The 57,671-nt window shown below is 61.3% G+C and carries 39 protein-coding genes (1 of these 39 running past the window's edge); 14 read left to right on the top strand and 25 right to left on the bottom strand.

The annotated features are described in order from the left end of the window. The 4 genes in view from atuD to FW800_RS05890 are tightly spaced (at most 17 nt apart) and all read right to left on the bottom strand, a layout consistent with a single transcriptional unit that may run on beyond the window. Positions 1-880 carry the 5' portion of a citronellyl-CoA dehydrogenase gene (gene atuD / locus FW800_RS05905; protein WP_446437210.1) on the bottom strand. The gene continues 278 nt to the left of window position 1, outside the view, so only the first 880 of its 1,158 coding nucleotides appear in the window; its start codon is at positions 878-880; its stop codon lies off the left edge, out of view. Positions 881-897: 17 nt separating this feature from the next. Further along, positions 898-2,514 (bottom strand): acyl-CoA carboxylase subunit beta, encoded by a 1,617-nt coding sequence (locus FW800_RS05900; RefSeq protein WP_446437209.1) that lies wholly within the window; start codon positions 2,512-2,514, stop codon positions 898-900. 4 nt (positions 2,515-2,518) lie between these two features. After that, positions 2,519-3,391, bottom strand: a complete 873-nt coding sequence (locus tag FW800_RS05895) for an SDR family oxidoreductase (RefSeq protein WP_446437208.1) — start codon at positions 3,389-3,391, stop codon at positions 2,519-2,521. A 12-nt stretch (positions 3,392-3,403) separates the two neighbouring features. Next, complete coding sequence (locus FW800_RS05890) at positions 3,404-5,182, bottom strand: acyclic terpene utilization AtuA family protein (RefSeq protein WP_032880091.1); 1,779 nt, start codon at positions 5,180-5,182, stop codon at positions 3,404-3,406. Between the two features lie 153 nt (positions 5,183-5,335). On the opposite strand from FW800_RS05890, the gene FW800_RS05885 reads away from it, so the two are divergent. Both FW800_RS05885 and FW800_RS05880 read left to right on the top strand, forming a co-directional pair. After that, positions 5,336-5,959 (top strand): TetR/AcrR family transcriptional regulator, encoded by a 624-nt coding sequence (locus FW800_RS05885; RefSeq protein WP_005789994.1) that lies wholly within the window; start codon positions 5,336-5,338, stop codon positions 5,957-5,959. Positions 5,960-6,051: 92 nt separating this feature from the next. Continuing rightward, entirely contained in the window at positions 6,052-6,840 is a 789-nt protein-coding gene (locus tag FW800_RS05880) for a substrate-binding periplasmic protein (protein WP_078821952.1), read from the top strand. A gap of 574 nt (positions 6,841-7,414) precedes the next feature. Here FW800_RS05880 and FW800_RS05875 read toward each other — a convergent pair. Further along, complete coding sequence (locus FW800_RS05875) at positions 7,415-7,966, bottom strand: RNA polymerase factor sigma-70 (RefSeq protein ID WP_005789991.1); 552 nt, start codon at positions 7,964-7,966, stop codon at positions 7,415-7,417. A 301-nt stretch (positions 7,967-8,267) separates the two neighbouring features. Here FW800_RS05875 and FW800_RS05870 point away from each other — a divergent pair, with 301 nt between their 5' ends. Both FW800_RS05870 and FW800_RS05865 read left to right on the top strand, forming a co-directional pair. After that, complete coding sequence (locus FW800_RS05870; RefSeq protein WP_446437207.1) at positions 8,268-9,020, top strand: thioesterase II family protein; 753 nt, start codon at positions 8,268-8,270, stop codon at positions 9,018-9,020. 51 nt (positions 9,021-9,071) lie between these two features. Continuing rightward, complete coding sequence (locus FW800_RS05865) at positions 9,072-21,968, top strand: non-ribosomal peptide synthetase (protein WP_446437206.1); 12,897 nt, start codon at positions 9,072-9,074, stop codon at positions 21,966-21,968. 115 nt (positions 21,969-22,083) lie between these two features. Here FW800_RS05865 and dsbG read toward each other — a convergent pair whose 3' ends face one another. Genes dsbG through dsbD form a run of 3 tightly spaced genes read right to left on the bottom strand, consistent with a single transcriptional unit; the run spans position 22,084 to position 25,393 of the window. Then, complete coding sequence (gene dsbG / locus FW800_RS05860) at positions 22,084-22,845, bottom strand: thiol:disulfide interchange protein DsbG (RefSeq protein WP_032880097.1); 762 nt, start codon at positions 22,843-22,845, stop codon at positions 22,084-22,086. After that, positions 22,821-23,666: a TlpA disulfide reductase family protein gene (locus FW800_RS05855; RefSeq protein ID WP_032880099.1), complete on the bottom strand. Its 846-nt coding sequence runs from the start codon at positions 23,664-23,666 to the stop codon at positions 22,821-22,823. The genes dsbG and FW800_RS05855 overlap by 25 nt, the downstream gene beginning before the upstream one ends. Then, complete coding sequence (dsbD, locus tag FW800_RS05850) at positions 23,666-25,393, bottom strand: protein-disulfide reductase DsbD (RefSeq protein ID WP_446437205.1); 1,728 nt, start codon at positions 25,391-25,393, stop codon at positions 23,666-23,668. The genes FW800_RS05855 and dsbD overlap by 1 nt, the downstream gene beginning before the upstream one ends. Before the next feature lie 445 nt (positions 25,394-25,838). Between dsbD and FW800_RS05845 the strand changes: the two genes are divergently transcribed. The 5 genes from FW800_RS05845 to FW800_RS05825 all read left to right on the top strand — a co-directional run bounded on the left by FW800_RS05845 (position 25,839) and on the right by FW800_RS05825 (position 30,613). Beyond that, entirely contained in the window at positions 25,839-26,519 is a 681-nt protein-coding gene (locus FW800_RS05845) for a response regulator (protein ID WP_005789979.1), read from the top strand. Further along, on the top strand, positions 26,519-27,838 hold the full coding sequence (locus FW800_RS05840; RefSeq protein ID WP_446437204.1) for an ATP-binding protein: 1,320 nt from the start codon (positions 26,519-26,521) through the stop codon (positions 27,836-27,838). Before FW800_RS05845 ends, FW800_RS05840 begins: the two co-directional genes overlap by 1 nt. Positions 27,839-27,961: 123 nt before the next feature. Further along, complete coding sequence (locus FW800_RS05835; RefSeq protein ID WP_103733704.1) at positions 27,962-28,729, top strand: N-acetylmuramoyl-L-alanine amidase; 768 nt, start codon at positions 27,962-27,964, stop codon at positions 28,727-28,729. A gap of 179 nt (positions 28,730-28,908) precedes the next feature. After that, the gene (locus tag FW800_RS05830) at positions 28,909-30,306 is read left to right on the top strand and encodes an aspartate aminotransferase family protein (RefSeq protein WP_078821945.1); all 1,398 of its coding nucleotides are present in this window, start codon (positions 28,909-28,911) and stop codon (positions 30,304-30,306) included. Between the two features lie 82 nt (positions 30,307-30,388). Next, complete coding sequence (locus tag FW800_RS05825; RefSeq protein ID WP_003192847.1) at positions 30,389-30,613, top strand: MbtH family protein; 225 nt, start codon at positions 30,389-30,391, stop codon at positions 30,611-30,613. A 112-nt stretch (positions 30,614-30,725) separates the two neighbouring features. Here the strand turns inward: FW800_RS05825 and FW800_RS05820 are convergent, their stop codons facing one another. The 8 genes from FW800_RS05820 to minC all read right to left on the bottom strand — a co-directional run bounded on the left by FW800_RS05820 (position 30,726) and on the right by minC (position 38,855). Further along, complete coding sequence (locus tag FW800_RS05820; RefSeq protein ID WP_446437203.1) at positions 30,726-32,072, bottom strand: amidohydrolase; 1,347 nt, start codon at positions 32,070-32,072, stop codon at positions 30,726-30,728. A 16-nt stretch (positions 32,073-32,088) separates the two neighbouring features. Then, positions 32,089-34,254 carry a mechanosensitive ion channel family protein gene (locus FW800_RS05815; protein ID WP_103733706.1) on the bottom strand — a complete coding sequence of 722 codons (2,166 nt, stop codon included), beginning with the start codon at positions 34,252-34,254 and terminating at the stop codon, positions 32,089-32,091. Positions 34,255-34,326: 72 nt separating this feature from the next. Then, the gene (locus tag FW800_RS05810; RefSeq protein ID WP_177464419.1) at positions 34,327-34,494 is read right to left on the bottom strand and encodes a hypothetical protein; all 168 of its coding nucleotides are present in this window, start codon (positions 34,492-34,494) and stop codon (positions 34,327-34,329) included. Between the two features lie 163 nt (positions 34,495-34,657). Further along, positions 34,658-35,947: a M18 family aminopeptidase gene (locus FW800_RS05805; protein WP_228308780.1), complete on the bottom strand. Its 1,290-nt coding sequence runs from the start codon at positions 35,945-35,947 to the stop codon at positions 34,658-34,660. 171 nt (positions 35,948-36,118) lie between these two features. Beyond that, the gene (locus FW800_RS05800; protein WP_223018155.1) at positions 36,119-36,754 is read right to left on the bottom strand and encodes an RluA family pseudouridine synthase; all 636 of its coding nucleotides are present in this window, start codon (positions 36,752-36,754) and stop codon (positions 36,119-36,121) included. Between the two features lie 93 nt (positions 36,755-36,847). Then, positions 36,848-37,102 carry a cell division topological specificity factor MinE gene (minE, locus tag FW800_RS05795; RefSeq protein WP_003175252.1) on the bottom strand — a complete coding sequence of 85 codons (255 nt, stop codon included), beginning with the start codon at positions 37,100-37,102 and terminating at the stop codon, positions 36,848-36,850. Between the two features lie 3 nt (positions 37,103-37,105). Next, on the bottom strand, positions 37,106-37,918 hold the full coding sequence (minD, locus tag FW800_RS05790; RefSeq protein ID WP_103733707.1) for a septum site-determining protein MinD: 813 nt from the start codon (positions 37,916-37,918) through the stop codon (positions 37,106-37,108). Between the two features lie 199 nt (positions 37,919-38,117). Next, positions 38,118-38,855: a septum site-determining protein MinC gene (gene minC / locus FW800_RS05785; protein ID WP_005789962.1), complete on the bottom strand. Its 738-nt coding sequence runs from the start codon at positions 38,853-38,855 to the stop codon at positions 38,118-38,120. A gap of 119 nt (positions 38,856-38,974) precedes the next feature. On the opposite strand from minC, the gene FW800_RS05780 reads away from it, so the two are divergent. Together FW800_RS05780 and FW800_RS05775 are read left to right on the top strand one after the other, a co-directional pair. Next, positions 38,975-39,910, top strand: coding sequence for a lipid A biosynthesis lauroyl acyltransferase (locus FW800_RS05780; RefSeq protein ID WP_005789961.1), 936 nt, complete (start codon positions 38,975-38,977; stop codon positions 39,908-39,910). A gap of 29 nt (positions 39,911-39,939) precedes the next feature. Next, positions 39,940-41,088 carry a patatin-like phospholipase family protein gene (locus FW800_RS05775; RefSeq protein WP_446437202.1) on the top strand — a complete coding sequence of 383 codons (1,149 nt, stop codon included), beginning with the start codon at positions 39,940-39,942 and terminating at the stop codon, positions 41,086-41,088. Positions 41,089-41,213: 125 nt separating this feature from the next. Here FW800_RS05775 and FW800_RS05770 read toward each other — a convergent pair whose 3' ends face one another. The 7 genes from FW800_RS05770 to puuE form a co-directional block, all read right to left on the bottom strand. Continuing rightward, positions 41,214-41,999, bottom strand: coding sequence for an outer membrane protein OmpK (locus tag FW800_RS05770; protein WP_005789957.1), 786 nt, complete (start codon positions 41,997-41,999; stop codon positions 41,214-41,216). Between the two features lie 439 nt (positions 42,000-42,438). Beyond that, a complete protein-coding gene (locus FW800_RS05765) occupies positions 42,439-43,782 on the bottom strand; it encodes a nucleobase:cation symporter-2 family protein (RefSeq protein WP_103733708.1) in 1,344 nt (447 codons plus the stop codon). Between the two features lie 177 nt (positions 43,783-43,959). Continuing rightward, a complete protein-coding gene (locus FW800_RS05760; RefSeq protein WP_446437201.1) occupies positions 43,960-45,243 on the bottom strand; it encodes a urate hydroxylase PuuD in 1,284 nt (427 codons plus the stop codon). A gap of 51 nt (positions 45,244-45,294) precedes the next feature. Beyond that, positions 45,295-45,798, bottom strand: coding sequence for an ureidoglycolate lyase (locus FW800_RS05755; RefSeq protein WP_005789953.1), 504 nt, complete (start codon positions 45,796-45,798; stop codon positions 45,295-45,297). A 118-nt stretch (positions 45,799-45,916) separates the two neighbouring features. Continuing rightward, entirely contained in the window at positions 45,917-46,912 is a 996-nt protein-coding gene (gene alc / locus FW800_RS05750; protein WP_005789952.1) for an allantoicase, read from the bottom strand. Positions 46,913-46,953: 41 nt separating this feature from the next. Beyond that, entirely contained in the window at positions 46,954-47,469 is a 516-nt protein-coding gene (gene uraD, locus FW800_RS05745) for a 2-oxo-4-hydroxy-4-carboxy-5-ureidoimidazoline decarboxylase (protein WP_446437200.1), read from the bottom strand. Then, the gene (gene puuE / locus FW800_RS05740) at positions 47,466-48,392 is read right to left on the bottom strand and encodes an allantoinase PuuE (protein WP_005789948.1); all 927 of its coding nucleotides are present in this window, start codon (positions 48,390-48,392) and stop codon (positions 47,466-47,468) included. The genes uraD and puuE overlap by 4 nt, the downstream gene beginning before the upstream one ends. A gap of 431 nt (positions 48,393-48,823) precedes the next feature. On the opposite strand from puuE, the gene uraH reads away from it, so the two are divergent. Then, positions 48,824-49,177 carry a hydroxyisourate hydrolase gene (uraH, locus tag FW800_RS05735; RefSeq protein WP_078821940.1) on the top strand — a complete coding sequence of 118 codons (354 nt, stop codon included), beginning with the start codon at positions 48,824-48,826 and terminating at the stop codon, positions 49,175-49,177. Positions 49,178-49,336: 159 nt separating this feature from the next. Then, positions 49,337-54,571: a dermonecrotic toxin domain-containing protein gene (locus FW800_RS05730; protein WP_446437199.1), complete on the top strand. Its 5,235-nt coding sequence runs from the start codon at positions 49,337-49,339 to the stop codon at positions 54,569-54,571. On the opposite strand, the gene FW800_RS05725 is transcribed toward FW800_RS05730, so the two are convergent. After that, positions 54,555-55,193 (bottom strand): LysE family translocator, encoded by a 639-nt coding sequence (locus FW800_RS05725; protein WP_032880122.1) that lies wholly within the window; start codon positions 55,191-55,193, stop codon positions 54,555-54,557. The genes FW800_RS05730 and FW800_RS05725 overlap by 17 nt on opposite strands. Before the next feature lie 12 nt (positions 55,194-55,205). After that, positions 55,206-56,552 carry an NCS2 family permease gene (locus FW800_RS05720; RefSeq protein WP_005789942.1) on the bottom strand — a complete coding sequence of 449 codons (1,347 nt, stop codon included), beginning with the start codon at positions 56,550-56,552 and terminating at the stop codon, positions 55,206-55,208. 307 nt (positions 56,553-56,859) lie between these two features. Here FW800_RS05720 and FW800_RS05715 point away from each other — a divergent pair, with 307 nt between their 5' ends. After that, positions 56,860-57,462: a glutathione S-transferase family protein gene (locus FW800_RS05715; protein WP_446437198.1), complete on the top strand. Its 603-nt coding sequence runs from the start codon at positions 56,860-56,862 to the stop codon at positions 57,460-57,462. The last annotated feature ends 209 nt before the right edge of the window (positions 57,463-57,671 follow it).

Raw genomic sequence — 57,671 nt, 5'->3', positions numbered from 1 at the left:
ACTCGATTTCGGTGGCCAGTTCGGCCAGGCGGAAGTGGATCACCTGGTTGTCGATCAGCGCCTTGCCGAAGGTCTGGCGCTCTTTGCAGTATTCGATGGTGCTGTCGATGCAGTACTCCAGGCCCTTGATCATATTGGCCGCGCCAAACAGGCGCTCTTCCTGGAACTGCAGCATCTGCATCATGAAGCCTGCGCCTTCATGGCCGATGCGGTTGCGCTGCGGCACACGCACGCCGTCGAAGAACACCTGCGCGGTTTCGGAGCTGTGCATGCCGAGCTTTTCCAGGGGCGGGCTGACGCTGATGCCCGGGGTGTTCATCGGCACCATGATCAGCGACTTGTTGATATGCGGCTTGTCATCGGAGGTGTTGGCGAGCAGGCAGATAAAGTCAGCGCTGGGCGAGTTGGTGATCCACATCTTGCTGCCGTTGATCACATAGTCGTCGCCGTCTTTACGCGCATGGGTCTTGAGCCCGGCCACGTCGGAGCCGGCGCCGGTTTCCGACACGCCGATGCAGCCGACCTGTTCACCGCTGATGGCCGGGCGCAGGAACTCTTCGCGCAATTCATCGGAGCCGAAGCGAGCCAGGGCCGGGGTGCACATGTCGGTCTGCACGCCGATGGACATGGGGATGCCACCACAGTGGATGCTACCGAACGCTTCGGCGGCGACGATGGAGTAGCTGTAGTCCAGGCCCATACCGCCGAACTGCTGCGGCTTGGAAATACCCAGCAGGCCCAGGTCGCCGGCCTTGCGGAAGATCTCATGGATGGGAAAGCGCCCGGCTTTTTCCCACTCGTCGACATGGGGGTTGATCTCGCGGTCGACGAAGGCGCGCACGGTGCGGCGCAGTTCCTGGTGTTCCTGGGTGAAGATCATTTTTATTGTTCTCCTGATTAGAATCGCGCCACACCAAAGCTGTTCGGTTGCAGTTGCCTTAGTTCAGCCTCATGGCAGATATCCAGCAGGAACCCAAGCAAGGTGCGGGTATCCCGTGGATCGATCAACCCGTCATCCCACAGATTGGCGCTGCCGTAGAGCGCGGTGGACTGGCTGTCGAGCTTCTGCGCGGTGACCTGTTCGAGCATGTCCAGCACCTTTGGGTCGGGCACCAGGCCGTCCTTCAACTGCTTGGCCTCGGTGACGATGCGCAGCACCTTGCCGGCTTGCGCGCCGCCCATTACCGCTGTGCGGCTGTTGGGCCAGGCGAATATAAAACGGGGGTCAAGGCCGCGCCCGCACATCGCATAGTTACCGGCACCGTAGGAGCCACCGACCACCACCGTGAGTTTAGGCACGCGGGCGTTGGCCACCGCCTGAATCATCTTTGCACCGTGCTTGATCACCCCTTGCTGTTCGGACTCGGTGCCAACCATGAAGCCGGTGGTGTTGTGCAGGAACAGCAGCGGCGTACGGCTCTGATCACACAGCTGGATAAACTGCGCGGCTTTGCTCGCGCCTTTCGGCGTGATGGGGCCGTTGTTGCCGATCACACCAACGGCGCGGCCCTGGATATGCAGATGGCCGCAGACGGTATGGGCGTCGAACTCGCTTTTGAACTCCAGGAAATGAGAGGCGTCGGCCAGGCGCGCGAGGATTTCGCGCACGTCGTAGGGCTTTTTCGGATCATCGGGGATCAGCCCCAGCAACTCGTCGATGGGGTACAGCGGCTCGGCATAAGTGTTTTTTACCGCTGGCGGCTGCCGGTCATTCCACGGCAGCAGACCGACAATTTCTCGCACGATACGCACGCCATCGGCATCATTTTCCGCCAGGTATTCAGCGGTGCCGGCGGTTTGCGCGTGCATCTGCGCACCGCCCAAATCTTCGTCGCTGGCGACTTCGCCGGTGGCGGCCTTGAGCAGTGGTGGCCCGGCAAGGAACAGCTTGGCCTTGCCGCGCACCACCACCACGTAATCCGACAAGCCCGGCTGATACGCACCGCCTGCTGTGGCCGAGCCATGCACCACGGTGATCTGCGGCAGGCCCATCGCCGACATGCGCGCCTGGTTGGCAAAGCTGCGCGCGCCTTCGACGAAAATCTCGGCGGCATAATTGAGGTTGGCGCCGCCGCTTTCGGCGAGGGTCACCACCGGTAGTTTGTTCTCCATGGCGATCTGTTGCAGGCGCAGGGATTTCTTCAGGCCCGAGGGGGAAATGGTGCCGCCCTTGATCGCGCTGTTGTTGGCCACCACCAACATACGCACGCCGCTGACATAGCCGATGCCGGCGATCAGCCCGCCACCGGCGGCGCTGCCGTCCTTGTCGTCGTGGAGTTTGTAGCCGGCCAGGCTGGCCAGTTCCAGAAACGGCGCGCCCGGGTCGAGCAGCAGGTTGAGGCGCTCGCGGGGCAGCAATTGGCCGCGCTTGTCGAACTTGGGCCTGGCCTCCTCAGCCTTGGCCAGCAGGTTGTGTTCCAGTTGATGCAACTGGGCAATGGCGGCCAGCATGGCGGCGCGATTCTGCGTGAACTGTGGGCTGTGGGGATCGACCAGGGTTTCAATCGTCGGCATCGCGTTATTGCTCCGTCTTGAGCACATCCGGCAGATAGGCCCGGTGGAACCCATTGAAGGGTTGGCTCGGCGCCTGCGCCTTGTGCAGCGGCCATGCCCGACTGCCCAGGCTGGCGGCACCGTCGATGCGCAGCGTGCTGCCGCTGACAAAGGCCGCGGCCGGGCTGAGTAGAAAAACGATGGCCGCGCTGACTTCCGACTCGGTGCCGATGCGTTTGAGCGGCACATGCTCGCGCAAGGTGGGGATCACGGCCTTGAACGCGCCTTCATAGGTGTCCATGCCGCTGGAGGCAATCCAGCCGGGCGCCACGGCGTTGACGCGCACCCCGGCATAGCCCCATTCAAACGCGGCGGTCTTGGTGAAATTATCCATGCCCGCGCGCGCTGCGCCGGAATGGCCCATGCCGGGCATACCGCCCCACATGTCGGCGAGCATGTTGACGATTGATCCACCGTGCTTGCTCATCGACTGGTTGAACACTTCCCGCGCCACCAGGAAACCACCCACCAGGTTGGTGCGCAGTACGGTTTCAAAGCCCTTTTGGTTGATGGCGGCCAGGGGCGAGGGGTATTGGCCGCCGGCGTTATTGACCAGGCCATGGATGTGGCCATGGTCGTGCAGGATCTGCGTGACCAGCGCCTTCACCGCTTCTTCATCACGAATATCACAGACATGCCAATGGGCGTCGCCGCCATCTTCGGCAATTTCCGCTGCGACCTTCTGCAGTTTTTCCGGCTTGCGACCCACCAGGATCACGCGAGCGCCCAAGGCCGCCAGCTCATGGGCGGTGCAGCGGCCAATGCCACTGCCGCCTCCGGTGACAATCACGGTTTGCCCCTGGAACAGGTCGGCTTTGAAGATCGAGTCGAAGGCCACGGCGACGGTCCTTTAGGTGAGTTGGTCGGCAATGTGTTGCGGCACGGCGATGGGGATTTCCAGCAGTTGCTGGGCAAAGGCTTTGCCTTGCGGGTCGATGCGCAGGCTGGCGATACCACCGCCGCCCAGGGCATTTTCCAGCAGGAAATTCAGGCTGTGGCTGCCGGGTAGATACCAGCGCTCGACGCGGCCGTGAAGGGGGTCGAGCACGTGGCTCATCCAGTCGACGATCACCTCCCGGGTCAGCGTTTCGGCGATCCATGGCAGATAGTCGGGGTGGCGGGCGATCACGCCGATATTGCTGTGGTTACCCTTGTCACCGGAGCGCGCCACGGCAAGTTTCACCAGAGGCACGCTGGCGTCGGCGCGGCCTTGGGGTTTGGGCGGTTCGATGGGGGCAGCGGGCGTGCGTAGGGGGAGCGCGGCGGGCAGTTCGACGGCATGGCGTTGGCCTTGATAATCGATGCTCAGTGCACAGGCCGCCTTGTCGATCAGAAACGAAAACAGCCGAATCAACGGGTAGACCGTAGGCCGCCCGCCGACGATGCCGGTGAGCCCCGGCGCCATGCCGGTGGCCGCTTGCGCGATCTCGCGGGCGAACAGCACCAGGGCCTGTTTGCTCGGGTGCCTCACGGCCAGTTTCATCACCACTTCGCGGCAATCCTCACGCCGGGCATGGGCGCCGTAGGTGGCTTCGCTGCCCAGCAGCTCAATGTTCACGTCGGTGTAGGGCGCCCAACCGCGTTGGCTGAACAGTTGCTCGGTCTTGTTGATGATCGCCTGGCTGACCCGCTCGGCCTTGGCCACCGCGTCGATCCCGGCAAGCAGGCAACTGGCGGTACAGCGGAAACCATCAGGATAGGTGGCGCTGACCTTGTACTGATCGGTGGGTGGCAGCCCCTTGGCGCCGTGCACGCGCACTGAATGCTTGCCTTGCTGCTGCAACTTGACCTGGCTGAAATCGCAGATCACATCCGGCAGCAGATAGGCGCGCGGATCAGCGATTTCATACAGCAGTTGTTCGGCCACGCTGAGTTCACTGATCAGGCCGCCGCTGCCTTCGACTTTGTTGACGGTGAACTGGCCGTCGGCGCTGACTTCGACGATGGGGAAGCCGATGTGCTCGTAGTCCGGTACGTCGCGCCAATCGGTGAAATTGCCGCCGGTGCACTGGGCACCGCATTCGATGATATGCCCGGCCAGGGCGGCCTGGGCCAGATGATCGTAGTTTTGCCATGACCAGTTGAACTCGTGCACCAAGGCCGCGCTGACCACCGCGCTGTCGACCACTCGGCCGGTGATGACGATATCGGCGCCAAGCCCCAGGGCCTGGGCAATCCCCGGCGCGCCAAGGTAGGCATTGGCGGACACGCACAAAGGTGGCAGCGGGGCGCCATTGAACATGTCGGTGACGTTGGGCAGGTGTTTGAGTTGGGGGTGCAGGTCATCGCCGAGCAGCACCGCGATTTTCAGCGCAATGCCGGCCTGGTCGCAGGCCGCTTGCAGGGCGGCGGCGCAGGCCTGGGGGTTGATGCCGCCGGCATTGCTGATCACGCGGATGCCCTGGCGTTGGAGATCCGCCAGCAAGGGCGTGAGGACCTCGACAAAGTCCGTGGCGTAACCGGCCTTGGGGTCTTTCATGCGTGCTCCGGCGAGAATCGACATGGTGACTTCCGCCAGGTAGTCGAACACCAGGTAATCCAGGGCGCCGCCTTGCACCAATTGAGCGGCCGCCGTGCAGGTGTCACCCCAGAAGGCGCTGGCGCAGCCGATACGAACCGTTTTGCTCATGAGAAATCCTTCCTCCAGGGGCTGGCGTCGAGACTACCAAGCAAGCGCTTGGTTTGTAAACTGTGCGCACAAGTTTTACCCAAGCGCTTGCTTGGGTGGCGGCCACGGCCTAAATTGCCGCCCAAGATGTCAGCACAAGTGAAGGAGAGCAGCATGGATGAGCACAAAGCCCTGGGGGTGATGCGCGCCATGGTCGCCGGTGGCCGATTGACCGACCCCGAGAGCGCCCGGGGCAAATTGCTGCAAACCGCGGCTCACCTGTTTCGCAACAAGGGTTTTGAGCGCACGACCGTGCGTGACCTTGCCAGCGCCGTGGGCATACAGTCGGGCAGCATCTTTCATCATTTCAAGAGCAAGGACGAGATTCTGCGGGCGGTGATGGAAGAAACCATCCACTACAACACCGCAATGATGCGCGCCGCGCTGGAAGAGGCGAGCACTGTGCGCGAGCGTGTGCTGGCGCTGATTCGCTGCGAGTTGCAGTCGATCATGGGCGGCAGCGGCGAGGCCATGGCGGTGCTGGTCTACGAATGGCGTTCGCTGTCGGCCGAGGGCCAGGCCCAGGTGCTGGCCTTGCGCGACGTTTATGAAGATATCTGGTTGCAGGTATTGGGTGAGGCCAAGACCGCCGGGTATATCCGCGGTGACGTGTTTATTACTCGGCGCTTCCTGACGGGCGCGTTGTCCTGGACCACTACCTGGTTCCGTACCCAGGGCAGCCTGACCCTTGAAGAATTGGCCGAAGAGGCCCTGCTGATGGTGTTAAAGGCGGATTGAGGTGCACGTTATTAATTTGAGGGCGAACGTTGTCTCCCCCGATAAAAACGCCTAGCTTAGCGCCATCAGAATATTCAACGGTGTGTGCCTCGATGTTTTCGCCATGGCGGCTGGCTGCAGGACTTGCATTATGGGCACTGGGCAGCGCCGCGTGGACGCAGGCGGGCGCTGCGCAATTGGTGAGGATCGGCGCGGCGCACTTTCCGCCTTACACCGTACGTCCTGAACAAGGTGCCGATACCGGTTTGCTGCCGCAATTGATCGAGGCCCTGAACGCTGCGCAAACCGACTACCAGTTTGTCTTGGTGCCCACATCTATTCCCCGGCGTTTCCGCGATTTCGAGCAAGGCCGGGTCGACATGGCGATTTTCGAGAATCCGTCCTGGGGCTGGCGGGATATTGCCCATACCAGCGTCGACATGGGCCTGGAAGACGCAGAAATCTTCGTCGCCCAACGTCAGCCCGGTCGCGACGAAAGCTATTTTGCCGACCTTGCCGGCAAGCGCCTGGCAGTCTTCAGCGGCTATCACTATGCCTTTGCGGGTTTCAACCCGGATCCCAGGAACATGGCCCAGCACTTCAACGCCACCTTGACTTATTCCCATGACAGCAACCTGTTGATGGTCGCGCGTGGGCGGGCTGATATTGCCTTGGTGACGCGTTCGTATCTGAGTGATTTTCTGGTGCGCAATGTGGACATGGCCGGGCAATTTCTGGTGTCCGAGCGCATTGACCAGGTGTATCACCATTACGCGTTGCTGCGGCCCAAGGCACCGATCACGGCAGAGGCGTTTTCCGCATTGCTCAAGGGCTTGCGGGACAATGGGCAGATGCTGAAGATTTTCGAGCCGTATCGTATTGATCTGACGCCAGTGCCCTGAGGGGGATTTGAAACCTTTTGATGGGGCGCGAGGGAGCTGGCTCCCGTGACGGTCGGATAGCTGGCGCATATCTACCTGACACGCCAAGATCCAAATGTGGGAGGGGGCTTGCCCCCGATGGCGGCCTAAGAGCCGACCAGGATGTTGGATCAGACCGAGTACATATCCATTCCTGCGGTAACGGCCACTTAGGGTTCCGCTTTTACAGCGGGTCACTTTTGGAAAAGAGCCCCAAAAGTAACCAAAAAGGCTCTTGCCCCACCACTCGGCACCTCGCTTAGGCTCGGTGTGCCCGTAATCCGCCATGGATTTGGGGGGCCGCCGCCACGCGCCATCCATGGCGCGGGGCGGCTAAACCGGCATCCCTGCCGGTTTACCCCCCAAATCCATGGCGAATTACGGCCAGCGTGGTTTGACGGGGCGCCTGAGATCAAAAGCAGATCAAGATCAAGATCACGAGCGGCTCGCTTCGCATTGTGGTTACGGTTGGTTGCGGCTACACGAGTTGTGTGGATACCCATGCTCATCGGTACCAGCATCACGCCTCTGCTCCCGCAGCATGGGCCCGCCGCGCTCAAACCCTGCGCGCAAACGTATCGCTGTGGCTGCCCGACACCTTGCGGCAATGCACCAGCGCATCGCGAATCATGAAGTTTACCAATGTCGGCGAAACCCCCAACTCCTTGGCGATATCCTTTTGCGGCACGCCATGCAGGCGGTACATCTCGAACGCATAGCGGGTGCGCTGGGGCAGTTCCGTCAGGGCGTCGGCGATGTTTTCCAGGGTGTTGAAATTGATATGGGAGGTTTCCGGTGAAGCGCCGTGAATGACCACATTCAAGCCTTCCTCTTCGGTCCCCGAGTATTTGAGCTCCAGGGCCTGCTTGCGGTAATGATCGATCGCCAGGTTACGCACGATCTGGAACAGGTAACTCAGTTGGGCCTTGAACGATGAAGTGATCGTCGGCGCTGACTGCAACCGGAAGTAGGCGTCCTGTACCACGTCTTCGGCACGGGAGCGGCACCCGGTAATGCGTGCGGCGATCTTCACCAATATCAGTCGATTATCGACGAACGCCTGCAGAAGGGGTGAGTCGCACCTGCCTGTGGATACTTGTTCCGTCATGGAAATCACCTTGTCGCAAAAGAGGTTAGGGGAGGGCGTCCTTGCTGAGGCCTCCTACACATCGGGCAACAAATTATGCTGAATGATAATGATTGTCAAATGAGAAGGCGAACTAATCTTATGCCTTTGTGGAAGGTGTGAACTACGTCTCGCTCGCCGCCTGCGACTAATTATTTGCCGGGGCCGTCCGTTCTTCTGGGTGACAGGCTTGTTAACAAACGGCCAAGGATCAGCACCCGCAGGAGGAGCAGATGGGTTTTTATCGTGCATTGGGCATGTGTCAGTTTGGAGTGCTTGCGTGATGAATACGCCCGCCCGGCTGCGTCTGTTTTGCCTGCCCCACTCAGGCGCCAGCGCCTCGGTCTATGCTCGCTGGCGTCGCGTCCTGCCGGATTGGTTGCAGGTATGCCCGCTGGAATTACCCGGGCGCGGCAGGCGCATGGACGAGCCGTTGCAGCGCGATATCAAGGCTCTGGCGGCGCAATTGGCTGAGGAAATCAGCCGTGATCTCGACGGCCCTTATGCCTTGTTCGGCCACAGCCTGGGTGGGCTGTTGGCGTTCGAGTTGGCCCATGCCTTGAGCGCGCGCAATGTGCCTGCGCCCCTGGCGTTATTTGCTTCAGGCACGGCTGGCCCGGCGCGGCGCGATGTCAGCGAATACGCTATAGAGAAGACCGATGCCCAACTGATCGCCCGCCTGCGCGAGTTGCAAGGCACTGGCGAAGAAGCCCTAGCCAGCCCCGAGTTGATGCAGTTGATGTTGCCGATCCTGCGCGCCGACTTTCTGCTGTGCGGCAGCTTCATCTACGGCGAGCGCGAGCCGCTTGGCCTGCCAATCCATGTGTTTGGCGGCAAGCAGGACAGCGTACGCGCCGACCAGTTGCTCGACTGGCAACTCGACGCCGCCAGCGGTTTCTCCCTGGATATGTTCGACGGCCATCACTTCTTTCTCGTACAGCACGAAAGCGCCGTATTGCGCTGCCTTCGGCGCTATGCCGACGAGCACTTGGCGCGCTGGCGCATTGGCGCGGCACGGCAACTTGCCGCCGGCTGAACCTCACCGATTTCCCGAATTTCCCGTAAGCCGATTTCAGGCAGGAACCCCATGATGGACGCCTTCGAACTCCCCCGCACCCTGGTCCAGTCCCTTCAACGCCGCGCTGCGCAGACACCGGATCAGGTCGCGTTGCGCTTCCTTGCCGACAGCGCCGAGCACAGTGTGGTACTCAGCTACCGCGACCTGGACCAACGCGCCCGCACCATCGCCGCCGCCTTGCAAGCCAATGCCGGCCTGGGCGAACGGGCGGTGCTGCTGTTCCCCAGCGGCCCGGACTACGTCGCAGCGTTCTTTGGGTGCCTGTACGCCGGGGTGATCGCGGTGCCGGCGTATCCGCCGGAGTCCACGCGCCGCCATCATCAGGAGCGCCTGCTGTCGATCATCAGCGATGCCGAGCCGCGCCTGTTGTTGACGATTGCCAGCCTCAGCGAGGACCTGGCGCAGATTGAAAACGCGCCGCCGGTGCTGAGCGTGGACACCCTGGAGGCGCAGCTTGCCGAGCACTGGGTCGAGCCCCAATTGCAGGCCGACGACATCGCCTTCCTGCAATACACCTCGGGCTCCACCGCCTTGCCCAAGGGCGTGCAAGTCAGCCATGGCAACCTGGTGGCCAACGAAGTGCTGATCCGTCGTGGCTTCGGTATCGACCTCAACCCCGATGATGTGATCGTCAGCTGGTTGCCGCTGTACCACGATATGGGCCTGATCGGTGGTTTGCTGCAACCGATTTTCAGCGGCGTGCCCTGTGTGTTGATGTCGCCGGCCTATTTTCTCGCCCGACCGTTGCGTTGGCTGGAAGCGATCAGCGAATACGGCGGCACCATCAGTGGCGGTCCGGATTTCGCCTACCGCCTGTGCAGCGAGCGGGTCAGCGAGTCGGCCCTCGAACGCCTGGATTTGAGCCGCTGGCGCGTGGCCTATTCCGGCTCCGAGCCGATTCGCCTCGATACCCTGGAGCGCTTCGCGGAAAAATTCGCCGTCTGCGGTTTCACGCCGAACAACTTCTTCGCCTCCTACGGTTTGGCCGAAGCGACCCTGTTTGTTGCCGGCGGCACCCGTGGTTGTGGGATTCCCGCGATGCACGTGGACGAGCAAGCGCTGGCCGCCAACCGTGCCGAACCGGGGCAGGGCAGTGCGATCATGAGTTGCGGCACCAGCCAGCCGGACCACGCTGTGCTGATCGCCGACCCGCATACCCTCACCGAGCTTGCCGACAACTGTGTCGGCGAACTCTGGGCCACGGGGCCGAGTATCGCCCACGGTTACTGGCGCAACCCCGAAGCCAGCGCCAAGACCTTCGTCCAGCACGCCGGCCGCACCTGGTTGCGCACCGGTGACCTGGGTTTCATCCGCGACGGCGAGGTGTATATCACCGGTCGCCTCAAAGACCTGCTGATCGTGCGCGGCCACAACCTCTACCCCCAGGACATTGAACAGACCATCGAGCGTGAAGTGGAGGTGGTGCGCAAAGGTCGCGTCGCCGCCTTTGCCGTGAATGACCAGGGCCTGGAGGGCATCGGCATTGCTGCGGAAATCAGCCGCAGCGTGCAGAAAATCCTGCCGCCAGAAGCACTGATCAAAGCGATCCGCCAAGCGGTGGCCGAGTCCTGCCAGCAAGCCCCGAGCGTGGTGGTGCTGCTTAACCCCGGTGCGCTGCCGAAAACCTCCAGCGGTAAGGTACAGCGCGCAGCCTGCGCGATTCGCCACGCCGATGACAGCCTCGATAGCTATGCGCAATACCCCGGAGTACAAGAGGCTGCGAGCGGCGCGGCGCTGGCGTCTGATGTGCAACAACTGATCGCGGCGATCTGGTGCGAGCAATTGCAGCTGCCCAGCGTGGCCGCCGATGACCATTTCTTCCTGCTGGGTGGCAACTCCATCAGCGCCACCCAAGTGGTCGCCCGCCTGCGTGAAACCCTGGGCCTGGAACTGAACCTGCGCCTGCTGTTCGAGGCACCGACGCTGTCTGCCTTCGCGGCGGGCGTGGCGCAATTGCAACAGGACGGCGGCGTCGCCCAGGGCGTGATTCACGCGTTGTCGCGCCAGGAAGAGCTGCCCCAGTCTCTGGCACAGAACCGCCTGTGGATCACCTGGCAGTTGGACCCGCACAGCAGCGCCTACACCATTCCCGGTGCCTTGCACCTGCGTGGCGAGCTGGATGAAGAGGCGTTGCGCGCAAGCTTCCAGCAACTGATCCAACGCCACGAAGCCCTGCGTACGCGCTTTTACGAGCGCGATGGTCAGGGCTTTCAGCGTGTCGACGCCGCGACGGATTTTGCGCTGCAAGTCATCGACCTCAGTGACTTGCCCGCTGCCGAGCGCCAAGCGCGTGCGCAGCAGATTCGCGAAGATGAAGCGCGTACCCAGTTCGACCTGGAGAAAGGCCCGCTGCTGTGGGTTACCCTGGTGCGGCTGAACGATGAAGATCACCAACTGCTGGTGACGCTGCACCACATCATTGCCGACGGCTGGTCGCTGAATATCCTGATCGACGAGTTCTCGCGCCTATACGCCGCTGCTGTCCAAGGGCAGCCCCTTGAGCTGCCGCCGCTGGCCCTGCACTACGCCGACTACGGCAGCTGGCAGCGCCAATGGCTGGCCGAAGGCGAAGGCTCGCGCCAGCTGGCGTACTGGACAGCGCAGTTGGGTGAAGAGCATCCGGCCTTGAACCTGGCCACCGATCACCCGCGTTCGGCCCAGCATCGGCACAGCGCCTCGCGGCATAGCCTGCGTCTGGATACACGCCTCAGCGCCGCGATTCGCCAAACCGCCCAGGCTCATGAGTCGACCCCGTTCATGCTGTTGCTGGCGGCGTTCCAGACCTTGCTTCATCGCTACAGCGGCCAGCGCGATATTCGCATCGGCGTGCCCAATGCCAACCGCCCGCGCCAGGAAACCCAGGGCCTGATCGGTTTCTTTATCAACACCCTGGTACTGCGTGCCGAGCTGGACGGGCGCCTGCCGTTCGACCAACTGCTGGCCGCCACCCGCCACAGTGCGTTGGGGGCCCAGGCCCATCAGGACTTGCCCTTCGAACAATTGCTGGAAGCCTTCCCCCAGGCCCGTGAACAGGGCCTGTTCCAGGTGATGTTCAACCACCAGCAACGTGACCTGAGTGCCTTGCGCCGCTTGCCGGGGCTGTTGGCCGATGAACTGCCATGGCACAGCCGCGAAGCCAAGTTCGACCTGCAACTGCATAGCGAAGAAGACCGCAACGGGCGCTTCAGCCTGTCGTTCGACTACGCCGATGAGCTGTTCGAAAGCGCGACTATCCAGCGCCTGGCCGAGCACTACGTCAGCGTGTTGCAAGCGGTCTGCGAACAACCGCAACAGGCCATCGGCGACCTGTCGTTGATGCCGCCCGGCCAGCAGCAACCCTGGGGCGAAGCGCCCTGCGAGCCGGCCCGGCAGTGGCTGCCTGAGTTGCTCAGCCAACAGAATTCGGACGCCACTGCGCTGATCTGGCAGCACGGCAGCCTGACCTTCGCCCAACTGCATACCCAGGCCAACCGCCTGGCCCACTACCTGCGCGACAAAGGCGTCGGCCCGGACGTGTGTGTGGCCATCGCCGCCGAGCGTTCGCCGCAACTGCTGATCGGCCTGCTGGCCATCATCAAGGCCGGTGGCGCCTACGTGCCGCTCGATCCGGATTACCCTGCCGAGCGCCTGGCCTACATGCTCAAGGACAGTGGCGTACACCTGCTGCTGACCCAAACCGCGTTGCTGGAGCAGTTGCCGACTGCCGAAGGCGTGTGCGTGATTGCCATGGACAGCCTGCACCTCGACAACTGGCCGACCCAAGCGCCAGGCTTGCACCTGCACGCCGATAACCTTGCCTATGTGATCTACACCTCTGGATCCACCGGCCTGCCCAAAGGCGTGGGCAACACCCATGGCGCGCTGGCCGAGCGTTTGCAGTGGATGCAGGCCACCTATCAATTGAATGAAACCGATGTGCTGATGCAAAAGGCGCCGATCAGTTTCGACGTGTCGGTGTGGGAGTGTTTCTGGCCGCTGATCACCGGTTGCCGCCTGGTGCTCGCGGGGCCGGGTGAACACCGCGACCCGCACCGCATCGCGCAGTTGGTGCAGGAACATGGCGTGACCACGCTGCACTTTGTGCCACCGTTGTTACAGCTGTTTATCGATGAACCGCTGGCAGCCGAATGCACCAGCTTGCGCCGTATGTTCTCCGGCGGCGAAGCCTTGCCCGCCGAGTTGCGCAACCGCGTGTTGGCGCAGTTGCCGGCAGTGCAGTTGCACAACCGTTATGGCCCGACCGAAACCGCAATCAACGTCACCCATTGGCATTGCTCCGCCACCGATGGTGAGCGCTCGCCGATTGGTCGGCCGTTGGGCAATGTGATCTGCCGCGTGCTCGACGAGCAGCTCAACCCGCTGCCGGCCGGGGTGCCGGGCGAGTTGTGCATCGGCGGCATCGGCCTGGCGCGTGGTTATCTTGGTCGTGCCGGGCTGACGGCCGAACGCTTTGTTGCGGACCCCTTGGGTGCGGCGGGCGCACGCCTGTATCGCACCGGTGACCGGGCGCGCTGGAGTGCCGATGGCGTGCTTGAATACCTCGGGCGCCTGGACCAGCAGGTCAAAGTGCGTGGGTTCCGGGTGGAACCGGAAGAAATCGAAGCACGCCTGCTGGCCCAGGACGGTATCGCCCAAGCCGTGGTGCTGGTGCGCGACGCGCAGTTGATCGGCTATTACACCGCCCACACCGAACTGGATGAGCAACAGGTCAAAACCGCCCTGGCCGCCCAATTGCCGGAATACATGGTGCCCGCGCTGCTGATGCGCCTGGACGCCATGCCGCTGAGCCCCAGCGGCAAGCTCGACCGGCGCGCCTTGCCCGAGCCGGTCTGGCAAACCCGCGAACACGTCGAACCGCACACGCCTTTGCAGCTGCAAATCGCCGCGATCTGGCGCGAGGTCTTGGGCCTGCCGCGCATTGGCCTGCGCGATGACTTCTTCGCCTTGGGCGGGCACTCGTTGCTGGCCACGCAAATCATCTCGCGCACCCGCCAGGCGTGTGACGTCGAGCTGCCGTTGCGCACCCTGTTCGAAGCCAGTGAGTTGGGCGCCTTTGTCGAGCAGGTCGGGCTGATCCTGGCGGCGGGGCAGCGCAATCAACAAAGCGCAATCGCCAAGGTCGACCGCAGCGCGCCGGTGCCGTTGTCCTATTCCCAGCAGCGCATGTGGTTCCTCTGGCAGATGGAACCGGACAGCCCGGCCTACAACGTCGGCGGCATGGCGCGCCTGCGCGGCGTGCTGGATGTGCAACGTTTCGAGGCGGCGTTGCAGGCATTGATCATGCGTCACGAAACCCTGCGTACCACCTTCCCGAGCGTTGACGGCGTGGCGTGCCAGAAGGTCGCACCGCAGACCGGCGTGCGCATGGATTGGCAGGACTTCTCAGCGCTGAGCGAAACCGAGCGCCAACAGCGTTTGCAGCAACTGGCGGATCAAGAAGCGCACACCCCGTTCAACCTGGAAACCGGGCCGCTGCTGCGGGCCTGCCTGGTCAAGGCCGGCGAGCAGGAACACTACCTGGTGCTGACCCTGCACCATATCGTCACCGAAGGCTGGGCCATGGACATCTTTGCCCGTGAACTCAGCGCCTTGTACGAAGCTTTTATTGATGAACGCGATTCGCCGCTGGCGCCGCTGCCGGTGCAGTACCTCGACTACAGCGTGTGGCAGCGCCAGTGGCTGGAGTCCGGCGAGCGCCAACGCCAGCTGGATTACTGGACCGCGCAACTGGGCACTGAACATCCTCTGCTGGAACTGCCCGGTGATCGCCCACGGCCTGCGGTACAAAGCCACCAGGGCGAGCTGTACCGCTTTGACCTGAGCGATGAGTTGGCGGCCCGCGTGCGCGCCTTCAATGCCGAGCGCGGCCTCACGCTGTTCATGACCATGACCGCCACCCTGGCCGTGTTGCTCTACCGCTACAGCGGCCAGACCGACCTGCGCATCGGTGCGCCGGTCGCCAACCGCATTCGTCCGGAAAGCGAAGGGCTGATCGGCGCGTTCCTCAACACCCAGGTGCTGCGTTGCCAGCTCGATGGGCAGATGAGTGTCGCCCAGCTGTTCGAGCAAGTCCGTCATACGGTGATCGAGGGCCAGTCTCACCAGGACCTGCCGTTCGATCATCTGGTGGAAGCCCTGCAACCGGCGCGAAGTGCCGCGTATAACCCACTGTTCCAGGTGATGTGCAACGTGCAGCGCTGGGAGTTCCAGCAGAGCCGCCAACTGGCGGGCATGACCGTCGAGTACCTGGCCAACGATGCGCGGGCGACCAAGTTCGACCTTAACCTGGAAGTTACCGACCTCGACCATCGCCTGGGTTGCTGCCTGACCTACAGCACCGACCTGTTTGATGAACCGCGCATTGCGCGCATGGCCGAACATTGGCGCAACCTGTTGCACGCCTTGATCGCCAACCCGCAGCAGCGTCTCAGCGAATTGCCGTTGTTGAGCGCAGATGAACAGCGCGCATTGCAGGACAGCCTCGGGGTTGAGAAGGGCGAGCATCGCCTCGACCAATGCATCCATCAGCTGTTCAGCCATCAAGCCAGCCAGCGTGCCGATGCCCCAGCGCTGACCTTTGCCGGTATGACCCTCACTTATGCAGAGTTGGACGCCCGCGCCAACCGCCTGGCCTGGATGCTGCGCGAGCGCGGGGTGGGCCCGCAGGTACGGGTCGGCCTGGCACTGCCGCGCTCGCTGGAAATGGTCATCGGCCTGCTGGCGATCCTCAAGGCCGGTGGCGCCTACGTGCCGCTGGACCCGGAATACCCGTTGGACCGCCTGCATTACATGATCGAGGACAGCGACATCGGCCTGCTGCTCAGCGATGCGGCGATGTTCGAAGCCCTCGGCGAATTACCGACGACCGTGGCGTGCTGGTGCCTGGAAGACGACCTGCCGGTGCTGGAGAATTACCCTGCCGATGCGCTGCCGTTTGTGAGCCTGGCGCAACACCAGGCGTACCTGATCTATACCTCCGGCTCCACTGGCAAGCCCAAGGGCGTGGTGGTGTCCCACGGTGAAATCGCCATGCATTGTCAGGCGGTGATCGAACGGTTCGGTATGCGTCCGGATGACTGCGAGCTGCACTTTTATTCGATCAACTTCGACGCTGCCACCGAGCGTTTGCTGGTGCCGCTGCTCAGCGGTGCCCACGTGGTATTGCGCGCCCAGGGCCAGTGGGATGCCGAAGAAATCTGCGCGCTGATTCGTACCCATCGCATCAATGTCCTTGGCTTTACCCCCAGCTATGGCAGCCAGTTGGCGCAGTGGCTGGCGACCCGGCAGCAGACCTTGCCGGTGCGCATGTGCATCACCGGTGGCGAAGCCTTGACCGGCGAGCACCTGCAACGTATTCGTGCGGCGTTCATGCCTGAGGTGTTCTTCAACGCCTATGGCCCCACCGAAACCGTGGTGATGCCGCTGGCCAGCCTGGCGCCGCAGCAGTTGGAGGAGGGCGCCGGCAGCGTGCCGATTGGCAGCATCATCGGTGAGCGCGTGGCCTACATTCTCGACGCCGACCTGGCGCTGGTGCCCCAAGGCGCCAGTGGTGAGTTGTATATCGGCGGTGCCGGCCTGGCCCAGGGCTACCACCGCCGGCCAGGGATGACGGCGGAGCGGTTTGTCGCTGATCCGTTTACCGCCAAGGGCGGGCGCCTGTACCGCACCGGCGACCTGGTGCGTCAACGCGCCGATGGCCTGGTGGAATACCTGGGCCGTATCGACCACCAGGTGAAGATTCGCGGTTTCCGTATCGAGTTGGGCGAGATTGAAACGCGCTTGCTCGAACATGCCGCCGTGCGCGAAGCGGTAGTGCTGGCCCTGGATGCACCGAGCGGCAAGCAACTGGTGGCGTACCTGGTCAGCGATGCCGAGCCTGTCGCCTTGCGCGAGGCGCTGAAGGCGCACCTCAAGGCGCAACTGCCGGACTACATGGTGCCTGCGCATTTGATCGTGCTGGACAGTATGCCGCTGACCGCCAACGGCAAGCTCGACCGCCGCGCCTTGCCTGAGCCGGACCCTGAGGCCAATCGCCAAGCCTACGTGGCGCCCCGCAATGCGCTGGAACACCGCCTGGCCGCCATCTGGTGCGCGGTGTTGAATGTGCAGCAAGTCGGCCTCGACGATAACTTCTTTGAGCTGGGCGGTGACTCGATCCTGTCGATCCAGGTGGTCAGCCGGGCGCGCCAGGCCGGGATCCATTTCAGCCCCCGTGACCTGTTCCAGCACCAGACCGTGCAAACCCTGGCCGCTGTCGCCACCCGTTCGCAGCAGGTCACCGCCGAGCAAGGTGTATTGACCGGCAGCTCTGGGCTTACGCCGATCCAGCATTGGTTCTTCGACACCGATATTACGGCGCGCCAGCACTGGAACCAGGCGCTGGTGCTCAAGCCGTTGCTACTGCTCGACCCCCATCGCCTGGAGCAAGCGTTGCTGGCGGTGCTGGAACATCACGACGCGCTGCGCCTGAGCTTCACCCGGCGCGACGCGCAGTGGCATGCCGAACACCTGGCCGTGCCGGAAGGCGGCGTGCTGATGCAGGCGCAGGTGCGCGACGTGGAGCAATGCACCGCGCTGTTCACCGATACCCAGCGCAGCCTCGACCTTGAGCACGGGCCGCTGTTGCGTGCGTTGCTGGTGGACGGGCCGCAGGGCCAGCAGCGCTTGCTGATCGCGATCCATCACCTGGTGGTCGATGGCGTGTCGTGGCGTGTATTGCTGGAGGATCTGCAAAACGTTTATCGCCAACTCAGTGACGGCCAGTCTGTCAGCCTGCCGGCCAAGACCAGCGCGTTGCGCGATTGGGCCGCGCGTTTGCAGGCGTACGCCGGCAGCGAATCCCTGCGCGAAGAGTTAAGCCTGTGGCAGGACCAGTTGGCCGGCCCGGCCGTGACACTGCCGGTGGCACGCGCGCAAGGCAGCTTGCGCAATCGTGACGCCGAGACGGTCAGCGTGCGCCTGGACGCAGAGACCACGCGCCAACTGTTGCAGCAAGCGCCGAGCGCCTACCGCACCCAGGTCAACGACTTGTTGTTGACGGCCCTGGCCCGCGTGCTGTGCCGCTGGAGCGGCCACGACTCGGCGTTGATTCAGCTGGAAGGCCACGGCCGCGAACCGTTGTTCGATGAGATCGACCTGACGCGCAGCGTCGGTTGGTTCACCAGTGCCTACCCGTTGCGTCTGACCCCGCTGGCCGAGCAGGGCGCCTCGATCAAGGCGATCAAGGAGCAACTGCGCGGCGTGCCGCACAAGGGCTTGGGCTACGGCGTGCTGCGCTACCTGGCGGACGACCTGTGCAAACGCAGCATGGCGGCATTGCCAGGCGCCGACATCACCTTCAACTACCTCGGTCAGTTCGACCAGAGCTTTGGCGCTGAGGCGCTGTTCCACCCGCTGGATGAGTCCGCCGGCCTGGCCCATGACCCGGATGCACCGCTGCCCAATGAGCTGAGTGTCGACAGCCAGGTCTACGGCGGTGAGCTGGTGCTGCGCTGGACCTTCAGTCGTGAGCGCCACGATGCGCACACCATCCGCAACCTGGCGGACGCCTACCTGGCCGAACTGCGCAGCCTGATCGCCCATTGCCTGCAGGACGATGCCGGAGGCCTCACACCGTCCGATTTCCCCCTGGCGCACCTGACCCAGGCGCAACTGGATGCCTTGCCGGTTCCGGCCAGCGCCATCGAAGACGTCTACCCGCTGACCCCGATGCAAGAGGGCCTGTTGCTGCATACCTTGCTGGAACCGGGCACCGGCCTGTATTACATGCAGGACCGTTACCGCATCAACAGTGCCCTGGACCCCGAGCGTTTCGCCCAGGCCTGGCAAGCGGTGATCGCCCGCCATGAAGCCTTGCGCGCTTCGTTCTGCTGGAACGTCGGCGAAGACATGCTGCAAGTGATCCACAAGCCCGGCAGTACGCCGATTGAATACCTGGACTGGAGCGCCGAGCCGCAGGATGAGCAGGAACCGCGTCTGCAAGCGTTGCTCAAGGCCGAGCGTGAAGCCGGTTTCGATCTGCTCAACCAGGCTCCGTTCCACTTGCGCCTGATCCGCGTGGGCGAGGCACGTTACTGGTTCATGATGAGCAACCACCACATCCTCATCGATGCCTGGTGCCGTTCGCTGCTGATGAATGATTTCTTCGATATCTACATGGCCCTGGGCGAGGGTCGCGATGCGCAACTGGCGACGCCGCCGCGCTACCGCGACTACATTGCCTGGCTGCAACGCCAGAACCTCAATGAAGCGCGCCAGTGGTGGCAACACAACCTGCAAGGCTTCGAACGCACCACGCCGATCCCGAGCGATCGCCCGTTCCTGCGCGAACATGCCGGCGGTAGCGGCGGCATGGTGGTGGGCGACTGCTACACCCGTCTCGATGCCCGTGACGGTGCGCAACTGCGTGAACTGGCGCAGGCGCACCAGCTCACCGTCAACACCTTTGCCCAGGCGGCATGGGCATTGGTGCTGCGTCGCTTGAGTGGCGATCGCGATGTGTTGTTCGGTGTCACCGTGGCCGGGCGCCCGGTAGAGATGCCCGAGATGCAACGTACCGTCGGCCTGTTTATCAACAGCATCGCACTGCGGGTGAAACTGCCCGAGGACGGCCAGCCTTGCAGCGTGCGCCAGTGGTTGAGCGCCTTGCTCGACAGCAATATGCAGCTGCGCGAGTACGAATACCTGCCGCTGGTGACCATCCAGGAGCACAGCGAATTGCCCAAGGGCCAGCCGTTGTTCGACAGCCTGTTTGTGTTCGAAAACGCCCCGGTGGAAGTCTCGGTGCTGGACCGTGCGCAAAGCCTGAATGCCACGTCCGATTCCGGGCGCACCCACACCAACTTCCCGCTGACTGCCGTGTGTTATCCAGGGGACGACCTTGGTTTGCACCTGTCCTACGACCAGCGCTACTTCGACGAAAGCACCGTGCAAGGCATGCTCAGTGAGTTCAAGCGCCTGCTGCTGGCGCTGGTGCAAGGCTTCCATGGCGACATGGCTGATTTGCCGCTGATTGGCGAGCAGGAACGTGAATTCCTGGTGGAAGGCTGTAACCAGAGCGCACATGCCTACCCGCTGGAGCGCAGCTACATCGAGTTGTTCGAGCAACAGGTGGCGCAGCATCCGCAGCGTATCGCCGCCAGTTGCCTCGACCAGCAATGGAGCTATGACGAGCTGAACCGCCGCAGCAATGGCCTGGGCCACGCGCTGATTGCGGCGGGTGTGGGCCTGGACCAACCGGTGGCGTTGCTGGCTGAACGTGGGTTGGACCTGCTGGGCATGATCATCGGCAGTTTCAAGGCCGGCGCTGGCTACCTGCCGCTGGATCCGGGGCTGCCGGGTCCGCGCCTGAGCCGCATCATCGACCTGAGCCGCACGCCCTTGCTGGTGTGCACCGAGGCGTGCCGGGAACAGGCCATCGAACTGCTCGAAGGGGTCGATTGCCAACTGCTGGTGTGGGAGGAAATCCCTGCCCGTGGCGAAAACCCAGGCTTCTATAGCGGCCCGGACAACCTCGCCTACGTGATCTATACCTCGGGCTCCACCGGCTTGCCCAAGGGCGTGATGGTCGAACAGCGCGGGATGCTCAATAACCAGTTGAGCAAGGTGCCGTATCTGGGGCTGAGCGACGCGGATGTGATCGCCCAGACCGCTTCGCAAAGCTTTGATATTTCCGTCTGGCAGTTCCTCGCCGCGCCGCTGTTTGGTGCGCGGGTAGATATTGTGCCGAACACCATTGCCCATGATCCGCAGGGGTTGCTGGCGCACGTTCAAGCACAGGGCATCACTGTGCTGGAGAGTGTGCCGTCGCTGATCCAGGGCATGTTGGCCCAGGAGCGTATCGGCCTCGATGGCCTGCGCTGGATGCTGCCCACCGGTGAAGCCATGCCACCGGAACTGGCGCACCAGTGGTTGCTGCGCTATCCGCAGATAGGTCTGGTTAACGCTTATGGCCCGGCGGAGTGCTCGGATGATGTGGCGTTCTTCCGCGTTGACCTGGCCTCGACCCGTGGCACTTACCTGCCGATAGGTACGCCGACCGACAACAACCGTTTGTACCTGCTCGACGGTGCGCTCGACTTGGTGCCCCAGGGCGCAGTCGGTGAACTGTGTGTCGCCGGCACCGGTGTCGGCCGCGGTTATGTCAGCGATCCGCTACGCACCGCCCAAGTCTTTGTGCCCAACCCATTTGGCGCACCGGGCGAACGTCTCTACCGCACCGGCGACCTGGCGCGGCGCCGCAGCGATGGCGTGCTGGAGTACGTCGGGCGGATCGACCATCAGGTGAAGATTCGCGGCTACCGCATCGAACTGGGTGAAATCGAAGCGCGCCTGCACGAACAACCGGAAGTGCGTGATGCGGCGGTCGGCGTTCAGGAGGGCGTTAACGGCAAGCATCTGGTTGGCTACCTGGTGGCAGCCGATGAGCCGTTGAACGCTGGCGAGCGTCTGGACCGCATCAAGCAACGCCTGCGTGCCGAACTGCCGGAGTACATGGTGCCGCTGCACTGGCTTTGGCTTGAGCGCCTGCCACTCAACGCCAACGGCAAACTCGACCGCAAGGCCCTGCCGGCCCTGGAGATCGGCCAACTGCACAGCCAGGACTACCTGGCGCCGCGCAATGAACTGGAAACCACCCTGGCCGGAATTTGGGCCGAGGTGTTGAAGGTTGAAAGGGTTGGGGTGCAGGACAACTTCTTCGAACTGGGCGGGCACTCCTTGCTGGCTACGCAGATCGCCTCGCGGGTGCAGAAAACCTTGCAGCGCGATGTGCCGCTGCGGGCGATGTTCGAGTGCAGCACGGTGGCGGAGTTGGCTGAGTATATCGACGGGTTGGCCGCTAATGAAATCAGTGCCGAGAAGGTGGATCGGTTGAGTGATTTGATGGCGGAGTTGGAGGTGCTTTAATCTTCGTTGTCTGTCAGGGCCTCATCGCAGGCAAGCCTGCTCCCACATGTTGAGTTGTGAATACATTCAAATGTGGGAGCTGGCTTGCCTGCGATGGCGCCTGCGAGGGCGGCGCTTATTTTGGCCCGAGAATCTTCACTAACTTCTCCGGCGAAGGCGCCCCCTGTTGCTGCTGCAATCCACCCTTGTCATCCAGATAGAAAATCGCCGGCGTTGCTGACAACTCCAGTTCATCCATCAACTTCATATTGGCATCGAGCTTGGCCTCGACCTCGGCCGGGATCTTCTCCAGCGCCTTGAGCTTACTGCCCTTGCCGGCGGCTTCGTGTTCTTGCAGGGCTTTTTGCGGGTCTTTGGCGGCGAGCAGGGCGGCGGATTTGCCTGGGCTGTCTTCGCGGATGATGCCGACCATGATGTGGCGCAACTGTACCTTGCCGGCCTTGACCCACGGCCGCGCCTGTTCCCAGAACATGTTGCAGTACGGGCAGTTGGGGTCGCTGAACAGGTACACGGTACGCGGGGCGTTTTTGTCGCCGTCCTGGATCCAGCTGCTTTTTTCCATCTTTGCCCAGACTTCCTTGGCCATGGGTGCGTACACCAGTTTTTCCAGGGGCGCGGTGCTCAGGTCATTGCCCTGGGCGTCGTACAGGTTGCCGGCGATCACGTTTTTGCCGTCGGCGGTCAGGTACAGGGCCATGCCACGGTTCTGGTACTGGGCAGCGTAGCCGGTGAGGCCGCTGGGGGCATCGAATTTACCGATGATCCTGGCGCCCTTGGCTTCGATCTGTTTGATCGGCGCCGGCCAGTCTTCGGCCTGGGCCAGGGAGGCGGCGAGCGTCAAGGGCAGCAGGGTCAGCAGGTGGCGGAGGCGAGGCATGTCGGTTTCCTTGTCGTGGTGTCATCGAAGGGTTCCATGGCCCGGGCCAGGCTGGCTTCGGAGAGTTCGCCCAGGTGGCTGTTGATCAGGCGCCCATCGGCTTGGTAGAACAGCGTGGTCGGCAGGGCCATGGAGCCCACGGCCTGGCCGAGGCGGCCGCTGGCGTCGAACAGCACGTTGTCCAGGTTCAGGCCCTGGGTGGCCAGGTAGGTGCTGACGCTTTGCATGCTCTCGGCCTGGTTGACGAACAGAAAGGTCACGTCGGGGCGCATACGCTGGGCGTTTTCCAGCACGGGCATTTCGCGCCGGCACGGCGGGCACCAGGTGGCCCACAGGTTGATCACCAGCGGGCCACCCTGGTAATCCGCCAGTTGCACCACCTCGCCATTGGCGTTGCGCAGGGTGATGTCCGGCAGGCGCGTGCCTTTTTCATACAGGCTGAGGGACAGGCTGGCCATGCCCCAGAACAACAGACCGGTGATCACCCCGGCGCTGAGCGGCTTGCGCAGGGCCGGGCGACGCCAGCCATACGCCAGCGCGCCGAGCACCAGCGCGATGATGCCGGGCCAGGCGAGGAAGCCACCGTCACGCAGGTCGACCATCTCGACCCAGTCGTTGCTGTAATAACTCCAGTACATCAGCACGAAGCTGACGCGGGCGGCCAACATGCCCAGCAGGAACAGGCTGAACAGCACCGATTCGGGGTTCTCACCGCCACGCTTTGCCACGCGCCAGCCCACCAGGGTGGCGAGAATCAGCGCGCTGATCAGCAGGATGTGATTCAGGGCGATGGCGAATGTGCCGATGGTCAGGGTCAACATCAGCGCGCGTCTCGGGTTTGCGTCCAGCGTTGCAGGAAGGCGGCGGCATCCACTTCGCCGGTGATGCGTTGGGCGCGACGTTCATCACCGTCCGGGCCGATCCACACGAAGCTCGGTGGCCCCGGCACCTTGTAGCGGCCCAGCAGTTCGCGGCTGGCAGCGTTGTCGGCGGTGACGTCCAGGCGTAGCAGGCGCACGTCTTTGAGCGCGTCCATCACCTCGGGTTTGCCGAACACCTGTTTTTCCATGATCTTGCACGACACGCACCAGTCAGCGTAGTAATCCAGCAGCACCCATTGGCCCTGGGCCTTGGCGCTGTCGAGCTGGCTTTGCAGCACGGCCGGGTCATTGATGGTGGTGAAGGCATCGTGAGCGCTCGGTGCACCGGCGACCTTTGAGCCGCTGTAAACCTTCAACGGTTGCCACAGCTCATCGCTGCCACCGGCTGCGCCCACCACCAGTACCGCGCCCCACAGGCCCAGCACCAGGGAACCTGCGCCGAACACCTTGGCGGCCAGGCCGAACTCACGGGCCAGTGTCCAGCCGCAGTACGCCATCACCAGCGCCAACGCACCCCACACGCCGATCCACAGGCTGTCGCCGACCACTGGGCGAATCATCAGCACGGCGGTGCCCAGGAACAGGAAGCCGAAGATACCCTTGAGCACGTTCATCCAGGTGCCCGGCTTGGGCAGGAAGCGATTGCCCACGGTCACCAGCAGCAACAGCGGAATGCCGATACCGATGCCCATGGCGAACAGGATCAGGCCACCGTGCAGCGCATTGCCGCTCTGGGCGATATACAGCAGGGCGCCGGCCAGGGGCGCGGTCATGCACGGGCCCACCAGCAGGCCGGACAGCGCGCCGAGCACACCGGCACCCACCAGGCTGCCACCGCTTTGCTGGCGGCTAACGTTATCGAGACGGTCGCGCAGGAAGGCGGGCAACTGCAATTCAAAGAAGCCGAACATCGGCAGGGCCAGCAGCACGAACAGCGCGGCAAAGCTGCCAAGTATCCACGGGGTTTGCAGCAGCGCGGCGAGGTTGGCGCCAAGCAGCGCGGCCATCACACCCAGGCCCGCATACACCAGTGCCATGCACACCACGTAGCTACCGGCCAAGGCAAAACCACGGCGCGGGCTGGCGCCACTGCCGACTACCAGGCCGGCGAGAATCGGCAGCATCGGCAGCGAGCAGGGCGCAAACGCCAACAACAGGCCCAGGCCAAAGAAGATCAGCAGGCTCCAGCCCAGGCTGCGTTGTTGCAGGCCGCTGGCCAGGCTTTGGTCCTGGGCCTGCGCGGTAGCGGCTACGGCCGGGTTGCCGCCCAGGTCCACGGTGATCGACTGCGGCGGATAGCACAGGCCTGCATCGGCACAGCCTTGCCAGCCCAGCTTGACATTGCCGGTGGCGCCGGCCGGGATCTTCACTTCCAGGCCCTGGCGATACACTTGCTGTTCGCCGAAGAACTCATCGCTATGGGCTTCACCCTGGGGCAGCACGGGTTGTTCGGCCAAACCGTCGAACTTCATGCGCTGCTGGTACAGGTAGTAACCGTCGGCTATCTGCCAATACAGTTGGGTTTCGCCACTTTCAAGGCGTTCGGAGGTAAAGGTGAAGGCTTTGCCCACCGGGAGGAAATCGGGTTTGGTTTCGAAGGGGTTGCCCGGCGCTGCCTGGGCGAATCCCGCGAACAATACCAGCAGAAAGGTAAACAGATGCCGCATGGTCAAGCCTTAGTTCGATGCAAGTGAGGCACACAATGTGTGGCGCTGATTAACCGATGATTAACCGGACGCTATTCTAGGGGGCGTTCTCAATTAGTTTCCCCGTCGCGCCGGGTCTGCTGTTGTGCAGGGCAAGGCGCGAGAAGCGTGGTTTGGTCATTCCAAATAAGCTTCGAGCAACGCAGCCCTGCACAACAGCAGGCCCGGCCCTTCGGGTTGTGCCTTAAAGCGGGCCAGCCTGCGTTGCAGGCCTTGGAAAGGGAACAACCATTCCCTGCGGCCTGCGCCTTGCCTGGCCCGCTTTAAGGCGACAACGCGGCGGGGAAACTAATTGAGAACGCCCCCTAGAGTGTAGGGATAATCTGATGTTGTGAACTTTAGCGGCATAATGCGCGCTTAATCTGGCGCTTTTCTAATCACCCCCATCTTTCATGAAGGGTTCAGCATGCACGTACTGGTCTGTGAAGACGACGAACTGATCGCCAGCGGTATCGTGGCCGGCCTCGGTGCCCAGGGCTTTACGGTCGAGCGCGTGGCCACGGCCGCAGCCGCCAGGGCGATGCTCAAGGCCGCAGCGTTCGACATCATGGTGCTCGACCTCGGCCTGCCTGACGAAGATGGCCTCAAGCTGCTGCAACAACAGCGCAGCCAGGGCCTGGAAATTCCCGTGCTGATCCTCACCGCGCGGGACTCGGTGACCAACCGCGTCGACGGCCTGCAAGCTGGCGCCGATGACTACCTGCTCAAGCCCTTCGACCTGCGCGAACTCGCCGCCCGCCTGCAAACCCTGTTGCGCCGGGTGGCGGGGCGCAGTGTCAATCTCATCGAGCACGGCCGCCTGGCCTACGACCCCAGCAGCCGCGAGACCTTCCTGGATGGCCAGCCGGTGGACCTGTCCCGTCGCGAACAGGCGCTGTTGCAGGCGCTGCTGCACAACAAGGGCCGTGTGTTGTCCAGCGAGCAGCTCAAGGACAGCATCTACGGGTTCAGTGATGAGCTGGAAAGCAACGCGCTCAACGTGCATATCCATCACCTGCGGCGCAAGTTGGGCAATGGCATCGTCGAGACCGTCAGGGGCTTGGGCTATCGCCTGGGGCCGGCTGATGCAGGAGAGAACACTCAGTGATGAGCTTGCGTCTGCGCCTGACGTTCAAGCTGGGCGCCGCTTTTGTGCTGATCTGGGTGCTGGCGGCCGCCTGGATGCTCAACGATTTGCGCAACCAGATGATGTTCTCCCTCGACCAGCGCCTGGTGGCCTCGGCGCGCATGGTAGCCGGGCTCACCGAGCAGATGCCGGGTTTGGCCAGCGTCAGCGGTGGTGCACATTTGCGCACCGAACAGTTGAATGTGCCGGGGGGCATGGCCTGTCAGGTCAGCTCCTTGCGCGGCGAGATCCTTGCACGCAGCCACACGACCCCGGATGAAGGTCTGGAGTCGCGCAGGAGTGGTTTTCGTGACCAGATGATTGATGGCGTGGGTTGGCGCAGTTTCACCCTGTCCCGGGGCGACCTGCTGATCACCACCGCAGACCGCCAGGTGGAGCGTGAGGCACTCAACCTGTCGATCCTGCTGGCAGCATCGGTACCGGTCGGCGTGGCATTGCTCGGTTGCCTGTGCCTGTTGTGGCTGGGCATCGGCCAGAGCCTGGTGCCGCTCAATCGTATGCGCGACGCCTTGATGCGCCGCAGCGCCGACTCTCTCGAACCCTTGCAGATTCACCCGTTGCCCAGCGAGCTCAAGCCGTTGCTCGACACCCAGAACCAACTGTTGCAGCGCATCGCCAAGACCATCGAGCGCGAGCGCCGCCTGACCGGTGACGCGGCCCATGAACTGCGCAGCCCGTTGACGGCAATCAAGACCCACCTGCAAGTGGCGCGCATGACCGAAGGTGCGGCGCGCGACCAGTCGCTGGCGCACGCCGAGGAGGGCGCCGACCGCTTGCATCGCACGCTGGAGCAATTGTTGCTGTTGGCGCGGGTGGAGGGCAGCTTGTCGTTTGACGATGGCTTGCAGTCCAGTGCCGAAGAAGTCGCCAGGTTGGCGATCCAGGACGCCAATGCCGGTGACAATTCCCGTATCGATCTTATTCTTGCGCCGGACCTCTCCCACGTTCCGGTAGAAATGCCCGTAGGCCTCGCCGTCGCGGCCTTGCGTAACCTGCTGGACAACGCGTTGCGCCATACCCCCGCCGATACCCGCGTGGAACTGCACGTGTTTTCTTCCCCGGATAACGTGGTGTTCCGCGTGCGTGACCATGGCAAGCAGATCTCCAGCGAAGACCTGCAATACCTTACCCAGCGCTTCTGGCGTAATGGCAACAGCGAAGGCTGCGGCCTGGGCCTGGCGATCGTGCAGGCGATTGTGCAGCGCTGCGCCTGCTCGCTTGAGTTCGACAGCCAGCCGGACGGCTTGCGGGTTGAGCTGGGTATGCCGCTGCGCCGCTGAACCTTGCTTTTCATGTGCCAAGTAATTACCGCCCGCCTGACATTCAACCCTTCAGGATGGCGGTAATTTTTTTGCGCTTGAACGGGCCGAATGATTCGGCCTGAAATGAAAAGGACGGTTCTTATGTTGGTTATTGACACCAGTTTCCCTGCCAGGGATTTCAACGACCGCCAAGGTGAATCCGTGCAGCAGGTTATTCTGCACTACACCGCGGCGCCTTTTGCTTCGTCCCTGCGTACCCTTACGCAACACGGCGTCAGCGCCCACTATCTGCTGCCCGACCCCGATGAATCCAGCTACCGCGCCGCGGGTTATGAAGAGTTGCGCGTGTTTCGCCTGGTGGATGAGGACAAACGCGCCTGGCACGCGGGAGTGAGCCATTGGGCGGGGAGGGATGACCTCAACAGCCGCTCGATTGGCGTTGAAATCGTCAACCTGGCGCGGGATGACGCGGGGGTATTTACCTTTCCCGAATACTCCCCGGCACAGATCGATGCGTTGATTGCATTAGTCCGCGACGTGCTTGCACGTTATCCGCAGGTCGGCCCGACTGACCTGATCGGGCATTCGGATGTGGCCTATTGGCGCAAGAGTGATCCGGGGCCGCGGCTGCCCTGGCGTGTTCTGAATGAGGCCGGTATTGGGGCCTGGTTTGATGAGCCAACACGGGCGATGTACCAGCGCCGCTTTTGTGTCGGCTTGCCACCAGAGGTTGAGGTAGAGCGGGCGTTTCAGCGTTTTGGCTACAAGCCCGCGCAGAATCGCCGAGCCTTTGAACAGCGCACCCGGGCGTTCCAGATGCACTTTCGGGCTAGGGATTATTGCGGGTTCCTGGATGCAGAGAGCTGCGCGATCTTGTATGCACTGAACGACAAATACCGCGGGCTATGAAGTGTGGGAGGAGGCTTGCTCCCACATTTGCATCTTCATTCATCAGTTATCGATCGCCGCCCCCTAAATCCTGTTCTAGCTGATGCGTTTCCAGAACAGGAAATCCGTGCGCATGCCCTTGGGCCAGCCGCCAACGGATCGGCAGTTTGGTCATCATCAGCGTATTGAGGGATCGAGAGATGTCAGTCGCTACCAGCCGTATCGAAGACGCCCTGGCGCCTGCGGAAACGCTCTACCAGTTTGACGAAACCCCGCTGCTGGCCCGCCAGCGCCAGCAGGAGTCCAACGCCCGCAGCTACCCGCGGCGTATCCCCCTGGCGCTCAAACGCGCCAAGGGCCTGTATGTGGAAGACGTCGAGGGGCGGCGTTTCATCGACTGCCTGGCCGGCGCCGGCACCCTGGCGCTGGGGCATAACCATCCGGTGGTGATCCAGGCGATCCAGCAAGTCTTGAGCGACGAGTTGCCGCTGCACACTCTGGACCTGACCACACCGGTCAAGGATCAGTTCGTGCAGGACCTGTTCGGCTTGCTGCCATCGGAACTGGCGCGGGAAGCGAAAATCCAGTTCTGCGGCCCCACCGGCACCGATGCGGTGGAAGCCGCGTTGAAGCTGGTGCGCACCGCCACCGGGCGCAGCACTGTGCTGTCGTTCCAGGGCGCTTATCACGGCATGAGCCAGGGGGCGTTGAGTTTGATGGGCAGCCTGGGGCCGAAGAAGCCGCTGGGGGCGTTGTTGGGCAATGGCGTGCAGTTCCTGCCATTTCCGTATGACTACCGCTGCCCGTTCGGGCTGGGCGGCGCCCAGGGTGTGCGGGCCAACCTGCACTACCTGGAAAACCTGCTCAACGATCCCGAAGCCGGGGTGGTGCTGCCGGCGGCGGTGATTGTCGAAGTGATTCAGGGTGAAGGCGGCGTGATCCCTGCCGACCTCGATTGGTTGCGTGGCTTAAGGCGTATCACCGCGCAAGCGGGGGTGGCGCTGATCGTCGATGAAATCCAGAGCGGCTTTGGGCGTACCGGCAAGATGTTTGCCTTCGAACACGCCGGCATCATTCCGGATGTGGTGGTGATGTCCAAGGCCATTGGCGGCAGCCTGCCGCTGGCGGTGGTGGTGTATCGCGACTGGCTCGACACCTGGCTGCCGGGTGCCCATGCCGGGACGTTCCGCGGCAACCAGATGGCGATGGCGGCGGGCTCGGCGGTGATGCGCTACCTCAAGGATCACGACTTGGCCAGTCATGCGGCGGCCATGGGCGAGCGTCTGTGCGAGCACCTGCGCATCCTGCAGCGCGACTTCCCGCAGTTGGGGGATATCCGTGGTCGTGGGCTGATGCTGGGGGTGGAGCTGGTGGATCCGACGGGCCCGCTTGATAGCCTGGGGCACCCGCCGGTGCATCGCCTGTTGGCACCGCTGGTGCAGCGTGAGTGCCTCAAGCGCGGGCTGATCCTGGAGATGGGCGGGCGCCATGGCGGCGTGGTGCGCTTTCTGCCACCGCTGGTGATCACCGCGGCCGAAGTCGACCAGGTGGCCGAGATCTTCGGGCGCGCCTTGGCGGCGGCGGTTGCCGGCGTTTAATTTTTGCGGTGCCTGGTACGTTTCTACAGATATCAGCGCTGCGCGTGGTGCGCAGCCAGCCTTTGAGCGATGGAGAACAGCAATGACCTCAGTATTTGACCGCGACGACATCCTGTTTCAGGTAGTGGTCAACCACGAAGAGCAGTATTCGATCTGGCCCGACTACAAGGCCGTGCCTGAAGGCTGGCGAACCGTGGGCAAGAGTGGCATGAAGAAGGAGTGCCTGGCGTATATCGAGGAAGTGTGGACGGATATGCGTCCGTTGAGCTTGCGCCAGAAGATGGACGGCGCCGCCCTCGCCAACTGATTCACTTGGGCCCGACTGTGGGAGGGGGCTTGCTCCCGATAGCGGTGTATCAGTCAGCCAATGTTCAACTGAAACACTGCTATCGGGAGCAAGCCCCCTCCCACATCAAGCATTAGTGCAGGGTGTGGGTGTAGAGGTAATCCGTCGCCAACGACGCCAGCGTCCTCACGCCCACCACCAACGCCGACTCATCCACAAAGAACCCAGGGTTGTGATTCGGCGCCGCCTTGCTCATGTCCTGGTCCCTCGGTGTCACCCCCAGGAAGACAAACAGCCCCGGTGCCTCTTTGGCATAGAACGAGAAGTCTTCGGCGCCACCCACCAACGGGCCTTGCACCACATCACCCTGAGCCGCCCAGCGCAGGCTCGGCAGCATTTTCTCGGTCAGCGCCGGGTTGTTGATGGTGGGGTCGTACTTCTCGATGATCGTCACTTCGGCCTTGGCGCCACCGCTTTCGGCGATTTTCTCTACGGTTTGACGCACGTCTGCATGCAGCTTCTGGCGAATGCCGTAGTCGTAGGAGCGAATGGTGCCGCTCATGTCTACCGACTCGGGGATGATGTTGTAGCGGGTACCACCGTTGATGGTGCCGATGCTCACGACAGAGGGGAATGACGAAATATCGGTACGGCGGCTGACCACGGTCTGCAGGCCGACAATGGTTTGCGCGCCAACGGTGATCGGGTCGATACCGTCCCAGGGGCGGCCGGCGTGGGTCTGTTTGCCGAGGATCCTGATGCGCAGGTCGTCGGAGCTGGCCAGGGTCGGGCCTGGGCGGTAGGCGATTTGCCCGGCAGGCACACCGGCCCACACATGCAGGCCGAACACCGCGTCAGGCTTGGGCGCTTTCATCACGCCTTCCTGCACCATCATCTTCGCGCCCCAGGTGTTCTTGCCGTCGGGGATAAAATCGCTGGGGCCTTCTTCGGCCGGTTGGAAATAAAACACCACGGTGCCGGGCAGGCGGTCGCGCATCCCGGTAAGAATCTTCGCAGTGCTCAGCAGGATGGCGGTATGGGCGTCGTGACCGCAGGCGTGCATCACATCGACTTCCTTGCCCAGGTAGGTGCCCTTGGCTTTGGAGGCGAAGGGCAGGTCGGCGACTTCCTTGACCGGCAGCGCATCCATGTCGGCGCGCAGGGCCACGGTCGGGCCGGGCAGCGCGCCTTTCAATATGGCAACGACGCCGGTGCGGGCCACCCCGGTCTTCACCTCAAGGCCGAGTTCGCGCAATTGTTTGGCGACCAACTCGGCGGTGCGGGTTTCGGTATTGCCCAGTTCCGGATGGGCGTGGATGTCGCGGCGGGTTTCCAACAGGCTGGGTTCGAGTATTTTTGCCTGGGAGGCAATGGTTTCCCTGGCACCGTCCTGGCCGCTGCTGGCGGCAATCACTGCACTGCTCGTGACCGCGCAGAGCAAACCCAAAACCCATTGGTGTGTCAGACCGTTCATTCGCATACCAACCTCTGCTTGCTTATTGTTGTGGATCTTTCTCCTGCACGCTGCCGGCGGTCAGCACCTGCACGCTCAAGCGCGGCGTTGCCAGGTCGAGCCCTGCTTCATCCAGGTGCCGCTTGAGCGACAGGTTGAACGCTCGCGAGACTTCCCACTGCTTGATCGGCGCGGTCTTGAAGCGTGCGCGCAGGATCGCGCTGCCGGATTCGAAACTCTCCACGCCCTGGATTTCCAACGGCGACCAGATATTGCGGCGTTGCAGGGGGTCATTGCGCATGGCGTGGCCGACATCGCGCATCAGCTTGATTGCGTCGTCGATTTCCATGTTGTAGGGGATTGCCACCCGGAAGATCGCGTAGCCGAACTCTCGGGAGTAGTTCTTGATGCTCTTGATCTCGCTGAACGGGATGGTGTGCACGATGCCGTCGATATCGCGCAGGCGCACGGTGCGGATGGTCAGGCCCTCCACCGTACCCAGGTGGCCGCCGACGTCTACGTAGTCGTCGATGGCCAGGGAGTCTTCGATGATGATGAACAAGCCGGTGATCAAGTCCGCTACCAGCGACTGCGCACCAAAGCCGATAGCGATACCGATTACACCCGCACCGGCCAGCAATGGGGTGACGTTCATGCCCATGTTCGCCAGCGCCACAATGGCGGCGATGATGAAGATGGTCACGAACAGCACGTTGCGGATCAGCGGCATCATGGTTTGCGCACGCGCGTTGGCCAGGCCTTTGCGTGAGCGGGTCAGGGCGTGGTGGATGGCGGTGTCGCTGAGGATCCAGATCAGCCAGGCAAACAGCAAGGTCCCACCGAGGCCAAACAGCTTCACGGCTATTTCATGGCCGTCACCTTCGGTAAAGCGAATCATCGACAGGCCCCACACCCGCAGCCCCAACTCGATAAACGCCAGCCACACCACCAGGTGCACCAGGGTGTAGACAAACCCTTTGAGGCGTTCGGAGTACAGCGCGTGGCGTTTGTGCCCGCGCTGCGGCTTGAGGGCGTGGCGGCGCACCAGGCCGTTGATCACCATGCACAACACCAGCAGCACCGTGCACAGCAGCGACTGGCGCAGCGCGGTGCTGGTGTCGCCGGCCGACAGGAAGGTCGCGAACAGTGAGATACCTACCAGCAGCAAGGCCGGGATGTACCAGAAGGTACCGATGATCGACAGGGTGTCGGTGAGGGCGCGGCGGGTCAGGCGGCGCGACAGCGGCTGGTTGCGGATCAGGTGTGCAATCGGTCGGCGGAAACGCAGGATAAACACGCCGGTGGACAGCGCCGCCATTACATTGGCTACGGTTGCGGCGGTGTGGGCCAGGTGCTGGCCGAGCGCCTCGATCAGGCGCGGATCGCTCAAGGCTTCACCGAAGGCGGCAAAGCTGCCGATCCACCACAGCGGGCGGAACGCCTGATGGCGCAGGATATACAGGGCGCGGTGGCGGTGCGGGCCGTCGAGTACGGAGAAGGCAATTACGCAGATTGCCGAAAAACAGGTGCCGACCACCAAGGCATACGCCAGCACCATCGCCAGGGATTTGCCCAGGGAGGAAGGCAGGGCGTAGCTCAGGTAAACCGTGATCACCAGGGCGATCAACCAGGGGCCCAGCTTGCGCAGGGCAAAGCGCAGCATGTCCCAGGTGCGCGGGTGTTGCGGCAACTCTTCGGGCAGGCCGAAACGCTCGCGTACCCGGTGGCTGAGCCAGATCAGCGCGGCGGCCAGCAGGCTCCACACTGCCAGGATCACGGCAAAACCAAAGATGATCGGCAGCCATTCGTTGGCCGGCAGCATCAGCGCGCCCAGTTCATCCTTGGCCAGGTCGACTTCATTGGACCAGCGCCCCAATGGGCTGTCGGCGCCGGAAAACTGCTGTTCAAAGCCCGACAGCGTGCTGCCGATCAACCCGAGCACACCTTGCTCTGTCGCGGGTTGGGCCTTTTGCGTGGCGGCGCGCAGCTTTTTCAGGTCGCTCAGCAACTGGGTGCGCTGTTGGTCGTTTTCGAGAGTCTTGATCACCTCGTCCAGCGACTGCCCCAGGGGCACTTCAGCCTGGGGTTGGGTCTTGCTGGAACCACCCAGCATTCCGGGCAAGCCTACGGCTTGGGCGGATGACAGCGGCAGCAGCGTGAGCAGGGCGATCAGCAGGTAGCAGGGCAGGGCAAACAGACGGGAAAGCACGAGGCGGTCAACCTTCAAAGCAACGAATTGACCGAGTGTACGAGGCCGCTATGCCCAATGCGAGCGCATTTGTCATTGCGCCAGTTTGGCGAGGATCTTGTAGACCACGGTGCCCAGGATCAGCAGCATACCAACCCACATGCCGAACACGCCGAGGGGCTTGTCGCGAAAATTGAAACCGACCGCGAGCATGATCATGCCGATCACGATGGGGATGAGCATGGCGTGGAATGAGGACATTGAAATCATGGGAGCAATAGCCTTGTCGCAGTGGAAGTTTTGACAAGTCTAGGCGCGATTGCAGGAAGTGCAGGTGATACAAGTCAGTTTGGCAGTACATCGAACCAAATGTGGGAGGGAGCAAGCCCCCCTCCCACATTTCGATCACATTTTGCCCGTCAAATCAGGGCAGGTCGCGGCTCGCGTAAAACGCCCCCAGCACCTTCACCAGATGCGCCAGGTCATGGCTGCCGCACAGCTCTCGAATGGAGTGCATGGCAAACGTCGGCAAGCCGATATCCACGGTGCGTACACCCAGGTGGCTGGCGGTGATCGGGCCGATGGTCGAGCCGCAGCCCATGTCACTGCGCACCACAAAGCTTTGTACCGGCACTTCTTCGGCCATGCACAGGTGACGGAAGAACCCGGCGGTTTCGCTGTTGGTGGCGTAGCGCTGGTTGCTGTTGACCTTGATCACCGGCCCGGCATTGAGTTTCGGACCGTGGTTGGCGTCGTGCTTCTCGGCGTAGTTGGGGTGCACGCCGTGGGCGTTGTCCGCCGATACCAGCAGTGATTTCTGAATGGTGCGTACGAACTCATCACCTTCAGGCAACAGGCGGCGCAGGGTCTGCTCCAGCATCGGGCCATCGGCGCCGCAGGCTGAGCAGGAGCCGACTTCTTCGTGATCGTTGCACACCAGCACGCAGGTTTCGTCGGTCTCGCTGGTCAGCAAGGCTTGCAGGCCGGCGTAGCACGACAGCAGGTTGTCCAGGCGCGCACCGGCGATGAAATCGCCATTGAGGCCGATGACCGCCGCGCTTTGGGTGTCGTAGAAGCTCAGCTCGTAGTCGAGCACCACATCAGCGTTCAACCCATGCTCGCGGGCCAACTGCTCGGTGAGCACGGCGCGAAAGTCCACGCGTTCGTCACCGGCAAATTGCGCAAGGATCGGCGGCAGCTCGGTCTGGGCATTGATCGCCCAACCCTGGTTGGCCTCACGGTTAAGGTGAATGGCCAGGTTGGGAATGATGGCGATCGGCAGCTTGAAGTCGATCAATTGGCTTTCGACCTTGCCGTCGCGGCGGAAGGTGACGCGGCCAGCCAGGGACAGGTCGCGGTCGAACCACGGCGCGAGCAGCGCACCGCCGTAGACTTCCACGCCCAACTGCCAGAAACCCTGGCGTTGCAGCTCAGGCTGGGGTTTGACCCGCAGGCACGGGCTGTCGGTGTGGGCGCCGACCAGGCGGATGCCGCCCTGCAACGGCGAGTGGCGACCGAGCTTGAAGGCGATGATCGAGGAGTCGTTGCGGGTCACGTAGTAGCGACCATTGGCCTCGGTGGTCCAGGTGTCGCGCTCGTCGAGACGCTGGTAACCGGCCGCTTCCAGGCGCTGGGCGAGGGCCGCAGTGGCATGAAAAGGAGTAGGGGAGGCCTTGAGGAAGTCGATCAGGCCTTGATTCAACGCTTCGCGCATAAATAGCTCCAGACAGCAATGCGCGGAGTTTACCGTTCGATGGCCAGAAGTGCACAGAACAAATGCGGGAGGGGGCTTGCTCCCGATTGCGGTGTGTCAGTGAGCAAATACAGTGACTGACACTCCGCCATCGGAGGCAAGCCCCCTCCCACATTTACCCGTGTTCACAGCTTAAAAGGGGGCAGGGCACTCGAAGCGCAGGCGCTCGCCGCTTTGTGGATGGGTGAAACTGAGCATGCTTGCGTGCAGGCACAGCCGCGGCCAGGCAGCCAAGGCTCGTTCATGAGCATACAAACCATCACCCAGCAACGGATGACCGATGGACAGCATATGCACACGCAACTGGTGCGAACGCCCGGTGATCGGCGTCAGCTCCACGCGGCACCAGTCGCCGCAACGCTCCAGCACTTTCCAGAAGGTCAGGGCGTGCTTGCCGAACTCGTGGTCCACCACATGCCGTGGCTTGGTCGGCGGGTCGTAGCGCAATGGCAGGTCGATGCTGCCGCTGTCCAGTTCCGGTTGGCCCCAGGCCAGGGCGGTGTAGGCTTTTTCTGTTTCGCGGTCGTGAAACTGGCGGGACAGTTCGCGATGGGTGTCGGCATCCCGGGCCAGCAGGATGATCCCCGAGGTTTCCCAGTCAAGCCGATGGACGATACGGGCTTCGGGGTAACCGTTTTCCTGCAGGCGGGTAATCAGGCAATCCTTGTTGTCGTCGGCGCGACCAGGCACCGAGAGCAGCAGGGTCGGCTTGTTCACCACCAGGACAGCGTCGTCCTGATGCAGGATATGTATATTGGACAGCGGCATTAAACAGCCTCGTAACAAACGCCAACGGCGGCTCGCCCACCTGGTTCCCGAAGGATCAAGGTGGTCGAGCCGCCGTGGCGACCGCCCTTTCGATCAACGATCGGGCAGGGTGATATTGAGTTCCAGAATCGAGCAGCTGCCGTCATTTTCCAGAGCGACATGCACGTCATCGTTGCCGATATTGACGTACTTGCGGATCACCTCGACCAGTTCCTTCTGCAAGGCTGGCAGGTAATCCGGCGTGCTGCGTTGGCCGCGTTCGTGCGCCACGATGATCTGTAGACGCTCTTTCGCTACCGACGCGGTACTTGGCTTTTTGTTGGCGCGAAAGAAGTCGAGAAATTTCATTGTTTAGTTGCCTCCAAAGATACGCTCGAAGAATCCCTTCTTCTTAACATCGAGGAAGCGGTGTTCCACGGTCTTGCCCAGCAAGCGATCGACTGCATCGCTGTACGCCTGGCCGGCGTCGCTCTGGTCGTCAAGAATCACCGGCACGCCCTGGTTGGATGCCTTCAGTACGGCCTGGGATTCCGGAATCACGCCCAGCAGGGTCACGGCGAGGATTTCCTTCACGTCTTCAACGCCGAGCATCTCGCCATTGTTGACGCGCTCCGGGTTGTAGCGGGTGAGCAACAGGTGCTCCTTGATCGCGTCCTGGCCTTCTTCAGCGCGCTTGGACTTGCTGGCCAAGAGGCCCAGCATACGGTCCGAGTCACGTACCGAGGAAACTTCCGGGTTGGTCACCACGATGGCTTCATCGGCGAAGTACATCGCCAGGTGAGCACCGGTTTCAATACCGGCCGGAGAATCGCACACCACGTATTCGAAGGTTTCCTTGAGCTCGGCGAGAACCTTGCCCACGCCTTCCTTGGTCAGCGCGTCTTTGTCGCGGGTCTGGCTGGCGGCCAGTACATACAGGTTCTCAAGGCGCTTGTCCTTGATCAGGGCCTGTTGCAGGTTGGCTTCGCCGTTCACCACGTTGACGAAGTCGTACACCACGCGGCGTTCGCAGCCCATGATCAGGTCGAGGTTACGCAAACCGACGTCGAAGTCGACGATGACTGTCTTGTGGCCGCGCAGAGCGAGGCCGGTACCGATAGCGGCGCTGGTGGTGGTCTTACCCACACCACCCTTGCCGGATGTAACCACGAGAATCTTGGCCAAGGTGTTTCACCCCTAAGGAAAAAGGACTTTCGGTCCCTGAAAAACATCTCTTGAAACTCGCTGCAGGCGGACAGCCTTTGCAGGAAAAAGAAGGAGTTTCCATGGAGAAACACCAACTTCCAAAAAGTCCTACACAAGTCTTGCCGGTTTCGCTTTGCTATCAGAGTCTAGAGATGCTTGGAAAATGCGGCAGTATCCGTTAAAGCCGGATGATGTTCAACACATCGCCCGACAGGTTGACCTGCACCGAAGCCCCCCACAGCGGATCACGGCGCAAATCTTCGGAAACCTTGTACTGACCCGCGATGGAAACCAGCTCAGCGGTCAACTGCTGGCAGAAAATCCGCGCTCTGGTATCACCCTTGATGCCGGCGAGGGCACGCCCGCGCATCGGGCCGTATACATGGATGTTGCCATCGGCGAGAAGTTCCGCCCCCGGGCTGACCGAGGAGATCACCACCAGATCGCCGCCCTGGGCGTAAATCTGCTGCCCGCCGCGTACCGGCGAGGTGATGATCTTTGTCGGCTTGATCGCAGGCTCGGGTGGTTTTTCCGGTTTTTTCTTCTCTTCACCGACCAGCGGTTCCAAGGGACGCTCGCGGGCACCGGACGGAGGCAGTACTGGCAGTTCAATGGCGATGGCGGCGGCAATGTCTTCGATGCGGCTGGCACGAATCGCCAGGGTGCGCAGGCCATGGGAGCGGCACACGCGCATCAGCCCGGGCAAATCAATCACGCCCTGGCCGGCCGGCAGCTTGTCCAGCGCCAGCACCAGCGGGGCGTTGTTGAAAAAGTTCGGCGCCAGGGCGACCTTGGCGGCCAGTTGGCGGTCCAGGGCATCAAGGTCATTGCGCGCCAGTTCCAGCACGGTAATGGCGAGCATGCTGCCTTTTAGCTGGAACACGGGATCTTGGTCTAGCGGTTCGGTTTGGCTCATGGTCGGCGAAAGCGGCTTGTCACGAAAAGTGTCGAGACTTATAACGAGAACACTCACCCGCCGCAAGCCGAGTCGAACCGTTGTAGAATGCGCGGCCCTTGTCTTTACCGGAATCTGTAATGGATCGCCCGCGTTTTCGAGCTGTATTTCTTCACCCGCGTTTTTGGCTGCTATGGCTGGGGCTCGGCCTGCTGTGGCTGGTCACCCAGTTGCCGTACCGGGCGTTGTTGACCATTGGTCGCCTGCTGGGTGCGGGCATGTACCGCGTGGCTGGCGATCGCCGCCGTATCGCGGCGCGTAACCTTGAGCTGTGCTTCCCGGAAAAATCCGTGCAGGAGCGCAAACGCCTGCTCAAGGAAAACTTTGCCTCCACCGGTATCGCCTTTTTTGAAATGGCCATGAGTTGGTGGTGGCCCAAGCCGCGCCTGGCGCGACTGGCCCATGTCGAAGGGCTGGAACACCTCAAGCAGGCACACTTGGAAGGCAAGGGCGTGATCCTGATGGCCCTGCACTTCACCACCCTGGAAATCGGCGCGGCGCTGCTGGGGCAGAAACACACCATCGATGGCATGTACCGCGAGCATGGCAACCCGCTGTTCGATTTTATCCAGCGCCGTGGCCGTGAGCGCCATAACCTCGATTCCCTGGCCGTGGAGCGCGACGACGTGCGCGGTATGCTCAAGCTGCTGCGTGCCGGCCGGGCCATCTGGTACGCACCGGACCAGGATTACGGCGCCAAGCAAAGCATCTTCGTGCCGCTGTTCGGTATCCAGGCAGCTACCGTCACCGCTACCAGCAAGTTCGCACGCCTGGGCAAGGCGTTGGTGGTGCCGTTCACCCAGGAGCGCCTGGCCGATGGCAGCGGTTACCGATTGGTGATCCATCCACCGTTGACCGATTTTCCGGGTGAAACCGACGAAATCGACTGCCTGCGCATCAACCAATGGGTCGAAGCCTCGGTACGCGATTGCCCCGAGCAATACCTGTGGACCCATCGCCGTTTCAAGAGCCGGCCGCCGGGTGAGCCCAAACTGTATGAAAAGCGCCGTCGATAACGCTGATTTTTCCCACACGGAGTGACTCAATGCGCCCAGTTGAACCGGTCACAGGCTTGATTCTTTCCGGCGGCGGGGCGCGAGCGGCGTATCAGGTGGGGGTGTTGGCGGCGATTGCCGAGTTGCTGCCACCGGGGGCGCCGAATCCATTTCCGGTGATTGTCGGCACCTCAGCCGGCGCGATCAATGCGGTGAGCCTGGCCAGTGGCGCTACCGATTTCTCGGCAGCGATTGAACGGCTGACAACGTTCTGGCAGGGCTTTCGCAGCCACCAGGTGCTGCGCAGCGACTGGCCTGGGGTAATACGCCAGGCCAGCCGTTTCCTCATCCACAGCCTATTGGGCCTGGGCGCCCAGGTGCCCGTGGCGCTGCTCAACAGCTCGCCACTGCGCGACTTGCTGCAAGAACGCTTGAACCTGGACGGCATCGACGAGGCTATTCGCCGCAAGCACTTGCAGGCAGTGGCGGTGACGGCGTTTGGCTATGAGTCCGGGCAAGCGGTGACTTTCTACCAGGGCGGCGGCACCATCGATGCATGGCTGCGCCATCGGCGTATCGGCGTGCCGACCCAGCTGACGGTGGAGCACTTGCTGGCGAGTTCGGCGATTCCGCTGTTGTTTGCTCCGGTCAAACTCGACGAAGAGTACTTTGGCGATGGCGCGGTGCGGCAGTCAGCGCCCATCAGCCCGGCTTTGCACCTGGGCGCCAGCCGCGTGTTGGTGGTCGGCGTGAGCGGCAATCCCAGGGGCAATGAAGCGTCGACGCAACGTACCTACACCGGCCAGCAACCGACCCTGGCGCAAATCGGTGGGCATATGCTCAACAGCACCTTCATTGACAGCCTGGAAAGCGATATCGAACTGCTGGAGCGCTTGAACCAGTTTAGTCGGGTTGTCCCTGTCGACGCCGCGGTGCAGGGCCTGGCGCCGGTGGACGTGCTGGTGATTGCGCCCAGCCAGCCTATCGATGAAATCGCGGCGCGACATCGCCAGGAATTACCGGCGGCGTTGCGCTTGTTCTTGCGCGGGCCGGGGGCGACCAAGACCAGTGGGGCGGGGGTGTTGAGTTATTTGCTGTTCGAGGCGGGGTATTGCAGCGAGTTGATCGAGTTGGGGCGCAAGGATGCGCTGGCCAAACGCGACGAAATCACCCGATTCCTCGGCCTGACGCCTAACTGAATGTGGGAGGGGGCTTGCTCCCGATGGCTGAGTGTCAGTCACTGGATTTGTTGACTGATCCACTGCTATCGGGAGCAAGTCGAATCGTCGCACCGCCCCTCCCACATTTGATCTGCGGTGTTCAATCAGAAGTGGTACTTGACCAGGAAGCTTGCCGTGTCCTGAGTCGTCTTGAACGCGCCGCTGTCTTCAATCCCGTACTTGTTCTTCCAGTAGTCGTATTCAAAACCTACATACAACTGCTTGTCGCCCCAGTGCAGCGCCTTGCCCAAGTCATATTTGACCTGCGGGTTGAAGTGCAGGTTGGCGTGATAAGTGCCACGGGCGTTCTTGTCGTTATCCACCACCCAGTCCATGAAACCGTCGATCAGCACGTCGGAGTTGCCCACGGGGATGGTGTACGACCACACCGGAGTGATCTGCCACACACCGTCACCCGGGCGATTGCCCTCGGTCTGGCGCTGGTAGAAATTCAACTGGAAGTAGTCAAAACCGGGGATGTTCAAGTCGAATGCCGGGCCCAGCAGGTAGGACTCGTTATCGCCCTCGCCGAACTCGTAGGTGAAGGCCAGCAGCACGTCCTTGATCGGGCCGAACGATAGGTCCTTGTCGAAAATCTTGCCGAACGACAAACGCGGGCTGAACTCACCGTAGTAAGTGTTCGGGCCGACATTACCGTCTTCCTTGCCGTTGTAAAAGATACGGTCGAGGAAGAAGAAGTTGTCGCCGTACTTCCATGCGTCGGCATGTTCGAAGGTGACGGTTTGCTGGATCTGCGGGTTGACGGTAAAGCTCTTGCCCCACAGGTAAGTCAGGCTGTTGTTCTGCCACTGCAACAAGTCACCGGCGACGGCCTGGCCACCAGCCAGCAGGGATCCCGCCAGCATCAGGCCTTTGAACATGGGTTTCATTCGGTTGCTCCCGAGTTAAAGTTTTATGGTTTTTTTTTCTTCTACGCAGGCGCTCTGGTATGGCGCCTTTTGGTTCGCTGCAAAAATCGTCTGTTCGGTCAGCTTTAATGCTGTTAGCAAGAGCTGCGCCAATGTGTTTGAAAAGCCAAAAATCCCCGTCGGCTGCAGCGGATGCAGTCGAATTCAGAGGACTTTTGCGCACTTTGGCAGCCAACATCAGGCCGGGATAAGTTGGCCTTGAAGTCAGCTTTTACATTCGCTGTTTTTTTTTGAGTCGATTCGAGCGGGCGCGGAGAATACTGGCTCCCAGGCCTGGGCTCAAGTGCGCTGTAACAGAGCGCGAGGGGCGAGAATGGGGCGCGGCGTGTGGCCGGCCCCGGTTGAAGGCTGTGCATGTGGCTGTTCCCTGTTTGTTGTTATTTTTGTACTAACAAAGGAATCAATGCGTATGGGCGACTTCGGGGCGTTCAGCGCCGCCGAGGATGTTGAACAGGATGTTCAGCGACAACGCGCTGAGTGTGGCCATAGCGATCCCGCTGTGGGTAATCGGGCTCATCCACAGTGGCAGTTGCGCGAAGAACTCCGGCCGTACCACGGGGATCAGGCCCATGCCGATGCTCACGGCTACCAATAGCTGGTTGCGACGGTCGGCGATGTCGGCTTCCTGCAGGATCTTGATCCCGGTCGCCGCCACCATGCCGAACATGGCTATCGCCGCGCCACCGAGTACTGCCGGCGGAATCGACGCGACCAGATAGGCGGCCTTGGGCAACAGGCTCAGCACAATCAGAAAGGCCCCGGCCATGATCGTGACCGAGCGGCAGCGCACGCCGGTCATTTGTACCAGGCCGATATTCTGCGCGAAGGAGGAGTGGGTAAAGGTGTTGAAGAAACCGGCAAAGAACGACGCGCCGGCGTCACACAACAGGCCGCGGCGCAGCATTTTCGGGGTGACCTCCTGGCCGGTGATCTTGCCCAGGGCGAGGAACATGCCGGTGGACTCGACAAAGATAATCACCACCACCAGGCACATCGACAGGATCGGCGCCAACTCGAACTTGGGCATACCGAAGTGCAACGGCGTGACCACCTGCACCCAGGGCGCCTGGGCCAGGCCACTGAGGTCGACCATGCCGATAACGCCGCACAACCCGTAACCCAGGCCCATGCCGATCAGCACCGAGATATTCACCCAGAAGCCGCGCATGAAGCGGTTGATCAGCAGGATGGTCGCCAGCACCAGGGCAGCAATCGCCAGATACACCGGCGAGCCGAACGTGGCGGCAGCACTGCCGCCACCGGCCCAGTTCACGGCCACGGGAAACAGCGAGAGGCCGATGGCGGTAATGACGGTACCGGTTACCAGCGGCGGGAAAAAGCGCACGACCTTGGACATGAATGGCGCGATCAGCATGCCGAAGAACCCGGCGGCGATAGTCGCGCCGAAGATGCCTTGCAAACCGATACCGGGCATACCGGCCATGGCGACCATGCTGCCGACGGCGGCGAAGCTGGCACCCATCATCACCGGCATACGGATACCTACCGGGCCGATGCCGAACGACTGCACCATGGTGGCGATACCGGCCACCAGCAGGTCGGCGTTGATCAGGAAGGCGATTTCTTCACGGCTCAAGCCTGCGGCCTGGCCAATGATCAGGGGGACGGCGACGGCGCCGCCGTACATCAGCAAGACGTGTTGCAAGCCAACCAGAATCAGTTGCAAGAGGGGCAGCCGCACCATGGCGGGCGCGGCAGGAGTCTGCGTTTCTAACTGGGACATGCAACACCTCGAATCTTTTTATTTTTGTGTTGTTTGCAAAGCAATTTTCAAAACACGGCAGATCTCAATTGTGGGAGCTGGCTTGCCTGCGATAGCGCAGGGTCGGCAACTCATCCGGTGACTGACACACTGCTATCGCAGGCAAGCCAGCTCCCACATTGGTCCCGTGTGAAACAGTCAGTTGGTGCGGGCCCCCTGATTGATCCAGGTGCCGATCAGGTCTCTTTCCTGCTGGGTCATCTGGGTAATATTGCCCAACGGCATGATCTGGCTGGCCACGGCCTGCGCTTGAATACGCGCGGCCTGCTGCTGGATCTGTGTCGGTGTGTCGAACATCACCCCAGCCGGAGCGGTGCTGAACAACGGGCTGGTGGGCTTGGCCGAATGGCACACGGTGCAGCGTTGCTCGATCACATGGTGCACCTGGCCGAAGTCGGTCGTGGCCTGGGCCGGTGCCGGTTCAGCGGCGGGGGCGGCAGGCGCTGCGGGTTTCAAGCCACCGCCCAGGGCGGTTTCCGGCAGCGGCTGGTACTCGATCGCAGCAGGTGCCTTGGCAATCGGTTCTGCAGGTTTGGGCCCGGTTACATACGCCAGGCTGATCATCGCCAACGCGCCCACCGGCAAGGTCCACGCATACTTCTGGCTGTCATGCCGGGTGTTGAAGTAGTGCCTTACCAGCACCGCCGCCACTGCGATCCCGGCCAGGATCAGCCAGTTGTATCGGCTGCCGTAGGTACTCGGGAAGTGGTTGCTGATCATGATGAACAGCACCGGCAAGGTGAAGTAGTTGTTGTGGCGTGAACGCAGCAAGCCCTTGGCCGGCAGCGCCGGATCCGGTGTGCGGTTCTCGGCGATGGCTGCCACCAGTGCACGCTGGGCGGGCATGATGATGCGGAACACGTTACCGACCATGATCGTACCGATCACCGCACCCACGTGCAGGTAGGCGCCACGGCCGCTGAACACCTTGCTGAAGCCATACGCCGCCGCAATCAGCAGCACGAACAGGATCAAGCCGAGCAGGGCAGGGCGCTTGCCCAGGGCCGAGTCGCAGAGGAAGGAGTAGATGAACCAGCCAGCGAACAGTGAGCCGATGCCCAGCAATACGCCTTCGGTGCCGCTGAGGCTGCTGCCGGGGGCGAGCAGGTACAGCGTGGGGTTGAGGTAGAACACCACGCAGAGCAGCGCGACGCCCGACATCCAGGTGAAGTAGGCTTCCCATTTGAACCAGTGCAGGTTGTCCGGCATGGTTGGCGGAGCCAGTTTGTATTTTTCCAGGTGGTAGATACCGCCACCGTGGATCGCCCACAAGTCACCGGCCAGGCCGTTCTTGGGGTTGACGCGATTAAGGTTGTTTTCCAGCCAGACAAAGTAGAACGAAGCGCCGATCCAGGCGACGCCAGTGATCATGTGAACCCAGCGCACGCTCAGGTTCAGCCATTCCAACAGATGTGCTTCCACAGTCTTTACCTCTCGCCTGTCACCCTTGTTGTCGGGTGATCCGGCCTTCTCTTATTGGTGGGGGGCGAGGATCAACCGCTCATCCTCTTTGAAAAAATGCTCATCGCAGTTATTGCCTGTGCCACTGCGATCAACCACCAGGAAGTCATCCCGCTTTTCGATCGTCAGCACCGGGTGGTGCCAGACGCCGCGATGGTAATTGATGCCCTGCCTGCCGTTGGTAACGAAGGCGCGGACCAAGCCTGATACAGGTGCATCGCCAAGTGGCGCGACCACGATCAGAAAGGGGTTGCCGAGCAGCGGTATGAACGCCTGGCTGCCCAGCGGGTGTCTCTCCAGCATGCACACGGTCAGCGGCATGTCCTGCGCGTCGGCGCGGAAGATGCTGATGATGGCGTGGTCTTCAGGCTGTGCTGTTTCGACCGTTGCCAACTTGTGAAAGCGCATGGTCGACCCGTTGTTGATCATGAAGTGATCGCTGCCGTCGGTTTCGATAACGTCTCCGAAAGGGGCGAAGGCTTCTTTGGTCAGGGGTTCGATCATCAGTGTGCGCATGGCTGTCTCTTATCCGAATACTGTGTTGTTTGGTCTATTGCTATCGCGGGCAAGCCCGCTCCCACATTTGGAATGCATTCCCCTGTGGGAACTGGCTTGCCTGCGATGGCATCACCGCTTATTTCGACACTTTGCCCAGGACGCGCAGGCGACTCACACCGCCATCCGGGAACACATTCAGACGGATGTGGGTAATCGGCCCCAGCGCCTTGATCTGCTCGGCGAAGGTGTGTTCTGCGTGCATTTCCAGTTTCTGCGCCGGCAACAGTTCACGCCAGAACAGCGATTGGGTTTCGATCTGGCTGTCGGTGCCGCCTTTGACGAAGGCGCCCTGGATCGAGCAGGTGTCCGGGTAGTTGCCCTTGAAGTGCAGGGTGTCGACGATGATCTTTTCGATCTCGCCCGGGTGGCCCAACGCGACGATCACCCAGTCATTGCCCGGTGTACGACGACGCGCGGTTTCCCAGCCATCACCCATGTTGATGCCACGGCCCGGGTTGAGGATGTTGCTCATGCGGCCGAAGTGTTCATCGGAGCAGGCCAGGGCACGACCGCCATTGAGCGCGGCAGCCAGGTCGACCTGTTCGTTGTCGCCCACCGAAGACCAATCGCGGAACGGCACGCCATACACACGCAGACGGGCGACGCCGCCATCCGGGTAGATGTTGAAGCGCAGGTGGCTGAACGCCTGGTCGTTGTTGATCTCGTGGTAGTGGTGGCTGTTGCCTTGCAGCTCTACCGCCGACAGCACTTCAACCCATTGGGTATTGGCGTCCGGCTCGCCCGAGGCCAGGAAGCAGGCTTCCAGTGAGGCCGACGGCGGGAAGTTGCCGGTGAAGAATGAAGTGTCGATGTCCACGCCTTTGATCGAACCCGGCACGCCCAGGCGGATCACCGCGCTGTCGTAGCCTTCGAAGCGCTTGCGGCGTGACTCCCAGCCGTCCATCCACTTGCCGTTGTCATCGAAAACGCCCTCCTTCCACACGGCCGGGGTCGGCTGGAACAGGCGGTTGGCGTCGGCGAACCAGTCATCGGTGACCGAGATGATCTTGGTGCCCAGGCGGGCGTCGGCCAGGTTGACGAACTTTTCGAAAGGTACGGCGTAAGCTTTCATTCTTCTTGTCTGCCTTGGATAGAGTGGCTGGGGATGGTCGTTTAGAGGGTCAATAAACGGAACAACGCGATCTTGTTGATCTCGTCCAGCGCGCACTTGAACTCGGTGTCTGTCGAGTTATGGATGCGCGTTTCGAACGCGGCGAGAATCTGGTGCCGGTTGCTGCCTTTTACCGCCATGATGAAGGGAAACTTGAACTTGGCCTTGTAGGCGTCATTCAGCTCGGTGAAGCGAGAAAACTCTTCGGCCGTGCATTGGTGAATCCCCGCGCCAGCTTGCTCATCGGTGCTGGCTTGGGTGAGTTGGCCCTGGACGGCGGCTTTACCGGCCAGGTCCGGGTGAGCATTGATCAGGGCCAACTGGCTTTGATGATCAGCGCTCAACAGGATATCGCTCATGCGCTGGTGCAGGGTTTCGATCTGGTCGATCGACGTATCCTGGCCCCGCTCGAAGGCCTTTTCGGCCACCCATGGCGAGTGTTCGTAAATATCGGCAAAGGCTGCGACGAAGGCGTCGCGGCTCAGGGTCGACGGTTGCAAGGTCTGGAACGCAGTCATTTCGCCGCTCCCGTGCAGGGGTGGGTTTGGTGCCAGTGACGGGCGATGTCCACGCGGCGGGTGAACCACACCTGATCATGGCCTTTGACGTATTCAATGAAGCGCTTGAGCGAGGCCAGGCGTGCCGGGCGGCCGATCAGGCGGCAATGCAGGCCGATCGAAAGCATCTTCGGCGCTTCGGCGCCTTCGGCATACAGCACGTCGAAGGCATCCTTGAGGTACTCGAAAAAGTCGTCGCCCTTGTTGAAACCCTGCACCTGGGTGAAGCGCATGTCGTTGGTGTCCAGGGTGTAGGGGATCACCAGGTGCGGCTTGCCGTTAGGGGTATTGGGTTCCCAGTAGGGCAGGTCGTCGTCATAGGTGTCGCAGTCATACAGGAAACCGCCTTCCTCCATCACCAGGCGGCGGGTGTTGGGGCCGGTACGACCGGTGTACCAGCCCAGCGGGCGTTCGCCGGTCAGCTCGGTGAGGATGCGGATGGCTTCGAGCATGTGCTCGCGCTCCTGGGCCTCGTCCATGTACTGGTAGTCGATCCAGCGGTAGCCGTGGCTGCAAATCTCGTGGCCGGCGGCGACCATGGCGCGGATTACATCCGGATGACGCTGGGCAGCCATGGCCACGGCGAAGATAGTCAGCGGTATGTCGAATTCTTTGAACAACTTGAGGATGCGCCACACTCCGGCACGGCTGCCGTATTCGTACAGCGACTCCATGCTCATGTTGCGCTCGCCTTGCAGCGGCTGGGCCGAGACCATTTCCGAAAGGAAGGCTTCAGACTCTTTGTCGCCATGCAGGATATTGCGCTCGCCGCCTTCTTCGTAGTTGAGTACGAACGACAGCGCAATGCGTGCGTTGCCCGGCCAGTGGGGGTGAGGAGGGTTACTGCCGTAACCGATCAGGTCGCGTGGGTAGTCAGCGCTCACTGCAGTCTTCCTTCTTGTTCGTGGTAGCTAGGGGTGTGGCGGCCGGGCAGTGGAAAGACTGGGTGGCGTCACAGCGATGAGTGATTGTATACAACTTATCGCAAACTTTGTAAGCCTGCATTTCTGCATTTTTTCTGAACGGTCTGTCTGCAAGAAACTTGCCTAAGTGGTCAGGTTAAAATGAAAAAGCCCACTGCAGGAGCGAGCTTGCTCGCGAAAACCCTGAGGGCGCCATTTTTCATTCTGAGAGCCCGCGTCATCGTTGGCGTTTTTCGCGAGCAAGCTCGCTCCTACAGGAGGGTGGAAGCGCTGTGAAATTTATTGTGTACAATTTTTTATAAAAGTGTCTTAATCGGCCATCGCCGGCTCTTTCACTGCCCTGAAAGAGTGCGGGTTTCTCTATGACTGACTTCGGGAGGCGCATAAAAGCCATGGGACGTTTGACCACACACGTTTTGGACGCCGCACACGGCTGCCCCGGCAGCGCGATCAAGGTCGAGTTGTATCGCGTCGAAGGCGCGCAGCTTGAACTGGTGGGTAGCGCCGTGACTAATAGCGACGGCCGTTGCGACGCGCCGCTGCTGCAAGGCGATGACTACCGCAGCGGTGTCTACCAATTGCAATTCAGCGCTGGCGACTACTACCGCGCCCGCGGTGTGCAACTGCCGGAGCAGGCTTTTCTCGACGTGGTGGTATTGCGTTTCGGCATCAGCGCCGAACAAGACCATTACCATGTGCCACTGCTGATTTCGCCTTACAGCTACTCCACCTATCGCGGTAGCTGAGTCGTCACCTCGCTTCACACCCCCCCCAAAAAATGCTCTTCGTTGGTTTCGCCCGCGCACACTGCGGGCTTTTTTTGCGCGTGCTGCGTTCAACTATCTAAAGCCTTAAGTGCCTGTGCGTCGCCTAGGCTCGGTGTTTTCCTCAATCAAGAAAACATCATGGCCTCACTCAACCACATACCCGACCCAGAAGATCCGGAGATCGCTGCTCAAGCAACGCTTCAGGGTATGCGCAGCCAGCTGACCCGGCGAATCAACGCTCACGCCCATCCAAGCCGCCTGATCAATCAGATTGCTTTTGCCGAACTGCGCTGCGCCGAGGTAATAAAGGTGCTTGCAAGGCTGATAGCGCGCGCGCCAAAAGTTTTGTGGGTGATCCGCGACGAGCTACGCAAAGAGTTTGAAATAGACCCGGACAGCCTGCTGTTCACCGTGCCCAAACCACCAGCAGAACCCCAGAAAGTCGACAGCCTGACTGATCGGGCGCTGCTGTCACTGGCCTTGCCCGCAGTGCCGATCAACCTGAATCAGTTCACTGCCCTGAGCGTCAAGGGTGACCCGACTCGCCAGTTGCCTTATACGCCGTTGCAAGTGCTGCAGCGAGTTATCGCCATGAAGCTGCAAGACAGAATTGCCTGGTCGGCCACGCCTTATTGGGACGCGCTGCAGCCCGGTTCCTCGCAAACACGCAGGGGGTATTGGGCAGAGCTGCACGCCGAACTCTTCGCTGACCGGGCTTTTATGGCGCAGCAATTGGACGAGCTGTCGAGTGCCGGGATGGCTCTGCTTCAGGCCCTGATCGACGCACCCAGTGCTGGGGCGCGCCAGCGAGCAGGGGGCGATTGGGCCACTGTGCGAGCGAGTTCGTTGATGTGGCCGGGTACGCCTGCGGTTGCAATTCCCGGTGCATTGCATATCTACCGTGAAGGCGATCCTGATGGTGCACCGCATGTGATTTACCTGCCGGGTGTGGTGCGCAATTTCTACGAGTACCCGTCCTTCTTCGACTTGCAATGCGGTTTGGTAAAGTTGGCCAGTGAGTCACTGTTCGACGAACTCTGGCAATGCCTGCCGTTAGAGCGCCGACATGAGTTGTGTCGGCCTACGGACCTGACCCCCGCGTTAAGCGTGGATCGCGGTTCGACAATCTCCGGTGATGCGCTGGCGATGAGCGCGCAAGCGTTGCTGGAAGGTCAATGGGAAAACGAGCTGGCCTGTGCGCTGGCGATCAATCACGCACACGTGTTTTCTCCAAAAAAGCCGCGACCTCAACCGCTGACCGCTGTGCCTTTTCTGCGTTTTATCGAGCGTGCAAGGAAGCAACTGGTCGGTAAAGTCCGGCTTGGGACCCTCCTCTATCAATTGCTCAAGTGGGACGAGCAGCGACGACGCGCAGAAATTATCTTTGCCAGCACCGCGCCCGGCCTGGCCCTGCTCACCGCAGAACAGCAGGTCAAACGCTACGAAAAAGGTCTGCTCGCACTATTCAACGCCGATGACCTGAGCGTCGAGACTGCAGCGCTTGAGGAATTTGTGGTGCTTGAGAACCAACTCAAAGCGCATAAAGAAGCGTTGAATTCGCTGATTAACGGTGCACAGCAGCGGCTCTACGATATGCCTTTTTGGATTGAGCGCCCAACCGGTGCGCACAAACGTTATGCCTTGTTCCTGCGTGCCCATGTCGAGGCCCTGCGCTGTGAGGTTCAGTTGCAACACCGGCTCAAGCTGATACCCACTGCACATCAGGACTTGGTGATGGAGGTCGTGGAGCGGCTGTCGACATCCAAATACGTGGGCGGTAAAGCCCAGGTGTTTTCGGTCTCTGTGGGCAGCGTGCAGGCTGCCTTCTACCCGCTTCATAACGTTTGGGTAGTGGCTCGGGCGACGGCGATGAAACACCCGTCCCGTGGGGTTCCGGTCGCGCTGTATGCATTCGGGCAATATGGCGGGCTGAAGGCTTTTTCAGGCCTGGACGCTTTGACCCGCGGTCTGAAAGCCAGCCTCGGGAGCAGTGATGATTCGGTCCTGTGGGGCTGTATAGAGCACGATAAGCGTCACGACTTACGTGACCATGCCCGGCGTGAAACCCTGACGGTGCGCTATGAACCCATTGAGGGGAACCCTGCGACGGTTTCTTTCAAACACTTGATGGCCTACTACTTTCGCTTGAACAAGCGCATTGAGGGTACTGCCGGTCTGTTCAATGAGGTAAAAGATGCCGAGCTGAGCCGTTTGTTGCTATTGGCTGAGCTGGACGCGCACTTGAAGATTCCCGAAAGTCCCGCCTTGAACCAGGCTCAGGCCAACATTGATCTTCTGCGCAAGGCTGCGCTTGAGGCAAAAAAACTGCCACAGTGGTTAGCGGGCGCGACACCTGCCCAGCTTAAACACTTCAAGCGCTTGCAGCGCCGGTACCTGAGCAGCGCCTTTGCCTCTGAAAGCCTGCTTGAACGCGCTCTGAGTGACTTGGAAACGTTCGCCCGCCGCAAGTTGATCGCCCGCTTAACCGAGGATGGTTTCTACCCGGAGCTGGACATCGACAAGCCCCTGATCACGATGCCGGATGATGTCAGAGGCAGCTTCTGCGGTAATCAAAGCCACTGCACGCCGGGTGATCGCGGGCAGGTCCTGACCCCAAGTACTCAAACCACAACCTTCAGCATGTTACAGCTGGCATTGCATAATCTTGATCCGCAAGCACCCTGGGTGCCTTGGCGATTGAATCGAGCACGCTATCTGCAACCGCAGTGGAAGCAACGGCTGAACAAGGAATATCTGATCAAGACAGTCTCTTCGCTGGATATCGGCGGAAACTACGACACGCAGATCAACCATACCTTCTACCCCACGGTTAAAGCCAAACCGAGTCTGGATGCAGGTCGCATTCCTGCGCTGATCAATCGCACGCTGGATGAATGCGCGCACATGCAGCTTTTTTCGGCGGTTCAACAAGGGCTAAGCACCTTTGCACAGAGCCTGTTCAGCACGGCGATGGCGGCGCGAACGCCTGAGGACCTGCTGAAAAACGGGTATGATTTGAAGTTGTCCGTCGTTCATCTGGCGGCGCACACGATGCAGCATGATCGCTATATCTCAGGGGTCGTGGTCATGCAGGATCAGGGCAGCGGGCGCTGCGTAGTTTACTGGCCTGCTGCGCCGCATGCCTTGATCATCACCGAGTACATCAGCGTGGCGGTGGCGCGGGTAGAACTCAGTCGCGTTGCCGCTTCGGCTGACCTTGTAAAGTTACTGGCGCGGCAGGTAGCGCCCGGTTGGGCATTTGACGCAATCATTCATGACGCCGATGAAGCAGGAGAGCCTGGATGGCTTTCTGTCATGCCGGATGCTTATTATTTCGAAGGTAAGTGGAGGCTCCCTGGTTTTGTTCGCTCCTTCAGCATTACACATCTGCAACCGACGCCAGTGCTCGATGAGATCGAAAAACTGATCCGCGAGCAAATTGCCAGTAACCCGTCAAACTGGCTGGCGATCGTTCCCATATCCCACAGTGAACCCAGGGCATTGCTGTATTACGCCAATGTGCTGGATTTGCAACGCCGCACTCAAGCTGCGAGTAATTCCGGCAAGGTGCTGGATGAGTATCGTGTCCGCCGCCTTGCGGAGCAGACTGATAGCAGCCTGCGAGCGCTCATATCGTTTTTCTTTCCGTTATTTGCGCTGGCTAACTCCTTTTATGAATTGCTGATTGTGGCACGACGTTTTCACCGTTTCGCAGACCCCAATGATGTCGTGGATATTGTGTTTATGACCCAGTATCTGGTGTTCGATTTGTGGCAGACCTTTACCCCCGGCCCCAAGGTCAGAGGCGTAGCGGCGGGTATCGTGCGGCGCCCGCTGGGGGCAGTGTTGAATCGGATACATCGTTCGCATTTCAGCCGTGGCCGAGTGCTGCGTCAGGCTGCGCCTTCTGCGGCCGCGTTAAAACCCTTGGACCGTTTCAAAGTCAAGGGCGTGCCTCCGGATGCTGTGGCGCTCAAAGGGCGTGGCAGGGAGGGCGTTTATGTGAAAGACGGTCAGCAATTTGTAACGGATGACACTCACCATTATCCCGTTTACCAACGTGATAGCGAGTCTGCGTTTCGGCTGAGAAACATGCTGAAAAGCGGTGAGGATGAGTTGGTCCTGAATATCCATCAGCCCAAGGAGTGGTTGCTGGAGGCCGATAATCCTCAACCTGGGCCCAGCTCCGGGGTGCATGACCCATGGCGCGCTCCCCGGGCGCCCTCGTCGGATTGGCAACCCCCTCGTGAGCGCATGGCGACTGAGAACCGGATTGTCCAGTCACGTACAACGGACACCCAGTGGTTGAGTTGGCGTGCTCAAGTTCACCCCCGTGACATTGTGGGCTTCCCTGCGCCTGGAGTGTTTGAGGTTGGCTCGGCTCCCAGAGGTTCTTCGCTCAATGCCAGGTTTTTGCGCGTGGCTCCTCCTTATACCGACTTCCAGGATCCGAACAGCGGTTTTTACCGGATGCTCCCGCAGGGCGACCATGCATCGTTGACTGACCTGGTGTTTATCACCCGAAATGAGCCACCGGGGCCATCCGCGCGAGCCGATATCATGCGCTGGACCAGCACTGATATTCGCGACCAGCCCATTCCCGTATCACGCCTGCCTACAGGTGAATGGCAACATCATTCGGCGCTGTTCGACAGTTCGTTGGAGCACTCTGTGGGCAGGGCCTTTCCCTCCATGACGAATGAAGCTCGAAAGTTTACCGTCATGAGAATGATTGAATTGGCAGATCCTTCCCACTCTGCCACGGCAAGCCATTTGCTCGGCATCCGCGCGACGCTGGACGAATGGCTACCCCCGCTCCCTGCGAGGAGCGGCCAAACGGACGATTTACTACGGATGTTGCGGACTAATGAACGGCGCAAGCAATATCTATACGTCGGTTTCGAAGGCAAGGCACCCGGCTTCACGCGCGTTGATTTCACGCCGCCTCATCCGTTAGACCCGAGCCTGCAATATGGTGTCGTCCCGGTCAGGACGCAGAGGCTTGAAGCGGAGCGCGCCGCCGTCAGGACCGTGCTGGAGCAGCAGGGTTACCGCGTCGAGGACCTGTCTGTGCGGCGCCCAGGGATGCGTTTCGGAGAACCCAGTATTGAATCAGTCGTTACTCATCCCCGTTCGAACACCATTTACTACGTGGCCTACCAATGGCTTGAACTGGGGCGAATGACCCTGAGAGGGAAGCTTTCGAACCGTTGGGTTCGGATAGCCATCAACTCACACCCCGACTCTCTTTTATTAAGGGCAGTTGACAACGCGATGCAGGAACAGCGCTTGGTGCGGATTGTGGCCGGCATCCAATGGCCCACAAAGGGGCGTCTCGATCCAACTGTTTATTTCGTCAAATTGACCCCTTAGCATTGATGAGTGCCATCGCACCGGCGCCGCCGAACAGTGCCGCGCTGATGCGGTTGAACCAGCTCTGGCCCGAACCGCTGCGCAAGTAACGCGCTGCGCCATGGGCACCCAGACCGTAGGCCAGCTTGCACAGCAGGTCGAGCACCGTCCAGGTGGCGATCATGATCAGCAATTGCGGCAGGAACGGTTGCTGGCTGCTGAGAAACTGCGGCAGGAAGGCTGCGAAAAACAGGATGTCCTTGGGGTTGCTGGCGCCCAACACAAAGGCTCGCCCAAACAACGCACGAAAGCGCGGTACAGACGGCGTTTGTGGGACTTCGGCGCCTTCGCTCGGCAGACGCGATTGCTGCCAGCTCTGCCAGGCCAGGTAGAACAGGTACAGCGCGCCGACAATTTTCAAGGCACTGAACAGCTGTTCCGAGGCCAGCAACAAGGCCCCCAGACCCAAGGCCGAAGCACTCAACAGGCAGATCGACGCAAACACTCCGCCCAAAAACGCCGGATACGAGCGGCGCAGGCCGTAGTTGAGACTGTTGCTGATCATCAGCAGCGACAATGGCCCTGGAATCAGGATCACGATCAATGCAGCCCCACTGAACAGCAGCCAGGTATCCAGGTTCATCATTTGCTCCTTTTATAAAAATATGAATTTCGCAATGAAAATCGCGCACAACACCCACAGGCTGACAGAAATCTCGCGGTACTTGCCGGTGCCGGCCTTCAGCGCTACATAGGTGATAAAGCCCAGAGCGATCCCGTCCGCGACCGAGAACGTCAGCGGCATCATGATGGCAGTGACGATCGCCGGAATGCTGTCGGTAGCTTCATCCCAATTGATATGGGCCATGCTCGCCATCATCAGCATCGCTACGTAGATCAGCGCGCCAGCGGTGGCGTAGGCGGGAATCATGCCGGCCAGCGGTGCGAAGAACATCGCCGCCACGAACAGCACACCCACCGTTACAGCGGTCAACCCGGTGCGGCCACCGGCTGCCACACCTGCGGCGCTTTCCACGTAGCTGGTCACTGGCGGCACGCCAACCATGGCGCCGAACACACTGGAAGCACTGTCGGCCTTCAATGCGCGGGACAGGTTGTCGATCTTGCCGTCGGCCTTGACCAGCCCGGCCCGTTGGGCAACGCCCATCAGTGTACCGGCAGTGTCGAACATGTGTACAAAAAGAAAGGCAAATACCACGCTGATCATGCTCACATTGAACACACCCATCACGTCCATCGCCATCCAGGTCGGTGCCAGGCTCGGTGGGGTGGAGAGAATGCCGTTGTAATGCACCAGGCCCAGGCCCCAGCCGGCCAGGGTCACGGCGATGATGCTGATGAGAATTGCACCGAATACACGGTGGTAACTGAGGATGGCGATCAGCAGGAAGCACACCGCCGCCAGCAGCGGGGCGGGTTCATGCAGGGAGCCGAGCTTGATCAGGGTGGCCGGGCTGTCGACGATGATGCCGGCGGTTTTCAGGCCGATCACCCCGAGGAACAGGCCCACACCTGCGCCCATGGCATGACGCAGGCTGACCGGAATACTGTTGAGCAGCCATTCTCGGATGCGTGACAGCGTCAGAATCATGAATAGCACACCCGAGACAAAGACCGCGCCGAGAGCGGTTTCCCAGTTGTAGCCCATGGTGCCGACCACGGTGTAAGTGAAAAACGCGTTCAGGCCCATACCCGGCGCCAGGCCCACCGGCCAGTTGGCGTACAGGCCCATCAACAGGCACCCCAGGGCTGCGGCGATGCAGGTGGCGACAAAGGCCGCACCGTGATCAATACCGGCGTCGGCCATGATGTTGGGATTGACGAAGATGATGTAGGCCATGGTGATGAAGGTGGTGAGGCCGGCGATCAGCTCGGTCTTCACTGTGGTGCCATGCAAGCGCAGTTTGAACAGGCGTTCCAGCCAACCGCCTTGCGGCGTGGCCAGGTCCAACGTAGGGGCTTCGGTTTTACGGCTATCCACAGCGAGTACTCCTCAATCGTTTTATTGTTATGTCCAGCGCCGGTCACATGAGTGGGCAACAGCGCTTTGAGGTACTGGCGGGTTTGTTGACCAATAGGTCAGGAACTCGCACGAAGCGAATTATGCTTTTGTATACAAATAAAGCAAATAATGTTTTCGAATGTCTGGGCGAAAGTGGATGAAAGGCTGACTCCCAGGGGGACAGGTAGATTTATTCCGCCCGCCGCCTTGAAACATTGCCGCAATACCCGCACTTTGAGGGCGCAAGCATTCGCTCCGAATGCGCAAAGCGGCATAAGGGGAGCCCATGTACAAGGTTTATGGCGATTACAAGTCGGGCAACTGCTACAAGATCAAATTGATGCTTAGCTTGTTGGGGATCCCGTTTCAGTGGATCGATATCGACATCCTCAAGGGCGACACCCAGACCCCTGAGTTCCTGGCGAAGAACCCCAACGGCAAGATCCCGGTGCTGGAACTGGAAGACGGCACCTGCCTATGGGAGTCCAATGCGATTCTCAATTTCCTCGCCGATGGCAGCGAGTTCCTGCCCACGGAACCGCGCCTGCGCACCCAGGTATTGCAGTGGCAGTTTTTCGAGCAGTACAGCCATGAGCCGTATATAGCGGTGGCGCGGTTTATCCAGTTCTATCTGGGGCTGCCGGAGGATCGCTTGGAGGAATACAAGAAATTGCACAAAGGCGGCTACAAGGCCCTTAAGGTCATGGATCGCCAACTGCAGTTGACCCCGTATCTGGTGGGCGACCAATTCTCCATCGCTGATGTGGCGTTATATGCCTACACCCATGTGGCCCAAGAGGGCGGGTTTGATTTGGGCGCTTATCCGGCGGTACAAGCGTGGTTGCAGCGGGTGGCCAGCCATCCTCGGTATGTGCCGATGTTGGACTGATAATGCAATCAAAAGGTGGGAGGGGGCTTGCTCCCGATAGGAATAGGTATCTACACAACTTGGCCGCAGCCAACAGTAACCACGATGCGAAGCGAGCCGCTCTTGATCTTGATCTGCTTTTGATCTCAGGCGCCCCGTTAAACCACGCTGTCGGATTACGGGCACACCGAGCCCAGGCGAGGTGCCGAGTGGTGGGGCAAGAGGCCTTT

The organism is Pseudomonas sp. 910_23 (genome assembly GCF_052850795.1).
This window is presented reverse-complemented; position numbering and strand designations above follow the sequence as displayed.

Bases quoted from the DNA above. Each gene is read 5' to 3' on its own strand.
- dsbG (WP_032880097.1), bottom strand. From the start codon at position 22,845: ATGCCTCGCCTCCGCCACCTGCTGACCCTGCTGCCCTTGACGCTCGCC.
- dsbD (WP_446437205.1), bottom strand. From the start codon at position 25,393: ATGCGGCATCTGTTTACCTTTCTGCTGGTATTGTTCGCGGGATTCGCC.
- FW800_RS05835 (WP_103733704.1), top strand. From the start codon at position 27,962: ATGTTGGTTATTGACACCAGTTTCCCTGCCAGGGATTTCAACGACCGC.
- FW800_RS05875 (WP_005789991.1), bottom strand. From the start codon at position 7,966: ATGACGGAACAAGTATCCACAGGCAGGTGCGACTCACCCCTTCTGCAG.
- FW800_RS05725 (WP_032880122.1), bottom strand. From the start codon at position 55,193: ATGAACCTGGATACCTGGCTGCTGTTCAGTGGGGCTGCATTGATCGTG.
- FW800_RS05830 (WP_078821945.1), top strand. From the start codon at position 28,909: ATGTCAGTCGCTACCAGCCGTATCGAAGACGCCCTGGCGCCTGCGGAA.
- FW800_RS05810 (WP_177464419.1), bottom strand. From the start codon at position 34,494: ATGTCCTCATTCCACGCCATGCTCATCCCCATCGTGATCGGCATGATC.
- FW800_RS05880 (WP_078821952.1), top strand. From the start codon at position 6,052: ATGTTTTCGCCATGGCGGCTGGCTGCAGGACTTGCATTATGGGCACTG.
- FW800_RS05775 (WP_446437202.1), top strand. From the start codon at position 39,940: ATGCGCCCAGTTGAACCGGTCACAGGCTTGATTCTTTCCGGCGGCGGG.
- FW800_RS05820 (WP_446437203.1), bottom strand. From the start codon at position 32,072: ATGCGAATGAACGGTCTGACACACCAATGGGTTTTGGGTTTGCTCTGC.
- FW800_RS05825 (WP_003192847.1), top strand. From the start codon at position 30,389: ATGACCTCAGTATTTGACCGCGACGACATCCTGTTTCAGGTAGTGGTC.
- FW800_RS05715 (WP_446437198.1), top strand. From the start codon at position 56,860: ATGTACAAGGTTTATGGCGATTACAAGTCGGGCAACTGCTACAAGATC.
- FW800_RS05840 (WP_446437204.1), top strand. From the start codon at position 26,519: ATGAGCTTGCGTCTGCGCCTGACGTTCAAGCTGGGCGCCGCTTTTGTG.
- FW800_RS05765 (WP_103733708.1), bottom strand. From the start codon at position 43,782: ATGTCCCAGTTAGAAACGCAGACTCCTGCCGCGCCCGCCATGGTGCGG.
- FW800_RS05885 (WP_005789994.1), top strand. From the start codon at position 5,336: ATGGATGAGCACAAAGCCCTGGGGGTGATGCGCGCCATGGTCGCCGGT.
- FW800_RS05730 (WP_446437199.1), top strand. From the start codon at position 49,337: ATGGCCTCACTCAACCACATACCCGACCCAGAAGATCCGGAGATCGCT.
- FW800_RS05780 (WP_005789961.1), top strand. From the start codon at position 38,975: ATGGATCGCCCGCGTTTTCGAGCTGTATTTCTTCACCCGCGTTTTTGG.
- FW800_RS05800 (WP_223018155.1), bottom strand. From the start codon at position 36,754: ATGCCGCTGTCCAATATACATATCCTGCATCAGGACGACGCTGTCCTG.
- minC (WP_005789962.1), bottom strand. From the start codon at position 38,855: ATGAGCCAAACCGAACCGCTAGACCAAGATCCCGTGTTCCAGCTAAAA.
- uraH (WP_078821940.1), top strand. From the start codon at position 48,824: ATGGGACGTTTGACCACACACGTTTTGGACGCCGCACACGGCTGCCCC.
- FW800_RS05900 (WP_446437209.1), bottom strand. From the start codon at position 2,514: ATGCCGACGATTGAAACCCTGGTCGATCCCCACAGCCCACAGTTCACG.
- FW800_RS05755 (WP_005789953.1), bottom strand. From the start codon at position 45,798: ATGCGCACACTGATGATCGAACCCCTGACCAAAGAAGCCTTCGCCCCT.
- FW800_RS05845 (WP_005789979.1), top strand. From the start codon at position 25,839: ATGCACGTACTGGTCTGTGAAGACGACGAACTGATCGCCAGCGGTATC.
- FW800_RS05870 (WP_446437207.1), top strand. From the start codon at position 8,268: ATGAATACGCCCGCCCGGCTGCGTCTGTTTTGCCTGCCCCACTCAGGC.
- FW800_RS05890 (WP_032880091.1), bottom strand. From the start codon at position 5,182: ATGAGCAAAACGGTTCGTATCGGCTGCGCCAGCGCCTTCTGGGGTGAC.
- alc (WP_005789952.1), bottom strand. From the start codon at position 46,912: ATGAAAGCTTACGCCGTACCTTTCGAAAAGTTCGTCAACCTGGCCGAC.
- uraD (WP_446437200.1), bottom strand. From the start codon at position 47,469: ATGACTGCGTTCCAGACCTTGCAACCGTCGACCCTGAGCCGCGACGCC.
- FW800_RS05805 (WP_228308780.1), bottom strand. From the start codon at position 35,947: ATGCGCGAAGCGTTGAATCAAGGCCTGATCGACTTCCTCAAGGCCTCC.
- FW800_RS05865 (WP_446437206.1), top strand. From the start codon at position 9,072: ATGATGGACGCCTTCGAACTCCCCCGCACCCTGGTCCAGTCCCTTCAA.
- FW800_RS05770 (WP_005789957.1), bottom strand. From the start codon at position 41,999: ATGAAACCCATGTTCAAAGGCCTGATGCTGGCGGGATCCCTGCTGGCT.
- FW800_RS05855 (WP_032880099.1), bottom strand. From the start codon at position 23,666: ATGTTGACCCTGACCATCGGCACATTCGCCATCGCCCTGAATCACATC.
- minE (WP_003175252.1), bottom strand. From the start codon at position 37,102: ATGAAATTTCTCGACTTCTTTCGCGCCAACAAAAAGCCAAGTACCGCG.